This window comes from Bradyrhizobium sp. INPA03-11B (assembly GCF_040446015.1).
Classification (GTDB): Bacteria; Pseudomonadota; Alphaproteobacteria; order Rhizobiales; family Xanthobacteraceae; genus Bradyrhizobium; species Bradyrhizobium macuxiense_A.
Genome location: NZ_JASGSR010000004.1, coordinates 57672 through 115342, shown reverse-complemented (window position 1 = coordinate 115342; position 57671 = coordinate 57672). Strand labels below are relative to the sequence as shown.

The window sequence follows — 57671 nt, the reverse complement described above, 5'->3', positions numbered from 1 at the left end:
GCCCGCGCGCGGCTCTCGAACAGGCCGCGTTCGACCAGCAGCACGTCGATGCGCTTGCCGGCGGATGCGCTATTGTCGTTGTCGCCCGCCTTGCTCACTTGCTTGCTCACTTACTTGCTCACTCACTTGCTCACTTGGCGCTCTGCCGGCGCTGCGCGGCGGCGAGCCGCACGCAGGCCTCGAAGGAGGTGAGGTCGTGCCAGAGGTCGGCCGCCGGCTCCCGCGGCGTCACCAGCGGGCTGCCGTGCAGATCGAGCGCGTGCATCATCATCAGATTGTCCGGCAATCCAAACTCTTCCACCGTCAGCCCCTCCGCGTCGATCAGGCGTCCGTCGGATGCCGGCACGACCTGGCTCAGCCGCGCCACGCGATTGGCGTAGGACGTGGGATCGTTCGAATAGGCGAGGCACAGTTTGCCGCGTCCCGCCATGTAGCCGAGTTCGTAGACCGTGCCTGCGTCGGCACTGGGGCCGCGAAACGGCGTCAAATTGGCGACGATGGCGTCGGCCGACTCCATCATCGCCTCGTTGCTCTTGAAGATGGTGAGCGAAGCGCCGGCGACGGTGGGATTGATGCTGTTGTCGAGCGGATACAGCCCGGTCAGCCCGTGATAGGCGCAAACCTCCGCCTTGCGGCGGCCGATCTCCACGGCATCCGGCAGGAACACGTCAGGACCTGCCAGATAGATTCTCATGGACTTGCCCAGGACAAGATCGACTTGAAACCTCTCCCATCGGGAGAGGTCGCGCCGGAGGCGCGGGTGAGGGGTAATGCACTTTCATGGGACCTCACCCCCTCACCTGGATCGCTCGCGCGATCCGACCTCTCCCCGGTGGGGAGAGGTGGAAGGCGATTACGCGAGCTTGACGGTCTCGGTCTTGTAGTCCTTGCCGAGGGTTTCGAACACCTTGGCAACGATGCTCTTGGCGTCGAGACCGGCGCGGCCATACATCGCCGCCGGCGTGTCGTGATCGAGGAACACGTCGGGCAGGATCATCGAGCGGAACTTGAGCATGCCGCTGTCCAGCATCGCGTTGTCGGACAGGAACTGCATGACATGCGAGCCGAAGCCACCGATCGAGCCTTCCTCGATCGTGATCAGGATCTCGTGGTCGCGGGCGAGCTTCATGATCATCTCTTCGTCGAGCGGCTTCATGAAGCGCGCGTCGGCGATGGTGGCGGAGAGGCCGTGGGCGGCGAGCTCGTCGGCCGCCTTCTCGCACTCGGCGAGGCGGGTGCCGAAGGAGAGCAGCGCAACCTTCTTGCCTTCGCGGATGATGCGGCCCTTGCCGATCGGCAGGGGAACGCCGACTTCCGGCATCTCGACGCCGCGGCCCTCGCCGCGCGGATAGCGCAGCGCGCTCGGGCGATCGTTGATCGCGACCTGGGTCGCCACCATGTGCACCATCTCGGCCTCATCGGAGGCCGCCATGATCACGAAGTTCGGCAGGCAGCCGAGATAGGCATTGTCGAACGAACCGGCATGGGTCGCGCCGTCGGCGCCGACCAGGCCGGCGCGGTCGATCGCGAAGCGGACCGGGAGGCTCTGGATCGCGACGTCATGGACCACCTGGTCGTAGCCGCGCTGCAGGAAGGTCGAGTAGATCGCGCAGAACGGCTTGTAGCCTTCGGTGGCAAGGCCCGCGGCGAAGGTCACCGCGTGCTGCTCGGCGATGCCGACGTCGAAGGTGCGGTCCGGGAACGCCTTGTTGAAGATGTCGACGCCGGTGCCCGACGGCATCGCCGCAGTGATGGCGACGATCTTGTCGTCCTTCTGCGCTTCCTTGACGAGGCTCTGGCCGAACACGTTCTGGTAGGCCGGCGCATTCGGCTTGGCCTTGGCCTGGGTGCCGGTCGCGACGTCGAACTTGACGACGGCGTGGTACTTGTCGGCGGAAGCCTCGGCCGGACCGTAGCCCTTGCCCTTCTGGGTCACGACGTGGACCAGGATCGGGCCGGTCTCCATGTCGCGGACGTTCTTCAGCACCGGCAGCAGATGGTCGAGATTGTGACCGTCGATCGGGCCGACATAGTAGAAGCCGAGTTCCTCGAACAGCGTGCCGCCGTCCATCATGAAGCCGCGGGAATATTCCTCGACGCGGTTGGCGCGGTTGGCGAGGATCTTCGGCAGGCGCTTGTTGATCTGCTTGGCGGCCTCGCGCAGCGAGCGGTAGGTCTTGCCGGAGTAGAGCCGCGACAGATAGGCGCTCATCGCGCCGACCGGCGGCGCGATCGACATGTCATTGTCGTTGAGGATCACGATCAGGCGCGAATTCATCGCGCCGGCGTTGTTCATCGCCTCATAGGCCATGCCCGCCGACATCGCGCCGTCACCGATCACGGCGATAACGTTGTTCTTGCCGCCGGAGAGGTCGCGCGCCACGGCCATGCCGAGGCCGGCCGAAATCGAGGTCGAGGAGTGCGCGGCGCCGAACGGATCGTAGTCGCTCTCGGTGCGCTTGGTGAAGCCGGAGAGGCCGCCGCCGGTGCGCAGGGTGCGGATACGATCGCGGCGACCGGTCAGGATCTTGTGCGGATAGGCCTGGTGGCCGACGTCCCAGATCAGGCGGTCGCGCGGGGTGTCGAAGATGTAGTGGATGGCAGTGGTCAGTTCGACCACGCCGAGGCCGGCGCCGAAATGGCCGCCGGTCACCGACACGGCGTCGATGGTTTCCTGGCGGAGCTCGTCGGCAACTTGCCGGACCTGCTCGACCTTCAGCTTGCGCAGGTCATCGGGCGTGTGAATAGTGTCAAGAAGCGGCGTTTTACTAAATGTGGTCACAGCGAATTTCCAATTTTTGCCTGTCGGAACGAACCGCCCGACGCGAGATGGGTTGGCGCGCACATCGCGCAGCGAAAGCCAGACACTGGGTGCCGCCCCGGCAGACCGTGCCTGGTTGTAAGCCTAGATTCACTCCGGATTGGACCACGTGATACGCATCACCTTGGTCGCTCTTCACCCGTCCCGGTTCAGTTTTGTCGAACCATTTGAGATGCATGCCGCCCGAAAAATCGGGCCGCCGGCCACCCTCAAATGCCCATAGAACTGGAAGCATTACACCAAAGCCGTAACCAAAGCCAACCCGATAGGCGGCGCAGGGTTCCTATGCGTCGTCTTGAAAAACCTAGACTTTTCAACGGTTGGGGCCCGGAGCGGGTTCCAATTTTGCCATTTTAGCGGCAACCGGCCGGTCCGGAACGGCCCGATTCGCGGCCGCACCGGGTCGCCGCGGCGACCCCGCGGCGTGATCGATCCATGGAAATACGCAGCAACAATTGCCCGCGGTGGCGGGCATCCTGTCGCAGGGTCGCGGCGGTCGGCGGCGCTACTGCACGTCGAGCGGTTCGGTACCGTTCGGCTGGCCCGAGGCGTCGGTGGTGATCTTGTCGACGCGGGCTTCGGCCTGGCGCAGCAATTCCTCACAGCGCCGCTTCAATGCCTCGCCGCGCTCGTAGATCGCGACCGATTCCTCAAGCGGGACCTTGCCGTCCTCGAGCCGCTTGACGATCGATTCGAGTTCCTCGATCGCGCGTTCAAAGGAGAGCTTCTTGACGTCGGCTTGAGTGTTTTCGGCCATTCTTGCGTTCCCGATTGCGTGGATCAGATCGCAACCTGATCTTGTCGTCCAAACATGACCTGTCGCAGGCCATGCTTGCCCCGGCGCAGAATCAATCGAATTTTTGCGGGCGTATTGTGGCGGGTATTTAGGCGCCCATCAATGCGGTGACATGAGATGCCACCGACTCTTTCAGGCCCTCGAGGTCGTAGCCGCCTTCCAGCACGGAGACGACGCGGCCGCCGGCGCTCTTGTCGGCGAGGTCCATCAGCTTGCGCGTGACCCAGCCGAAATCCTCGCCCGTCAGGTTGATCGAGGCCAGGGGATCGCGGTGATGGGCGTCGAAGCCCGCCGAGATGACGACGAGTTCGGGAGAAAACTTCACGAGCTGCGGCAGGATCAGGTTCTCGAAGGCGGAGCGGAATTTGGCGCCGCCGTCGCCGGGTGCCAGCGGCGCGTTGACGACGGTGTCGTGTTCGCCGCGTTCGCCGGCAGCCCCGGTGCCGGGGAACAGCGGCATCTGATGCGTCGAGCAGTACATCACGGTCGGATCGGCCCAGAAGATGTCCTGCGTGCCGTTGCCGTGATGGACGTCGAAATCGATGATCGCGGCGCGCTTGATGCCGTATTTGCGTTGTGCGTGGCGCGCGGCGATCGCGACATTGTCGAAGAAGCAGAAGCCCATCGGCGTCGATTTCTCGGCGTGATGCCCGGGCGGGCGCACCGCGACGAAGGCGTTGTGGTGCTTGCCCTCCATGACAGCATCGGTGGCGGCGACCGCGCCGCCGACGCCGCGCATCACGGCTTCCCAGGTGCCCGGTGACATCGAGGTGTCGCCGTCGATATAGATCATGCCCGAGGTCGGCGCGATGTGGCGCAGCTCGCCGACATAGTGCTCGCCATGGCAGAGCAGCACGGTGTCGAGGTCGCCCTCCGGTGCGAGGTCGCGCACCAGCGCCTTGAAGCGGTCTTCGCCGAGCACCTCGGCAACCGCCCGCAGCCGGTCGGGGCGTTCGGGATGTCCGGGTGGGGTCAGGTGATCGAGGCAGGCGGTGTGCGTCAGAAGCAGTGTCATGCAAATTCCCGGCGCAATGGAGGCGCGTGCGAGGCTTCAATGTAGGCCGTTACCGGCCTACCGGAAAGGCCTTGCTCTGACCCGGTCCTCACCTTTTCGGGACAGCGGCCGTGCGAGACGGCAAAAGGCCCAGTTCTCTCCACGTCATTGCGAGCGAAGCGAAGCAATCCATTGTCACCGAGCATGCGGAAGTATGGATTGCTTCGTCGCTGACGCTCCTCGCAATGACGCGGATGGATATGTGTTCCAAGCCCGCATTCAGTTGATCCGCTCGATCCGCTTGCCGGCCGCCGGGCCGACCGGGCTGTTGGCCTTGAAATAAGCATAGAGCGCGTCGACGTCGTAGATGCCGAACTGCGGCGCTGTCCCTTCCTTGAACACCGTGAAGCCGTCGCCGCCTTCGGCGAGATAGTTGTTGACGGTGACGCGATAGCTCGCGGCCGGGTCGATCAGCTTGCCGTCGAGCGACATCCGCGCGGCGATGATGCGCGCGCCGTCACCCTTGCTCGCATCCCACGTATAGGCAAAGCCCTTCGAGACCTGCAGGGCGCGCGGCCGCTTCGGGTCAGCCCATTGCTGCTCTAGCACGTCCTTGAGCTGCTTGCCGGTCAGCGTCATCGTCACCAGCTGGTTGCGGAACGGCTGGCTTGCGAAGATGTCGGCATAGGTGACCGCGCCGTCCTCGCGCTTGACGATGTCGGTGCGCACGCCGCCCGGATTGGTGAAGGCGATCACGGCGCCGCCGTTCGGCTCCGGAGCGGTCGCTGCGAGTTGCGCGTCGGCGACGATATCGCCGAGCACGCTTTCGCCGGTCTCGCCGGGCGCGCGCGACAGCGTCTCCGTGACCGAGCCCGCCGCGCGGTTGGCGATCGGCGCGGCAAGCCGGTCATAGGATTCCAGCAGCGCGCTCTGCTCGGGATCCTTGGCGGTGCCGCCGATCTTCACGATGGTGTTGTCGGCCTTGGCACTGATCACGTCACGGGTCTTCGGATCGAGCTGCAGATCGATCGCGGTGACCAGCGTGCCGTATTTGTCGCCTGACGTGACGAGCCGTCCGTCGATCTCGCAGACATAGGCCTGGTGGGTGTGGCCGGAGATCACGACGTCGACCGCGCGATCGAGCTTCTTGACGATGTCGACGATCGGCCCGGAGATCCCGGGGCATTCATTATAGTCGCCGGTCGGAAAGCCGCCTTCGTGGATCATCACCACGATCGCCTCGACGCCCTTCGCCTTCAACTCGGGAACCAGCGCATTGACGGTGTCGGCCTCGTCGCGGAATTCGAGGCTGGCGACGCCGGCCGGCGACACCAGGTTCGGCGTGTTCTTCAGCGTCAGGCCGATGAAGGCGACCGGAACGCCGTCGAATTCCTTGATCTCGTAGGGCGGAAACACCGGCTTGCCGGTGGCCTTGTCGATCGTGGAGGCGGCCAGATAGCGGAATTTGGCGCCCGTGAACGAGTGCGGCCCCTGGCACTTGTCGACCGGGTGGCAGCCGCCATTCTGCATCCGCAGCAGCTCGTCCTTGCCCTCGTCGAATTCGTGATTGCCGACCGAGGAGATCGCAAGCCCCATCATCGAGAGCGACTCGATGGTCGGCTCGTCATGAAACATCGCCGACAAAAACGGGCTCGCGCCGATCAGGTCACCGGCCGCGACGAAGATGTTGTTCTTGTGTCCTGCGCGCAGCTGCTTGACCACAGTGGCGACGCGCTCCGAGCCACCGGCGGGCACCATGATCTTCTTGGTCGCGTCAGCGGGATCGGTGATGCGGATGCCGCCCGGCGGCGGCCGCAGATAGCCGTGGAAGTCGTTGATCGCGAGAATGCGCAAGTCGACCGGCGCGGCGCTCTGCGCCAGGCAAGGGCCAGTTGCGGCGAGGCCAAGCGCGAAGAGCGTGGCGAGGGGCGTGAGGCGGGGGTGTCTCATGACCTGTCCAAGGCTTACACAATCATGGAACACACGATCATGGCGCGACGCCACTACAATTTTGCGACGCTTCGTTTCAATCCCGACGCTTCGTTCAATCCTTGGGGCGCGCCATGAACGCCTTGAAGGCGGCGATCGCTTCCTTGGAGCGCATCCGTTCGCTGAACAAATGGTTCTCCTGCTCGATGCGGCGGGTGACGTCCTCGGGCGGCAGCCGGATCAGCCGCCGCGAGGTTGCAACCGCCTCGGCCGGCAGCGCGCAGATCTCACGCGCCACCTTGTGCGCCTCGACCTCGGCATGTCCCGGCGCCACAACAGTGTTGACGAAACCGGCGACGCGAGCGTCGTCGGCCGACATGGTGCGGCCCATCACCAGCATCGCGAAGGCGCGCTGGTGGCCCATCATGCGCGGCATCAACAGGCTGGAGGCGCCTTCCGGCACCAGGCCGAAATTGGAGAACGGCGTCGAGAACAGCGCGGTCTTGCTGGCCAGCACATAGTCGCAGTGAAACAGCATCGTGGTGCCGATGCCCATCGCAACGCCGTCGACCGCGGCGATGATCGGCTTCACATTGTGGGCCAATGAATACAGGAATTTGACGAGGTCGGAGGCGGGCGGCGTCTCGCCGGTCGAGGTGCCCTGCGCGAGCAAATCCTCGATGTCGTTGCCGGCGGTGAACACGCCGGAGCCGCCGGTGATGATCAGGCAGCGGATCTTCGGATTGTTCTGCGCCTTGTCGATCGCGTCGCTGATCGCGCGAAACATCTCCTGGGTGATCGCGTTCTTCTTCTCGGGCCTGCGCAGCCGGACCACGCGCGTGGCGGCTTCGTCGGTGACTATGACATGCGCGGTCATCAAGCGGTCCCAGGGTCGGCCGGCATCGTCGCCGGTGGATGTCGTGACCGCTATCCTACATCATCCCGTGCAGGCCCCAAGGGTTCAGGCGCGTTCTGGATCGCTTTTCCCCGTGGGCAAGCATGAGAACAGCGCAGGGCAGTTAACCGGAATTTGCCATCCCAATTTGCCATGCCCTGGCCGGGCACCGCGCAAGTCCGGCCCGCGCCACGATCGGCAGCGCTCGCGAGGAGTTCAGGCGACCGCGAGAAACATTCCGCAGGCCGGGGCATTCCCTCGATGGACCGGCAGTTGCGCGCGGAGTCGCCGGTTCCGCTCGCCGAGGTGCGGCTCGGCGTGACACGTAAAAGGAGAGCGGCATGCAAATCTCCGGACGTTTGGAACTATCCCGGCGCCATCTGTTGATTGTGGGAGCCGCCTCGCTTGCGGCGTCTTCGGTCGCCACGCCGCCGGCTGCGGCCGCCCAACCTGCTGCGACCGGAGCGCCCGTGATGACGCGAGTATCCTTTGACGTGAACGGCGAAACCCATCAGCTCGAGCTCGATACCAGGACCACCCTGCTCGATGCGTTGCGTGAGCACCTGCACCTGACTGGCACCAAGAAGGGCTGCGACCACGGCCAATGCGGCGCCTGCACGGTGATCGTCGATGGACGGCGGATCAATTCCTGCCTGACGCTCGCCGTGATGCATCAGGGCGACGAGATCACGACGATCGAGGGTCTCGGCACGCCGGACGGGCTGCATCCGCTGCAGGCGGCGTTCGTCGAGCACGACGGCTATCAATGCGGCTATTGCACGCCGGGCCAGATCTGCTCGGCGGTCGCTGTGCTGGCCGAAGTCAAGGCCGGCATCCCCAGCCATGTCACAGCTGATCTCAACGCGCCAGTGCGACTGACCAATGCCGAGCTTCGCGAACGCATGAGCGGCAACATCTGCCGCTGCGGCGCTTATTCCAACATCGCCGAGGCGATCAGCGAGGTCGCCGGGAGGAGCGCATGAGATCGTTCAGCTATGAGCGCGCCACCTCGCCGGGCGCAGCCGCCGCTGCCGCCGCCGGCACCGCGAACGCCAAGTTCATTGCCGGGGGCACCAATCTGCTCGACCTGATGAAGCTCGAGATCGAGACGCCGGCGCATCTGATCGACGTCAACGGCCTTGCGCTCGACCGGATCGAGGAGACCGCCAATGGCGGCTTGCGGGTCGGTGCGCTGGTGCGCAACACCGATCTTGCCGCGGATCGGCGCGTGCGGCGTGATTATGGCGTGCTGTCGCGCGCACTGCTCGCCGGCGCCTCGGGTCAGCTGCGCAACAAGGCGACGACCGCCGGTAATCTGCTGCAGCGGACGCGCTGTCCCTATTTCTACGACACCAATCTGCCCTGCAACAAGCGCAAGCCTGGCAGCGGCTGCGCCGCGATCGGCGGCTTCAGCCGCCAGCATGCGGTGATCGGTGCCAGCGAGGCCTGCATCGCCACCCATCCGAGCGACATGACCGTGGCGATGCGCGTGCTCGATGCCGTGGTCGAGACGGTGCGGCCTGATGGCGCCACGCGCAGCATCCCGATCGCGGAGCTGCATCGCCTGCCGGGCGACAGTCCGGAGATCGAAACCACCCTGCAACCCGGTGAATTGATCACTGCGGTGGCGCTGCCGAAGCCCGTCGGCGGCACGCAAGCCTATCGCAAGGTGCGCGACCGTGCCTCTTATGCGTTCGCGCTGGTCTCGGTCGCCGCGATCGTGCAGCCCGACGGCACCGGCCGCGTCGCGCTCGGCGGCGTCGCGCACAAGCCGTGGCGGGTCGAGGCGGCGGAAGCGGAATTGCCGCGCGGCGCCAAGGCCGTCACCGCGCGGCTGCTCGCCGATGCAAGGCCGACCAAGGACAATGCGTACAAGCTACCGCTCGCCGAGCGAGCGCTGGCGGCGGTGCTGCGTGAGGCCAGGGGCTAAGATCAAGGGCTTAGATCATGCGTTTTGAACATCCCGCTACGTTCAATCCGATCGACCAGCTCAAGGTGATCGGCCATCCGACCAGCCGGATCGAAGGACCGCTGAAGACCACCGGCACCGCGCCTTACGCCTATGAACGGCACGACGTCGTGCCCAACCAGGCCTATGGCTATGTGATCGGATCGGCGATCGGCAAAGGCCGGATCGTGGCGCTCGATCTTGAGGCTGCGAAGGGGGCGCCCGGCGTGCTCGCCATCGTCACGGCCGAGAATGCCGGCAAGCTCGGCAAGGGCGATCGCAACGCGGCGCCGCTGCTCGGCGGGCCCGAGATCGCGCATTACCATCAGGCCGTCGCCATCGTCGTCGCCGGAACCTTCGAGCAGGCCCGTGCGGCGGCGCAACAGGTCCGCATCGATTACGTGAAGGGTGACGGCCGGTTCGATCTTGCCGCCGGGCGCGACGAGGCCATCACACCGCATCCCTCGTTCGGCGGCCCGGCGGACACCGCGGTCGGCAATTTTGCCGCCGCCTTCGCGGCGGCGCCGGTGCAACTCGATGCCACCTACACCACGCCCGATCAGAGCCACGCGATGATGGAGCCGCACGCGTCGATCGCGGCCTGGGATGGCGACAAGCTCACGGTCTGGACCTCCAACCAGATGATCGCCTGGGGCGCGGAGGATATGGCGAAGACGCTTGGTATTCCCAGGGAGAATGTCCGTCTGGTGTCGCCCTATATCGGCGGCGGCTTTGGCGGCAAGCTGTTCCTGCGCGCCGACGTGCTGCTCGCCGCGCTCGGCGCGCGCGCGGCAGGCCGTCCGGTCAAGGTGGCGCTGCAACGCCCGTTGATGTTCAACAACACGACACATCGTCCAGCTACGATCCAGCGCATCCGCATCGGCGCCGAGCGTAACGGCAGGATCACCGCGATCGGCCACGAAAGCTGGTCCGGCAATGTCAGCGGCGGCGAGCCGGAGATGGCGGTGAGCCAGACGCGGCTGCTCTACGCCGGTGCCAACCGGATGACGGCGACGCGGCTCGCGGCGCTGGATCTGCCCGAGGGCAACGCGATGCGCGCGCCCGGCGAAGCCTCCGGCATGATGGCGCTCGAGATCGCGGTCGACGAGCTTGCCGACAAGCTCGGCATCGATCCAGTCGCGCTGCGCATCACGAACGACACCCAGGTCGATCCGGAGCATCCGCAGCGGCACTTTTCCCAGCGTCAGCTCGTGCAATGCCTGAACGAGGGCGCCGCGCGGTTCGGCTGGAGCAAGCGCAATCCGAAACCGGGCCAGGTCCGCGACGGCCGCTGGCTGATCGGCATGGGCGTTGCCGCCGCGTTCCGCAACAATCTCGTGACCAAATCGGCGGCGCGTGTGCGTCTCGACCAGAAGGGAACAGTGACGGTCGAGACCGACATGACCGATATCGGCACCGGCTCCTATACCATCATCGCGCAGACTGCCGCTGAGATGATGGGCGTTCCGCTCGAGAAGGTTTCGGTTCGGCTCGGCGATTCCGACTTTCCGGTGTCGTGCGGCTCGGGCGGGCAATGGGGCGGCAACAATTCCACCGCCGGCGTCTATGCGGCCTGCGTCAAGCTGCGCGAGACCATCGCGCAGAAGCTCGGCTTCAACTCCGCGGAGGCGGTATTTGCCGACGGCCTGGTTCGGTCCGGCAATCGCAGCGTGTCACTGGCGCAGGCGGCAGCCGGAGGCGATCTCGTGGCGGAGGACGCCATCGAGTATGGCGATCTCGCCAAGACCTACCAGCAATCGACCTTTGGTGCTCACTTCGTCGAGGTCGGCGTGGATGCGGACACCGCGGAGATCCGCGTGCGGCGGATGCTCGCGGTCTGCGCGGCGGGCCGCATCCTCAACCCGAAGGCGGCGCGCAGCCAGGTGATCGGCGCGATGACCATGGGTGTCGGCGCGGCGCTGATGGAGGATCTCGTCGTCGACAAGCGGTATGGCCTGTTCGTCAATCACGACCTCGCGGCCTATGAAGTGCCGGTTCACGCCGACATCCCGCATCAGGACATGATCTTCCTCGACGAGACCGATCCGATCTCGTCGCCGATGAAGGCCAAGGGCGTCGCCGAGCTCGGCATCTGCGGCGTCGCCGCGGCGGTCGCCAACGCGGTCCATAACGCCACCGGCGTGCGGGTGCGCGAATATCCGATCACGCTCGATAAGCTGCTCGCGGAGATGCCGGTCTAGCCGCGCCCGACGAACGAGCCGATGCCGCGGCCGATCGCCGCGCCGTGCTGCAAGAGCGCGCCGAGATGATCGCCGGGGACCGACATCGCGTACAGGCCGTTCTCTGCGGCAAAACGCTGCATCGGCGCATGCGGTCCGTCGTCCTGTCCGTTCCACAGCAGCACCGGCACGCGCGAGGACAGCACGGCATCCTTGGCGCCGTCGACCTGGCCGAGCGCGTCGAAGCAGGCGCGCACGCCGCCTTCGAGATCGGGCGTCACCCATTCGGCGAGCTCCGGCACGGTGCGGCGGGCAAAGGTGATGAAGGCGCCATAGGTCAGCGGGCCGGCATTGCCGCGCGGCAGTCCGGTGAGAAAGTCCCAGCCGCCGATCGCAAGCGATGCCAGCCGTGCCGGGAAAAACCGGGCGACGCCGACCGCGACCCAGCCGCCCATCGAATGTCCGACCACATGGGCGCGCTCGTCGCCGAGGTCGTCGATCACGGCAACGATGTCGCCGGCGCGCTGCGCCTGATCGTAGAACTCGGGATCGGCGGGCTTGTCGCTCAAGCCGTGTCCGAGCGAATCGACACAGACCACGCGGAAGCGATCGGCAAGCGCGTCGACCACGCCGCATTGCTTCCAGCTCGCGGCGTCGAGCAGCAGGCCGTGCTGCAGCACGATCAGCGGCCCGGATCCTTCCACGGTGTAATGGATGCGCTGGCCCCGGTGATTGGCAAAAGGCATGTACTGAGTTCCCCACGTTACACCGTCAGGTGAGCGTGGAGACGGGCTGTTTCAAGACCTCGTTCCGAATTGGGAACCATTCCGCACGGCGCTATTGTGATCGGAACCTCGTCCTCAGCCGCCCCACACGGCGGCCTCGCTCCAGCCGAGCTCCTTGAACTCGGCTTCCCGGAGCGGGGCCTCGCCGGCGGCGAAGAATTCGTCGAGCTGCGGCGGCTTGACCGTGGTTTCGGACAGCATCGCGTGAGCCTGGCCGCGATGGTGGATCTGGTGCTGGAACAGATGCATGAGCAGGCGGTCGCGCCGCTCGGTCTGTACCGATGTGTCGCGATTGACCTTGACGATGTCATCGAGCCGCGCGGCCGTCAGCGCGTCGCAGTGCGCGATCAGGCGCCGGTCGACCGCAGCCTGCGCGGCTTGCAGCGCCGCGACCGACGGGTAGGGCACCTCATTGGCCCATGCTGTCGGCCCGAGCCAGCCACCCTCGAGCGCATCGACATAGAAGAGATCAATGACATGGATGTGGTTCAGTGTTGCCTGTAGGCTCGGGAAGAATCCGGTCCGCGCCGCCGCGAACTCCGCCTGGCTGAGACCGGCGCATGCCGCGAGCAGGCGATGATTGGCCCAGGCATTATTGTAGGCAAAAGCGCGAAAAGTCTGAACGAGGCTCGCAGGCATTTCGGTCCTCACTGCATCGAGTGATCTTAGAACGCGTTCGAGCGGAGTGGACACCCGTTCGCGTGAAGAGAACGCGTCAATACAAGAATCTCCAGGCGGGCGCCGCGACCAACTGGCCGTTCCGCGAAAAGCAACAGCTTCAGGATCGGGGACTGTTGGTGCTTGCGCAATGAGGTGATCCTCGCATAGCTAGTCGGGTCCGTTGTGGGGACTATGTGTGAGGGTGGCAGGCAAATGCAACTCGCGAAGAATGTGATCGACATCGGCCTCTCGACGAACAATCTCGAGCCGATGCTGCATTTCTGGCAGCAGGACGCCGGGCTTCGCTTCGATCATGTGCTGCCGATCCGGCGCGGGCAGAAGCAGTACCGGCACGACGCGCACGGCTCAGTCATCAAGCTCAACCATCATGTCGAGCCGCTGCCCGATGCAGCACCGAGCGGCTATCGCGAGCTGATCGTTGCCCGAGAGGGCGTTACGGCGTCGCAACGCATGGCCGATCCCGACGGCAACAGCGTTTGTCTCGTCGCACCCGGACATGACGGCATCACCCAGATCGCCGTCGCGATGGCGGTGCGCGACCTCGCCGCGCACCGCAGGTTCTACGGCGACATCCTCGGCTTCGCCGAGCAATCATGGTCGGGCGGCCCGGCCTTTCGCCTCGGCCACAGCCTGATCCTGCTCAGGGAAGATCGCGCTGCGAGCGTCGATCAAACTCGGCAGGCGCGCGGCTGGCGCTACATCACGTTGCAGGTCGCCGACATCGACGCCGTGCATGACGAACTGCGTGCCAAGGGCGTGCGCGAAGGCCTCGCGCCGGTGACGCTCGGCGAGGTCGCGCGGATCTCCATGATCCTCGATCCCGACGGCAACTGGATCGAGCTGTCCCGCCGCGCATCGATCGTCGGCAGCCTGTCCGACGATTAGACGGCCGCATCCGCACGACCGAGGTGCGGATCCCATCCAAATTCTCTGCCCGTCGAGCGGCGCCGATGATATGATCCGGGCTGACGCAGTCTCCGTTTTGATGATCGCTTCATGCAGTCGAGTTTCGGGCCGCGGCGGATTCATCGATTTCCACGAACGGCCATCGCCTCGGCCTGTCTTCTGCTGCTCGTCTGCGTCGCGGGCGCCGAACCGCTCGGCAACCCGGCGGTGGCGCCGGCCGCGCAATACGCCGAGCCGACGCGAGCGGAAGCACCTCATCCGAAGCCGAATATCGGAGAGAACAATGCGGAGGCCGATCGATCGGCATCGGAGCGTCAATCCGCATCCTCTCCATCTCCGCCGCCTACGCAACCGGACCCGAAGCTCGATGGGCCGCAACAATACTGCAAGGCGTTGGAGGAGACCGCATTGAGGAACGGCCTGCCGCCGGACTTCTTCGTCCGGCTGATCTGGCAGGAGAGCAATTTCGATCCCGGCTCAGTCAGCCGGGCCGGCGCCCAGGGCATCGCCCAATTCATGCCGGGCACCGCGCGCTGGCGCGGTCTGGCTGATCCGTTCGAGCCGTTACCCGCGTTGCAGGAATCCGCGCGCTGGCTTCGCGAGCTGCGCGCGCAGTTCGGCAATCTTGGCCTCGCGGCAGCCGCCTACAATGGCGGCCCACGGCGTGTTCAGGATTGGCTGGCGGGCCGCGGCAACCTGCCGGGCGAAACGCGCGCCTATGTCAGGATCATCACCGGCAAGTCGGCCGAGGAATGGGCGCAGGGTTCGGTCGAGGATCGCGTCCACACGGATGCCGCCATGGCCTGCGGCGACATCGTGCGCGGCATGCTCGTCAGGGCGTTGCCTCCGAGCCCAAAAGAATCCGCGACAATTGCACAGCAAGCTGCGTGGGGACCTTGGGGACTTCAATTGGCCGGCGGCCCGTCGCAATCAAGGGTGCTCGCCGATTACCTGCAATTGCAGAAGCGATTTGCATCCGTACTCGGCGATCGCGCGCCGCTTGTTCTGAGATCGCATATGGCCGGGCCGGGCTCGGCCACCTGGTATCTGGTCCGGGTCGCCGAGACGACGCGTGAGCGGGCCAATCAGCTTTGCGCGCGACTCGAGGCAATCGGCGGGCGCTGCCTCGTGTTTCGAAACTAGGTGGCACAGCTGCCCCTGCCGTGTGCGCCCGCAAATCGGCGGTCTCTTCGGCTTCGGCCAGCGGCAGCTAGCACGTTTTTTGTTGCAGATGCTGGATGCAGGTACATGTCGTCGCGGACGTCACCTTGACGTCAAAGTACGGAAAGTTTGCATTCGCGGGGCTATTTGTCGAACAACGCGGAAAAAGGTAGTAGCTGTCTCGGAGCGTCACGGTCCCGCTGATGGTGAAGCCGAGGTTGGGTGTATAGCCGTAGGAGACCTCGCCCAGAACAAAAGAGACATTGTAGTTCTGCGTCCCGGCGAGCGAAGCAGGCAGCGTGATCTTTTGCCCGACCGGTCGTCCCGTTGCGTAGCTCGACCCATTGTAGGACTTGCTCCATTGCACGGTCGCGTTGCCGTTGCTGTCGGTGGAGATGCCGGAAACGGTCACCGTGGCAAGCGAATTGCTGCCACTGGTCGTCGGATACGGCGCGAGGATTGCTGTCGAGGCGCCGAGGATGTTTTGCAGTTGGGTCGCGCTGACCTGTGTATTCTGCGACACCATATCGGCGACGGAATGTGCGGCCGCGGTGACCTTGACGTTGATGGCCATGCCGTTGGCGAGTTCGATGCCGCCGACATAGAGCAGCAACATGAACGGCAACACCATGGCAAACTCGATTGCTGCCAGGGCGTTGCTATCGACCCAGAACTTCCGCAGTCGAAATGACAGGTCGGTCACGGGATGATCTCCTACGAGGACGGCTCGTTTTGGAAAGCGGCGGTCGCCAGAATCAGTCGCATGTTGTTGGGCTGATTTGAAAGATTGAATCCGAGCGGCCCCAGGAGGACCGGCCACAGATACATCACCCGGACTACGACGATGTCTCCCGCGTTTCCAGGATTGAATTGCATGTTGTTGACGTTGCCCTGGCTGTCATACGTCGGAACCAGAGCAGACGTATCGGCGGTCGACCAGCTGGTGGCGACCCGCACGTCGACGAAGATCTTGCTGCACGTGAACAGCACCGAGACCTGGTTGCAGACGGTCTGGTGAAAGGCGGCCTGTGTTGCCTGTTGCGACTGCGTCTGTCCGGTCAGGATTTGCCGGCTAGATTGCTGCACGACCCCTTCGAGCAGCTCCTGCGCGAAGAACACGAGAAACGTCTGCAGGATCGCGACAAGGAGCGCGAGAAACGGTGTTGCGACGAGCGCGAACTCGACGGCGGTGGCGCCCCGGCAATCCTTCATGAAGGCGCCGGAGCGATTTCGAATCCGCTTTACCGATGGGATTTTCACCTGGGCCATCGCGCTTCCTTACTGCGTGAGGCTGGCTGTGCTTGAGGCGACCTTGATGAACAAGGCCGTCAATGCCGCCGAGATGTCACCGCCGGTCTGGACGTCGGAGAAGAGGCCGGGCGAAGCGCACGATTGCAGGTTTTGTGCGATCTGGCCGCTTGAAGAGGACGGGTTGTTGAACTGGGCGATGTGACCCATGTACCAGCTGTCTGTCGGGAGTTGCAGATACTCCGTGTACAGGATTGCAATTCGAATGCCCCGATTCTTGATCGTCGTGCATGTGGTCGGGTCGAGCGGTTGCTGGCATCGGAAGTTTGAGCCGACCGTCTGCAGCGTTGCGTTGGCGTTGCAGGACGAGCTCATCGAGATGATCTTGTCGTCGACGCCGTCCGTGATGAGGAACACGACTTCCTGCGGTGTATCTCCCGATTGATTGCTGCCGAGGCCGGGGTTGGGCATGATGTTGTTGACGCTGCTGAGCGCGTTCTCGATGTCCGTGCCGTAGTCGGTGGAGCAGCTTCCAGAGATGACGCAGTTCTGATGGTCGACCGTCATGAGCTGAATGTTTGAAATGGCCCGTCCCGCCGTGGTTGGGCTGGTCGGTGCCTGCAGCGTGTTGAAGCCGTAGTCGAAGGTGTAGAGACCCGCCTTGTAGGTGGTGTTGTTCAAGGCCGACATGCATTGCATGACGCCGCCCGAAACGCCCGACTGTGGGCAGTTCGACCATGAGACGAGCAGCTGATTGACGGCACTCACCACGAGATCGATGCGCAGGGTGACGCTCTTGTTGCGCGCAATGGTCAGGTTGTCGACGGTCGAGGAATTGGCGCCGCTGTCGAGGTTGGGATGCGTTTCATGGCAGGCGAAGCCGCAGCTTTTCGAGGCGGATGGCTGGCTGGACGTGTAGGATATGAGATTGTTGATGTCGTTCTGGGTCGCGCCAATCGCCATGGAAGGCGAGTCGTCAAGCACCAGATAGAAGTTCATGTTGGGCGCGCTTGCTGCCCGCGCCGTCGAGGTGCCGCCGATGGCCCAGGTCGCGCTGCGCAGCAGGGTGCCGAAGTTGTTGATCGACTGCGCTGTGTAGGAAACCGTCACGGTACGCTGGAGCCCGGAATCGACGATGCTGATCGTTGGTGACGGGACCGCGGTCAAGCCTGACATGCTGTTTGCTGTCGACGCGAAAACAGCGGCGGCAGCCGCCTGCGCCGTGGAATCGGTTTGCAGCAGCATCGCGGGCCGCACGGCTGCGATTGCCGCCGCGTCCGCTGCGGCATCCAGCTGGTTCTTCTTGCGCAGGGCCTGCGTGTAATCCGTCGTCATGCCCAACAGGAAGATCAACGGCACCGTCGTCAGCGCGAATATGACCGCGACGTTTGCCCTGCGATCCATACCGAAGCGGTAGACGCAGGAGCGCATCTCGAACTTCATCTTCTTCACCGGTGGGTTGAACAGGCGAGGCGGGACTTGCCGAGCACATCGTGAGTGGGTGGAGGTATTCGGCGGTTCCGCGAGTGTTGAAGATCAAGCCGTTAAGCAATGCTTACGCATGCGGCATGGAATACGAATTGGCGCGAGAAAATCTGCGGCTTGCTTACGCGAAGCTGACGCGGGCTTACATGAAGCTTACAACGCGTGTTTTTAGCCCCTTGCTTCATTGGTCGTCGCGATCGGATGCGAACAGCATCCACACGTTGCAGGCTCGGCGTCATACCAATGCGTGGTCGATCCCGTTCTCGAGCTCAATCCGAGAATGCGCTTGCCAGGTGGTCCGCTCGTGATGCGAAGGAGACGCCCGACCTGCAAGAGAGAGCCGAACGAAGAGCAAAGCTCGGACGATTCATGTCGCGCGACGTGCGCGCGACACTGACGTGCTACCGATATCGCAATGGCTGCGGAGCTCTCACCCCGCCAGCACTGCATCCGCGCCGGTCACCGCTTCGGCGCTTTCGGTCACGGTCTTCTCCAGCGACGGCGCCTGCACGGAGATGTTCTCGGCGAAGAAGCGCGCCAATGCGACGTAGCGCTGCGGCTCGGCTTCGCCGTTCGCCTTGGCGGCGAGCGCCTCGCCGGCGAGCATGCAGCCGCCGAGCGTGGCGCCGAACAGCCGCAGATAGGGTGTCGCGCCGGCCAGCGCATCGTTCGGCGCGGAAGCCAGCCGCTCGAGCAGCCATTTGCTGCTGCGCTCGAGCGCGGCGTGGGCATCGCGCAGCTTGGCGCCGGTGGTGCCGAACGCCGGATCGTTGGAGGTCTCGACCTGCTTGATGGTCGAGGCGAGCTCGTCGAGCAGCGCCCACACCGAAGCGCCACCATTGGCGCCGAGCTTGCGGGTGACGAGGTCGATCGACTGGATGCCGTTGGTGCCCTCATAGATCGAGGTGATGCGGGCATCGCGGTAATGCTGCGCGGCGCCGGTCTCCTCGATGAAGCCCATGCCGCCATGGACCTGCACGCCGAGATAGGCGACCTCGTTGCCGACATCGGTGGAGAACGCTTTGGCGATCGGGGTCAGCAGCGCGCCGCGTGCCGCCGCGTCAGCGCGCACCTTGGCGTCCTTGGCGCGCACCGAGACGTCGAGCGCGACCGCGGTGGCGTAGCAGATCGTGCGCGCCGCCGCCGTCATGCTGCGCATCTGCATCAGCATGCGCTTGACGTCGGGATGCACGATGATCGGATCCATCCCGTCGCCCTTGTGGCCGACCGCCTTGCCCTGCTTGCGCTCCTGCGCATAAGCCAGCGCCTGCTGATAGGCGCGGTCGGCAATGCCGACGCCTTCGAGGCCGACGCCGAGCCGGGCCTGGTTCATCATCGTGAACATGCAGCGCATGCCCGCGTTTTCCTCGCCGATCAAAAAGCCGATCGCGCCGCCCCTGTCGCCCATCGTCATCGTGCAGGTCGGCGAGGCGTGCATGCCGAGCTTGTGCTCGACGCCGCTCGCGTGGATGTCGTTGCGCGCGCCGAGCGAGCCGTCGGCATTGACCATGAACTTGGGAACAAGAAAGAGGGAAATCCCCTTGGTGCCGGCGGGGGCATCGGGCAATCGCGCGAGCACGAAATGCACGATGTTGTCGGTCATGTCGTGTTCGCCATAGGTGATGAAGATCTTGGTGCCCCTGATCCGGTAGGTGCCGTCGCCGGCGCGTTCGGCGCGGGTGCGCAGCGCGCCGACGTCGGAGCCGGCATTGGGCTCGGTGAGCTGCATCGTGCCGGTCCATTCGCCGGTGACGAGCTTTTCGAGATAGATCTTCTTCAACTCGGCGCTGCCATGGGCATCGAGCGCCTCGATCGCGGACAGCGTCAGCAGCGGGCAGAGGCCGAACGCGACATTCGATGCGCTCCAGATCTCGGTGCAGGCGGCGTTGATCGCGAGCGGCAGGCCCTGGCCGCCGAACGCTTCCGGTCCGGACACCGCGTTCCATCCCGCGGCCGTCCAGCGCTGATAGGCGTCGGGCCAGCCGGGCGCGGTTGTCACCTTGCCGTCGTCGAGCTTGATGCCGTGCTCGTCGCCGACCTTGTTCAGCGGCGCCAGCACGTCGGAGGCGAACTTGCCGGCTTCTTCCAGCACCGCGGCGGTGATGTCGCCATCGAAATCGCCGTAGTGGCCGGCCTCGACGGCGGCAGCAAGCCCCGCACCATGATTGAGAGACAAGAGAATATCGTTGATCGGCGCACGGTAGGTCATGGCGTTACTCCCGACGAGGCGTTTGCGAATTGTCATCCCATGAAACCGGCGGGCTCTCAACTGTCCGAACGGACATCGCACGGTCTGTTTCGGCCACCGCGGCGGCGCTCTATAATGGGGGTGCCGTCATCATCCCTCGGCTTTCGTGCCTTTTCGATCGCCGCCCTGTTGAAATGGCGGGACTCACCCTATAGACCGGCGTGGCCTTCAATCGGCGCGTTGGGGCGTAGCCAAGCGGTAAGGCAGCGGATTTTGATTCCGCCATTCGGAGGTTCGATCCCTCCCGCCCCAGCCAATACGCAAGATATTGATTTTGATGATGAAATTAACACCGGCCCTGCCGGGCGCTTGCAGCCGATTGGGAAGGCGATTGACCGGCGTCTTTGGGACGCCGCTGGCGTTTCCTCGCGGCAGGTGGCCCGCATCGAGTCGCTCGCCGGTATGGAATTGAGCGACGTTCAAATTGTGCCGGACTCGCTGTGGACGAAAAATATTACCCGGGTCATCGCGCGGCGCGGCGCCGAAAATGCGCACCGTCGCGTTCGGCGAAGACCGACTCGACGTTGCGGACACGTCGGCAGGTGATCTGCGCTATGACGACGCAGTTATCAACTTCGAGACGGCTCGCCGTTGAGTTGAAATTCGATTGACTCGCGAAAAACTTTTGCACGTTAGCCCGACGTGAATCGTCGCACTCCACCAAGCGATCGGTGGTTGCGCGAAGCCGCATCAGCTCATCGCGCATCACGCAAAGCGCAAGTGCTACGAAACGATCAGCTGCACACGTTCAGCACTGTGCAGTCATTCACGTAACGCAATGCGGACGAGACAATTACAACGGGAAACGCCACAAAACTGCAATGGCGCGATGCTATCGTTCACCGCCTGCCACGTGGCAGCTGCAATGAATGTCCGCAGTGCGTTCGCCTCCCATGCATCGCTCATCTTATCGACAGCTCGTTGTGACGGTGATGGCGGCGATGCTCGCGTCTGCTGCGGACGCGGCTGAACTCACCGTCGTCAACGCCTCGAACACGCCGCTGCAGCATCTCTACATTTCGCCATGCGGAGCCGGACAGTGGGGCCCGGATCAATTTACCGAGGCGTTGCCGCCGTCGCGATTGCACACGGTCTCGCGCATCGTGCCGGGCTGCTACGATATCCAATTCGTGGTCGCTCCCTGGAATAACTGCGTGATTGCCGGGGCTGCGCTCCGCCGCAACGAAATCTGGAAGGTCACGCAGTGGACGGTGTTCGGATCACAGAGCGGCGATTGCTCGCATGTCGCCGGCTACGTTCCCACACGTCGGCGTGCATGGGTCTGGCAACCGGCTTCAAGCTCGGACATCAAGAGAGAGTGACGTGGCAAAGGTGCTGGTGACCGGCGGAGCCGGATTTCTTGGCTCGCATCTGTGCGAGCGGCTTGTCGAGCAGGGCCATGACGTGCTCTGCGTCGACAACTACTTCACCGGCAGCCGGGCCAATATTGCGCATCTGATCGGCAATCCCCGGTTCGAGGTCATGCGCCACGACGTCACGTTCCCGCTCTACGTCGAGGTGGACCAGATCTACAATCTGGCGTGTCCGGCTTCGCCGATTCACTACCAGTTCGATCCGGTGCAGACGACCAAGACCAGCGTCCACGGCGCCATCAACATGCTCGGTCTTGCCAAGCGCGTGAAGGCGAAGATCCTGCAGGCGTCGACCTCGGAAGTCTATGGCGATCCGGAGATCCATCCGCAGGTGGAATCCTATTGGGGACACGTCAATCCGATCGGACTGCGCTCCTGCTACGACGAAGGCAAGCGCTGCGCCGAGACGCTGTTCTTCGACTATTGGCGCCAGCACGGCCTGCGGATCAAGGTCGTGCGAATATTCAACACCTATGGTCCGCGCATGCATCCCAATGATGGTCGCGTGGTGTCGAACTTCATCGTCCAGGCGCTCAGCGGCAACGACATCACCATCTACGGAGATGGCCGCCAGACCCGCAGCTTCTGCTACGTCGACGATCTGATCGAGGCGATGATCCGGACCATGAACACGCCGAGCGATTTCACCGGGCCGATCAACATCGGCAATCCCAGAGAGTTCACCATCCGCGAGCTGGCCGAGCAGGTCATTGCCATGACCGGATCAAGAAGCAGACTGGTGTTCGCACCGCTGCCGTCCGACGACCCCCGTCAGAGGCAGCCGGACATTTCGCTGGCGCGCGCGGTGCTTGGCTGGGAGCCGACCATTGATCTCAGCCGCGGCCTCGAGCGAACGATCGGTTACTTCCGCGGTCAGTTGAAAGCCGCGGCCGAATAGCATCCCTTAGGCTGGCCGCCTGTGCGCCAATGCGGTCGATCAAGCCGTCCTGCGGCGCCAGAACGCGTGCACCGTCAGGTTGACCTTCAAGACCGGATCGCCGGCGCTGCGCTCGGTGGATCCCCCCGGCTGCACCAGCAGTGCATCGACGAACACATAGGGCGCGCCGCTCTCGAGCCGGTAGAGCAATGTCTGCAATGCCGCGAGCGAGGCGTTCAGTGAGATCTGCAGCCTGATAGCGTCATTTTTCTCGTCGCGATCGGCGGGAACCCCCGACGAGACCAGCACCGCATGCTGACTTGTCACCAGTTCCGAGAGATAGGCCTGCAACTGCGCGGTGGCGAGGCCGCTGGTCGGCGCATCCAGGAAAGCCGTCGCCGGCGCCGCGAGACGTTGGGCCTGCGCACGCTTGTTGGCAGCCGGCCGCGAATGCGCCTCGAGCGCTGCGAGTTCGTCGTGCTGTTCGGCGAGGTGCTGCAGGGCGGTGGTGCGTGCCTGCAGCGCGCCCGCGATCGCAATCGCGCAGATCATCAGCAGCGCGCAGAAGCCGCCGACTGCGAAGATTTGCTCGCGGTTCAGGTCGATATCGAAGTTGAGCTTCGCCTTTAGCACGGTTCACTCTCCATCGATCCTGACATGCGGCTCGACGCGGGCCTCGATGTGGAACACGAAGCGGCCGCCGTCGGCGTTGCGCGTTGTCGGAGCAAAGAAATGCACATCCTTGAAATGTCCGGAACGTTCGAGCGGCGCGATCAGCGACGGCGCGTCGCCGGCGAGGCCTGTGATGCGCAGCGTCGCGCCGTCCATGTTCAGCTCAGTGAGATAGGACGTATCGGGGAGGGCGCGGGACAGCGCCTCGACGACGACCACGGCAACCGGCGACGTCTCCTTCAGGGCGCGCGCCCGTTCGGCCGGTGCGAGCGCGGCGATCGCCTCTTTCGACGAACTGCCCCTGATCTGGCGCTGCAGTGTTGCAAGGCGCGATCCGACCTCGTCGCTCTCGCTGTCCGCGGATGCCGCAGCCATGAAAGCCCAGACGTTGACGGCCAGTGTCAGACAGACCGCTCCGAACATCAGGCCGGCGACCATCCGGCGTGTCCGCGACAGATTGCTATCGGTCGCATCGGCGAGGCGGGACCACAGCGTGATCGTTCCGTCATCGCGGCCCTTGCCGGCGACGACGCGGTCTACCCGCAGCCCCAGCGCGCGGAGCTCGCCGCACGCCTCGTCGAGCGTCGCGCGCGAGGTGGCGAGGACCTGCACATTGAGGATATTTGCATCCGCGCCGGCGGCCACCCTGAAGCCATAGGCGGCCTGGCTCGCCCGCCATGGAAACAGCCGCTCGATCTGATTGCGCACGATGCCCGCCAGCAGATCGCGCGCCTGTGCCGGAACAGTCATCGCGCGCAAAACGATATCGGAGGCAGGAAGCTCGAGAATGACGAAGGACTTTTGCGCGGCGCGGACGATCTCGTCCGGCAGCGCGATACCCGCAGACCCCGCCGCGAATGTCGATCGTGTCGATGCCTTGGCGTCTTCAAGAACCCATTCGCTGCCGACCCTTGTCACCTTCAACCAATGCCTGGCGCGGCGCCGCTCCTGCCAGCCGAGCCAGAGCCGGGCGAGGATGTCGATCCAGCGCCGCATGATCACGTCGATGTTCATCGGCGTGCCTCCAGTGACGCGACGACGCCTGTCGTTGCGAACCGCGGTACCGGTGTCCAGGCCAGAACCCGATATGGTTGCTTGTCGTCGGGAAGCAGCACGATGAACGCCCTGGCCGCGGCGGTGTATCCGCCGGCCGTGCCGGCGACGAGGTCCACCGCGATCACATGCGTCTGCTGCGCCTTGAAATATTTCTGCGCCGGCCCAAGCAGGACGGAGAGCCGCTCAGGATCGGCGAACGGAGAGCTCCGCATGTCGAGGAAGGCGTCAAGGCGCTCCGCATCGAACGACGGCAGCGCGCGCAGCACCGCGACCGGCGCGGTGAGCGGATTGACGCCGTCGCTGCCGAACACGGTGATCAGGGGAGCCATCGCGGCCATCCATTGCGGCTGCATGCCGGGAATATCAGCGATCTGCCCGACGTCGGTGAACGGTGCGGGAGCGGGCGCGGGCTGGTCCGGTGTACCCGGCGCCGATGGCTTCGCCGCATTGGTCGGTCGCGGCGATGCATCGTTCGGTCGCGCTTGCCCTGCGGTATCGCGCAGCGCGACGATCCGTTGCGCCACGATGCCGGCATCGTCATCCTCGGCGCCGACAGAGCGCAGCAGCGATGTGAGCAGTTCGACCGGGGCCTTTCCGATGTCGATGCGGCCGCCCTCGTCGCTGACGGTCAGCCGAACCGTCCCGGTCGCGAATGTCAGCGTGGTGCTGCGCTCGGCGAGCGGGGCGTCGCGCAACGCCGCGACGATGCCGGCGGCGGCCTCGAGCCCTGCGCTCAGAAGTCCGTCGGCCTGCACGCGTTCGCGATCGATCCGGACGATGCCGGCGAGACTGCGAAACGTCGTCGACGTAGCCATGGCGAGCGCGGCGCACAGTGCGATCGCCAATAGTACGGCGAGCAGAACCATGCCGCGTTGGGTGTGAAGCCTGCTCATCGGCGTGCTCCCGCTGGCGGATCCTTGGCCGGCGGCTCCTTCGGCGATGCGGACTTCCCGGCGACGCAGTCGGCGTTGGCTCCGGGCTGCGCGCAGCCCATCGGCGCGTCGGCTCGCAGCGCGAACTGAACGCCAGGCAAGAGATCGGCACCGCTGGCGCGGTCGCGAACGGTCAGGCGCACCAGCCCTGGCAGCAGCGGCTGCCCGATCCATGTCGCGCTCCAGGACAAGGCCCCGTCCGGGCGTGGACCTCCGAACGCAAACGCGATGTCGACCTGGCCTTCGATCAGGCGAACGGGGTCTTGCAGCGCGACGGCGGCGAACGGCGTGCGTTGGCCTTGCCATCGGGCCCGGCGGCGGACCAGATGATTGACGCCATCGGTCTCCTCGACCTGCAGGCTGACCACTTCCTCGCCCCGGCCGCCACCCGCGCTGCTTCCGGTAACGAACGTCATCTGGTTCGCATCGCCATTGAAGGCGGCTGCCGCGTCCGCTCCGTCACCCTGCTTCACCTGCCGGGCGGACCCGATGTCCGCGGCAAGGCGGTCGACTGCGAGCAGCAGCTGATCCGTCTTTCCCACCAATCCTGTCCTGCGGTCGAAATTCAGCGCGACGTTGTTGATCAGCACCGCGGTTGCGGCGATCACCGCCGACCCGATCGCGAGCGCGGCAAGCATCTCGATCAGCGTGAAGCCGCGCGCCGCATGGCGCCCCGGGCGAAGGGCTACGCTCATTCGTCGGCTCCCAATCCGAGCCGCAGCGTATCGGCGCTGACCATCTGGCCGGGCGCCCACGACACCGTTGCGACGAGATGGTATGCGATCCAGTTCGGACGCTTGGTCGTTTGTTCCTCCTTCTTGTCCGGCGCGGCTGCGGCCGGCGCGTCCCGCCGCGCGACCATGGCGTCGACGAACATCGGTTCCGATGTAACCGACCAGCGCAGACCGGTAGTCTCACCGTCGCGTGTCCCATTTGCGAGGAGCGAACGGTCGACCGGCGAATCCAGGATCGTGCGCAACAAGACCTGTGCTGCAATACGGCCGTCGATCTTGTCCGCGATCCGGCGGGCGTAAAACAGATGCGGGCCAAGCACCGACACGAACGCCAGGAGCAGCGCCAATGCCACCAGCGCCTCGATCAAGGTGAAGCCTGCCTCAGCCGCGCGAGGTTCAGGGCAGGTCGACCGCAACACGGCCATTGTACCAGTTGACGTCCACTTCATAGCGCACATTCTCCCAGGAGAACTTCAGCACCGAGCCGGTTGAAGCGCCGTCGGGCTCGAACCGCACCACCGCCTGCCGTCCCGACCAGAGCTCGTTGACGCCGATCACATCGACCCGGACGTCGCGAGGGATCGCGATGGTGCCGGCCTGCGCGACGATCGTCCGCGCATTTCCATCGAGCGACACGCTGCGGCTTTGGCCGGTGAGAATTGCCGCAAGTCGCTCGCGTCGGAGCAGGGCTGCGGTCTGCAGCGTCAACGCCTTCAGGCTGCCGCGCCCGGTGCCGGGAACCGTCGTCACCACCAGCGATGCCAGCATCGCGATGATCAGCATCGCCGCCATCATCTCGATGAGGGTGGAGCCCGCCGTCGAACCGCTGGTAGTCGCGCGCGTCATCGGCCATCCCTACATTGCAAGCTCGGTGATGCTGAGCAGCGCACTCATGATCGACACCACCAGCGTTCCGATGCCGATGCTGACCGCGATGATGGTGATAGGTCCGATCGCACCCATCAGCCGGTCGAGGCCAATGGCGAGCCGCTGCTCGTAGAGATCGGCGGCGTGCTGTGCGATTGCCGACAGGTCTCCGGTCTCGTCACCGACCCGGAGCATGCGGACCGCGAGCGGCGGCACCAGATCGCTCTCGGACAGCGCCTCGATGAAACGGCGCCCGTTGCGCACCTGTTCATGTACCTGCTCGACTGCCGCGGCGTAACGGGGCTCGGTCATGATATCGCGCAGGATCTTCAACGCGGTCGGCAATGCGACGCCGTTCTCGATCAGCAGCCCGAGCGTGCCGATGAAACGGGCGGTGCGGCGATCGTGCATCGGGCCGGACACGCCGGGGATGGCCGCGAGCAGCGCCATCAGCGAGGCGCGCGCAGCCGGCTGGCGCAGGATCAGCCACCCGAGCAGCAGCACCGCGCCGCAGCCGCCAAGGAACATGTTGAGATGGGCACGCAGCCAGGTGGACATCGTGAGCGCAAAGGCCGCGCCGGAATTGAGGCGTCCGCGCAGCTCGGTGAAGACCGACTCGAATTGCGGCACGACATAGAGCAGGAAGAAGAACAGGATGACGAGCGCCGACCCGACCAGGAACATCGGATAGCGAACCGCTGACGTGATCCGTTGCGACAGCTGCTCGCGCCGCGTCCGGTCCTCGACGATCGCCCGCAGCACCACCTCCAGCTTGCCGGACGCCTCGCCGGCGCGCACCATCGCGATGTAGATTTGTTCGATGATCTGGTTGTAGCGTTCGAGCGCCTCGGCGAAGCCGTCGCCGCCGGAGACCGCGGAGCGCAGCCCGCCGGCAAAGCGGGCGACCGCTTTGTTGGTGTCTTCCTCCAGGGTCTGGAGCGCCGCTTCCAGCGTCAGTCCCGAGCGAAGCAGCAGCGCCAGCAGGCGAAGGAACGTGGTCAGTTCGCGCTGCCGGGGCAGGCCGCCGCTTGAGATGCCGGCGCGCAGCGCGCTGCGGCCTGCGATCTCGGCCTCGACGGGCAGGTGGCCGAGATACTCGATCCGCCGCAGCACCTCCTCGCGCGAGGGCGCGTCGACGTCGCCGAGAATGATCTCGCCGGCCTTGGTCAACGCGCGGTAACGGTAGTGCGGCATGACCTTCCTACAGGCTCATGGTCAGTCGGAAGATCTCGTCGAGCGTGGTCTGCCCGGCGCGTAATTTTGCGACACCGTCCTCCGTCATTGACGTCATGCCGGCGCGCCGGGCCACGGCTTCGAGCTCGGAGGCATCGGTCTTCGGGCCGATCGACCGACGCAGCGCCGGGCCGATCTCCATGATCTCGAACACGCCCTTGCGCCCGCGGAATCCGGTCGAGCCGCACCAGTCGCAGCCCTTGGGCCGGCAAACCACCTCGCCAGCCTCGATGCCGAGGGCGGCATAACGTTCGTCGGCCGCGATGTCCGCCGCCGACAGCGTGTGGCGTTCCTTGCAGTGGTCGCACAGGATCCGGACCAGCCGCTGTGCCACGATCACCCGTGCGCACGACGCCAGCAGGAAGCTCTCGATTCCCATATCGATCAGGCGGGTGACGGCGCCGGCGGCGGTGTTGGTGTGCAGCGTCGTCAGCACCAGATGGCCGGTGAGCGCGGCGTGGACGCCGATATGGGCCGTCTCGGAGTCGCGCATCTCGCCAACCATGATGACGTCGGGGTCGAGCCGCATGAAGGAGCGCAGCGCGGATGCGAAGGTGAGCCCGATGCCCGGATGCACCTGCGTCTGGGTGATGCCAGGTATCTGGTACTCGACCGGGTCCTCGATGGTCAGGATCTTGCGGGTGGGCTCGTTGATCACGGCGAGCGATGCGGCCAGCGTCGTCGTCTTGCCGGAACCGGTCGGGCCGGTGACGATGACCATTCCATAAGGCGCAAGCAACGCCTTGCGCAGGACCGCCTCGTGATGCGCGCTAAGCCCGATCTGGTCGAGCGAGACCAGGCCGGTACCCTTGCGCAACAGTCGAATGACGGCGCATTCGCCGTGCATCGTCGGCATGGTGGCGACGCGCAGGTCGATCTCGTTGCCGCCGACCTGGATGTGTGCACGGCCATCCTGGGCCAGTCGGCGCTCAGTGATGTTAAGGCCGGCCATGATCTTGAGGCGCGACAGGATGCCTTTGGCCATCGCCATCGGCGGTGCCGGCACGTTCTTCAGCATGCCGTCGACGCGCAGGCGCGCCTGCAATGCATTGCCGGCCGGCTCGATGTGCAGATCGGTCGCGCGCTGCTCGACGGCCAGGCGGAGCAGATCGTCAAGCGCCCGCACCACCGGCGCACCGCGCGCGAGATCGCGCAGATTGTCGAGATCGTCCTCGCCGGCGCCGCTCCCGGCCTGCGGAGCATCGCCCGGTTGATCCGGCTCGAGCCGCAGCGACAACGCGGCCTCAAGATCGTCGGCGGTCGCTGCCGCAAGCGCGACCGGCCGGCGCAGCATGTGCTCGATCGCGCGCAATGTCTCGTCGTCGATCGGGGAGGCCACTGCGAGACGCAACGTTCCGGCCGTGCCCTCGTAAGGAAAGAGGCGTTCCTCCCTGAGGAATCGCGCGGACATCTCATTGCCGGCAAAGCGTCCGTCTACCAGATCGTCACGACGGACCCGATCGCAGCGATAGAAGCTGGCCAGCTCGTCGGCCAGCGCCGACGGCGTCAGCTTGGTAACGGCGCTCCAGTCGACATGACCGGCCGACCCGTCGCCGTTGCGGGTGCGACCGGCCGCTTCGTCCTTCTGGCTGTCGCGCAATGCGCCCTTGCCAGCAAGATACGCCATGAAGTCGATCGGCGCGGCGGCTGGTGTCGCCGGCGCATTGTTTTCACGCGCTAGCCTTGCCATCGTGCATCACCTGCTGCCGCCCAACGGCAATCGACGGCCAAGCACCGTATCGCCATCGCTCGCGGGATGAAGCGCGGCGCGGTCGCGCTCGGTGAATGGATTTCGTCGCCGAAACGCAACCCGCGGCATCTGCGCATTCCGATCGATGCATACTGCGCAATGCACCAGCGCCTGCTTGATCTCGACCTGCACCGTGCGCACGCTGATGCCGAATCGCTTGGCCACTTGTTGCAACGGGACTTCTTCAACGCATATCGCCATGAAGATCTCCCGGCGGCGCGTCGGCAACTCCTGGATGGCGCGGCGGAGCGCAGTGATCTCGGATCGCGCTTCGATGATCCGGTCCGGGCCGGGAGTTTCGTCCGGCAGGTCGAACAGCGTATCCGCTTGCGGCACCGTGCGACGGCGTCGTTCGGCAACACGCCGGTTGCTGATGGCGCTCATCGCCACGCGGAACAGATATGCGGGCAGATCGCGAACGGGACCGATGCCGTCCGCCTTGCTCAAGCGCAGAAACGTATCCTGCAAGGCCTCGTCGGCGAGATCGGCCGACCCGGTGCGTCGCGTCAAACGTTGTTTGAGATCGTCGTAGCTTGTGACGAGGAGCGCGAGCAACGCCGTTCGATTGGTGTCGCTCATTGCAGGGGCCCCATCCCCAACCGCGGCAATCGTCACATTTCAATTCGGTCGCGACACTCCTAGCTGCGGTTGGTGACATGGAAATGAAACCACAGCGAGTGCTCACGTCGCGACATGCGGAGCCACGATCGATGATGCAGAATTGACCTGCGTGCTGCACGAGTGCTGCGCGCGTCGCGGCTGCGACTGCACATCCGCAAGATCCGTCGCAGGCGTCGGACACGATGGAAGCACGAACGCGATTATCGGTGAGACGCATGTCACGACATTTCGCTGACGACCGAGTTCCGCTGCGCGATCTGCGCCCGTTCGATTCCGAGCAAGGCTGCCGCACTTCCGGCATCGATCGCCAATGCCTCGCGGAAACTCGTCGATGCTTCATTGGGTTGTTCGAGCGTGAGATAGAGATCGGCAAGCGCGCAATGGGCGGTCACCCGGCGCGGATCGAGCGCAACGGCGTGTTTCAGGCTGATTTCGGCGCCCTGCGAGTTGCCGCGCGCGGCGCATGCGCGACCAAGCGCTTCGTAGAATTCCGAAGACTGTTGCTGATTGATCTTGGTCGCTGCCAGAAAATGCAGCATGGCGTTGTCGAGATCGCCGAGCTCGCACAATGCCAGCGCATATTGCGCATGCAGTGCGTCGCTGGCGGGGGCGAGTTCCAGTGCCTTGCGGTAGTGCTGATGAAGCTGGCGCTTCAACACATCGGCATCCATGCCGCTCGCCTGCTCGTGACCGGCGAGCTTGCGCAGCGCATTCGCATACGCCGCATGGACATCGACGCTCGACGGCGTAAGCTCGATTGCCTTGCGGTATTGAGCAACCGCTTGCTCCGCCCTCTGCGTGGCGATCAGCGCGCCGGCGAGCGCGATGCGCGCTGGCGCCAGGTCAGGCGCCGCCGTCACCGCAGTCTGCAAGAGCGTGTAGGCGCGTTCGTGATGGCCGTGGCCGAGCTCGATCGCGCCGAGATTGCACAGTGAGTTGACGTGTCCGTGATCGAGGGAGAGAACGTGCTCGAACAGTTTAGTGGCGCGATCCGAATTGCCTGCGCGATGCTGACGGCACGCCTCGACGAACAGGGCGTCGCATAGCAGCGCGTCGTTCTCGTGCTGCGGTACGGTCATCTTGAGCGCGGAGCTCATGATCGGATCGGCGATCCATTCCGCCGGCGCTCCGGACCCAGCTCCGGCGAGCGACCTGAGCTCGGTGTTCAGCCGTCCGATCACTTCCGCCCAATCGCCCGGTCTGGTCTGCCGGAACAGCCGGGCTTGCGGATACCACGGTGTATCGCTGCGATCGCGCAGCCAACGCCAATCGCTGCCGTTGGCGAGCAGAATCCAGACCGGCTTGCCCATCGCACCGGCGAGATGCGCGATGGCACTGTCGATCGAGATGACGAGGTCGAGATTGCCGATGATCGCGGCCGCGTCGGCAAACGATGTCGCGTCGATTTGCGCGCCGGCATCGAGGATGCGATCGTCGAAATCAGCGAGCTGCTCGCGTCCGCGGCCGATCTGCAGGCTGACAAATCGCGCGCCCGGACAGTCGAGCAGGGGACGCAGCAGATCGAGCCGGATTGAGCGGCGCTGATCATTGAGATGGCCGGGATTGCCCTGCCACACCAGTCCGATGGACATGCCGTGGCCAGGATTGCCGCCGAGGCGCTCGCGCCATCGCGTGACCAGATCCGGATCGGGGGTGACATAAGGCGTTGCCGCGGGAACCGTGTCGACCTGCGTGTCGAAGATCAGCGGCAAGGACAGCAGCGGCAGCTGGACGTCGAACGCCGGCGTCATGGTCGCGTCACTGACCACATCGTCGACGCCGGCAACGGTTTGCATCAGGGACAACAAGACCTGCGGCGTGCGCAGGATCACGCGGCCGCCCCGGGCTTTCACCATCGGCGCGTAGCGCACGAATTGAAGGGTGTCGCCAAAGCCCTGCTCGGATTGCAGCAGGATGGTCCTGCCGGCAAGATCCTCGCCCTGCCAGCGCGGCCGGTCGGTCGAGATCAGATGCTTGCTGACACGCGGGTCCGACAATCGTCCCTCATACTCCGCCCAGGCCGCCGACCAGCTGCCGACGCCGAACAGGCAGACGGCAAGCACGGCGCGCAGTTCCGCGCGCATGGGGTATCGTTCCAGCGCGTCACGCAGCAATGCGACGCCGGCGTCGTGCCGGTTGGTGTCGCTGAGCAACCATCCGAAATCGACGATCGCGTCGATATAGTCGGGGGCGCTCGCAATCAGGTCGCGGAATACGTCGTCGGCGAAATCGCTCAGCTCCAGCATCGCCAGCGCGCGGGCGAGGCCAAGCTGCGCCGCTGCATTGTCCGGCCGCAGCGTCAGCGCAGCCGTGTAGGCCGCCAGCGCCTGCGGATACTGGCGGCCCTTCAGCAGCAGAACCCCGAGATTGCCGTGCGCTTCACCATCGGCCGGATTGAGCCGGACTGCTTCCTCGAGCAACTCCAGCGCGCGCTCGTCCTCGTCCCGCTGCAGTGCGATCACGCCGCGGATATGCAGGACGTGCGGCCGCACCGCGGGTTCATGCTCCATGGTTTCGAGCAGCAGATCCGCGCTGTCCAGCTGACCGTCGCGAAACAGCGCGATGGCACGGTTCATGACGGTCTGGATGAATTCGGCGCGCCGCTCGGACGAAGCTTGATTCAGCATCGCCAGGCCTGCGCGCATCGTCTGCGCTTCGCTGATCCCCGCTTTCGACATCAACGCACCCTCTACTCTCGACCTTCTCTCGACGTTCGTGTCCCGCGCAATTCATCGGCGGACCGCAGCTTGTCCGCGTTGCCCGTGATTGCAACTAAAGCGCGATGAGATGAGGTTGGATCGTCATCGCGCTTTAGCTCTTTAGTTTGAGCATGATCTCTTCAGAAAACCGCTTCGCGCTTTTCCGGATCATGCTCTAGGCCGCCGCGTTGGTGCGGGCCTCGCACCATTCCGCCCAGAGCCTCATCAATTCGCGGGAGAGATTGTCGGCGAAGCGCGGGGCGTCGCAGAGCGGCGAGGCCGCTACGCGATCGCGCAGGCTGCGGCGCAACTCGGCGAGTTCTTCGCGGCGGCGCGTCCAGCCGACCGCCATGGCGACGTAGTCGTCGATGCTGTCTGCGCAGAAGCTGCTCAGTCCCGCTGCGGTGAGATGGGCCGCCGAGTGACGGCCGGCGAACGTATCGCCGACGAAGGTCACGGTCGGAACGCCCATCCACATCGCCTCGAGCGTCGTGACGCCGGCAGAATAGGGAAATGGATCGAGCGCGACGTCGACCTCACCGTAGGCCACGAGCAGCTTGTCCTGATCGGTTTCGCCGACCAGCTCGACGCGCTCGCGCGGCACGCCGCCCTGGCCGAGCACGTTGTAGACCGCATCGCGCGTGCTGGTCTCGCCGAGGCCGCCATAGACCATCAGGATGCGCGAATCCGGCACCTGCTCTAGAATCCGCGCCCAGGCCTTGCCAAGCTCGCTGTTGAGCTTCGCCGGACGGTTGAAGCAGCCGAAGGTGAAGCGGCCACCGCTCAGGCTCGGCAGTGGGCGCACCTCAGGCGCCTTGGCCGGCGGGTGATAGCAGACATAGCAGTCGGGCAGGCGGATCGGACGCTCGATATAGCTCGCGTCGTGCTCCGGCGGAATCTCCACCGGATCGGCGATCAGGCCGTCATACGTATCGAGCCCGACCGTGCCGACATAGCCGGCCCAGCTGAGCTGGATCGGCGCCGCGCGCATTGCAAACAGCGAGAGGCGGTTGCCGGCGGTGTGCCCGGCGAGATCGAACAGGACATCGATGCGGTCTTCGGCGATCTGTTGCCCAAGGGCCTGATCGTGCAGCCCGGAGACATCGCGCCAGGACAGCGAGATCTCCTTGTAGCGTTCGCTGAAGTCGTCGTCCTGCCGCTTGCTGTCGGTCTTGTAGCAGAAGATCTCGTAACCGAGTGCGGCGAGCGCCTCGAAGGCGCGCAGGACCAGGAACGACACGGCATGCCGATGCAGGTCCGCCGACACCAGGCCAAGCCGCGGCTTGCGTGCCGGATCCGGCGCGTTGGCGAACGCAAGGCGACTGAGCGGCGCGCTCGGCCGGTAGAGCACCGCCCATCGCCGATGCTCGCGCAGCAGCTCGGCACGTGTCACGCCCGGCTTGTGCTGAAGCGCGAACAGCAGGGTTCCGGCGATGCCGGCGCTGCCGGGATCGAGCTCGCCTGCGCGCCGATAGGCCGCGACGGCCTCCTCGATGCGACCCTGTCCGAGCAATCCGAAGCCGCGGCCGACGTGGTGCTCCGCCTGCAGCGGATCGATCGCAAGCGCGCGATCGACATAAGAGAGTCCGCGCTCGAATGCGCGATGATTGATCAGGAAGTGGCCATAGAGATATTGCGGCAGCGCGACGGTCGGCGCGCTCTCGGCGGCGATCTCGAACAGCCGCGCCGCTTGCTGGTCGCGCGCGGCGATGCCGAAATTCATGCCGAGCTCGATGATCGCCTTGTAATTGTCGCTGTCGATCGTCGAGGCGGCGCGGAGATCGTCGACCGCCTTGTCGAACTGTCCGTCCATCACATAGGCGAGGCCGCGGGTGCGGTAGGCTTCCCCGTATCCGGCGTCGAGCTCGATCGCCTTGTCCAGCGCCGCGAGGGCTTCGCTGCGCCGGTTCTCGGTCAGGAGCGCAAGGCCGAGGCTGTATTGCGCGAGCGGCATGTTCGGCAGCAGGCGCAATCCATCCTGGAGGTAGGGAATGCCGTCCCGAGTGCGTCCGGTGCGCGCAAGGCAGGTGCCGATCTCGGCCAGCGCCGGTGCGTGCGTCGGTGTCACCCTGAGTTCCGCAGCGAACGCCTTGCGCGCGTCGTCGAAGCGATCGAACCGGCACAGCGCGACGCCCTTGCAGTAATTGAAGCCGGACTGGTCGGGCGCGAGCCGCGCGGCTTCGTTGAATGCGCGCAGTGCCTGGCGCCAGCGGTCCTGGCGTGCATGCGCCACGCCTTCCTGATGCAGCGCTTGCGCCCGCTTCAGGTCAGTCGATGGATAGCTGCCGTGTGTCAGCGAGCGCGCCAAAATTGCATGGCCGCCATGCCCCACATGAATCGCAAGACGCCCGCTCGAGTTGTCTTCCATGTGGGAGGCCTCGCTCGAATGAAAGCCCGCGTAGATTGTCTCATTAACAATCTGCGATCAGACGGCGAACCGTCGGACGGAGAGTCCATAGAGCATCCGGCGAGGTATTGCCAAGATGTTTTTCGGACACTGATCGAAAATAATCCCTGCGCGAAGCCGATTGTCGAATTGTCTATCAGACGTGAAGTCAATCATCGGCGACGGAGACATGACGTCGACGGCAGAGGTACTTGCCTGATCATAGATTTATTCCAATAAATCTTGAATAGGCGGCAAAATAAACTTCTTCTTGTTTGAAGATTACTTTGCGCTCTCATGACGACGCGATGACGATGTGCCGGTGGTGATCAACCCACAGGAACAGCGCAATGAAAATGCAAACGTCCAAATACATGCTCGGCACCGCTTCGGTGCTCGCCCTGCTCGCGTCCTCGACCATCACGCCCGCGAACGCGCAGGCCTCCACCGCCACTGCCGGCATCTACGCGGGCGGCAGCACGCTCGCCTCGGAAGCCTTCCGCCAGATCTTCGACTGCTACATGGGCGGCATCGTCGGCTCCGGCACCACCTATCCCGACGGCTTCGCGTTCAACGCTGGCTTCCCGGCGCCGGGCAAGCTGCCGACCACCTGCACGCTGGTCAGCCTGCCGGTGCAAGGCATGTATGCCGGCGTCGGCAGCGGCAACGGCGTCCGCGGCTTCATCACCAACAATCCGCAGCAATGGTACAACGGCACGGTGACGCCGAACGCGTCAGCCAACATTTTGATCAACACGCCGCTGCCCGCGAACCAGCCCGCGATGATCGACCTCGCCAATCCGCGCAGCCCGGCGACCAAGTTCGGCAGCTATCCGTATCCGCGCGTCGATATCGGCCTCTCGGACTCGCCGCTCGGCAGCACTCTGGCGGCGCTCACGACGTCGTCCGTCAGCTTCAACCCGACCCAGAGCTGGACGACCACCGGCGGCGCGCTGACCCAGATCACGCTGAACAGCACCTCGACGGCTTCGGTCGCCTACAGCACCACGGCGTTCGGTAATCCGATCCAGATCCCGGCTTTCGAAGTCAACGTCGCGATCGGCGTCAACACCAGCTCGATGACGGTGTACTCGGCGGTCGCCGGTACCGGCGCCACGCCAGGCACCCAGGCCAACCAGGGCGCCGCCATCCAGCTCTCGACCGCGCAGATGTGCGCGATCTTTACCGGCCTCGTGACCGACTGGAACGACATCACCATCGGCAAGATCCCGTACCTCAACAACACCGGCGGGCAAGTGCTCGCAGCTTTCGACTACACCAACATCGACAACACGGGCACGGCACAACGCTACTCGAGTTCGTCCTTGCCGATCAAGGTCGTGTACCGCGGCGATGGCAGCGGCACGAGCTTCATCCTGACCAACTATCTCAAGACCGTCTGCCCGCTGCTCGATTCCACCGGTGCGTTCGGTTACCAGTCGATCTTCAACACCACAACCCTGCCGAGCACCAGTTTCGCCAACCTGATCGCCCGTGTTGCTGCGGTCCGTGGCGCGGGAGGCTGGAACAACACGACGGCGACGAACGCCTGGATCAGCGCGCAAGGCAGCGGCGGCGTGGCATCCGCGATCAGCACCGACAGCAGCAAGGCCGGCCGCATCGGATACGTCAGTGCCGACTTCACCCAGCCTTACACCAGCACGGTTGCGGGCGTCACTGCGCCGCAGTCGGCAGCCCTGCAGAACGAGCAGCTGCGCGGCGCCGCCACCTATGTTCCGAGCCACGGAGTGGCGCCAGCGACCCAGCCGGCGAGCTTGACGTTCATCGCACCGACGCCGGATGGCGCCGCTGCCGCGTGGGGTGACACGAGGCTCAAGACGCCCTCCACGACCTGGACCTGGAACGACTACAACATCTACGCCAACGTGTTCGGCACCGTTACGCAGTCGGGCGTGACCGTGACCGGCCTGCCGGTGCTGCCGCTCACCAACAAGCTGAACGCCTATCCGCTCAGCGGCACGACGTTCCTCGACCTCTATAGCTGCTACAACGTCCAGGCCGACGCCAACCGCGTCACCAACCTGGTCAACTTCCTGACCACCTATGTCGCCGGTGCCGACTCGACCGACCCGAACTTCGATCCGGACGTCTCGGCGGTGATCGAAAATGCCGGCTTCCACGCGGTGCCGGCCAGCTACGCCAAGAACATCAAGAGCCAGTATTGGGGCACGCGTACGACCGCCATCGCTGCGGCGGCCGCTACCCAGGCAAATGGCTGCTTGAACGTCGCCAACGGCGCCAGCGGCGGCGCCAAGTAAGTCGGCGCATTGCGGACGGCGCAATCCCGATTGCGTCGCACCGAGTAGCGTCGAGCACATGACAAGGCCGGGCGCCTCAATCGAGGCGCCCGGAACTATTCACAGGGTGTCGGCAAATCGCGTGATGACGCTCTGCAGCTCATTGGATGAACGGCGATGTCGAAGCAAAACTCCATCCTTGTCTCCAGGCGTATCGACCGCGACAAGACGCGGCAGGGCGAGCGGGGATTCACGCTTGTCGAGATGCTGGTCGTCATCGCCATCATCGGCTTGATCATGGGACTGGTCGGGCCGCGCGTGCTGAGTTACCTGAGTGAATCGAAGGTCAAGGCCGCCAAGATCCAGATGCGGAGCTTCGCGAGCGCGCTCGACCTGTTCCAGCTCGATACCGGCCGCTACCCGTCGACTGCGGAGGGGCTCACGGCGCTGGTGCAGCGCACGTCGGGCGCGGCCAACTGGAACGGTCCTTATCTCAAGGGCGGCGTGGTTCCGAATGACCCGTGGAGCCATCCCTATATCTATCGGGCGCCCGGCGAGCACGATGCCTACGACATTCTCTCCTATGGCTCCGACGGTCAGGAGGGAGGCAGCGGGACCGCCGGCGACATCTCGCTGGACAAGCTGACGAGCGCCGCCAGCAACGAGTGATGCGGCCGCGATCGCGATCTGCCGACACGTTGCACGAGCTCTTCCGCGTCGGGCCGTCTCGGCCTTACTTCTCTTGCCAAGGCAACGCGCGCTGGCCGGGTTTGCCGGTCGCCTCACGCGGGCGCCGATCGGCGTCTTGCGATCTCGTCGCTGTGTCTTCCGTCCGTGTCTCGAGCCCGGCGAGCCATCGATCGTCAGGCGAATTTGGCGGCGGCGACGCATGGCGTCCGGGCCGATCGGTCATGATGGCGCCCATCGCGCGCAGATCGTCGGGCGTCAGCCAGGCGATCTCGTGGGCGTGCGTCGCCACCATCTGTCCGATGATGCGCGGCGGCACGCCGAATTCGCTGGCGACGCGGGCCATGGCGATCGTCGCCTCTTCGGTCTGCGCCGTCTCGTGGCCGAATTTGTCGGACACGCCGTGGACGCCGATCGCGGCCTCATAGCTCGCGAACTTCTCATTTCCCGCCGCGAACACGATGAAGCAGGCCGATGCGCAGCGCGACCCGGCCGCGACGATGGTCGGCAGCTTCGCCCTGCGGATCAGACCGGCGAGCTTGACCGCCTCGGCGAGGCTGCCGCCCGGTGAATCGAGCCGCACCGCCGAGATCAGGCGGTTGCCGTCGTTGGCGGTCTTGATCAGCGCTTCCGCGGCCTCGGTGTCACCCTGGGCGACGTCGCCGCTGAGCGCGACAATGGTGACGTCCCCCTTCAGGGTCACGCTGCTCAGCTCGGCGGCGGTCGCGGCCGTACCGAAGAGGGCTGCACCGAGCACCCTCAGCATGGATGAAACGACCGCCATCGGATGCCTCAGGCTTCGGCTCATTTGCGTGTGGCAGCCGGCGCTGGCGCGGCCGACGCATCGAAGGTGCTCGGTGCACGCCGCATGCTGTCGAGGCGCTCGCGGAATTCCTCGGCGACGACCTGGGCGTCGTGGGGATTGCGCACGATCTTGGTGGTGACGAACACGATGATCTCCGAGCGGGTCTTGCTGTCGCTCTTCTGGCTGAGCAGGTCGCCGAGATATTTGATCTCGTTCAGGCCGGGCAGTCCGGCCACCGTGCGCTCGTCGTCCTCCTTGATCAATCCGCCAAGCAGCGCGGTCTGGCCGCTGCTGGTGGCGATTGTCGAGTGGATGCGTCGCTGCGAGATGGTGGGCGTCAGATTCTGGGCACTCGCGCCGGCGGGATTGACGACGTTGGAGACTTCCTGCTCGATCTCGAGCTCGATCGATCCGTTCGGATGCACATGCGGCAACACCTTCAGGATGATGCCGGTGTTCTGCCGGCTGATGCTGCTCACCACATTGAGCCCGGTGACCGTGCTGCCGGTCGAGATCGGCACCTGGTCGCCGACCTCGAGGATCGCCGGCTCGTTGTCGGCGACCACCAGCGAGGGCGCCGAGAGCACCTTGACGGTGGTCAGGGTGGACAGCGCATTCAGCACGAGCTTGGGATTGGCTTCGGCGCCGAGCAGCGCGTTGAACCCGGGCAACACGCGCGAGAGCAGGGCGGTCTGCGTCGCCGACTGCGCAGCCGCGAACAGTCCGACCGATCCCTTGTCCTGACCGGCGCCGGCGTTGGCGCTGGTCAGATAGGCCTGCACGCCATACTGCAATTGGTCGGTCAGCGTGACCTCGGCGACCATGGCGTCGACGGCGACCTGCAGCCGCGGTCGGTCGAGCTGCTCCAGCGCGCGCTCGATCACGACGTAGTCCTCCTGGTTGGAATAGACCATGATCGCGTTGGTCGACTTGTCGGCCGTGATGCGGACATTCTGGAAGATGCCGCGCGGCAGGCTGCCCAGCCCCATTCCGCCGCCGGGCCCTGGCGTGTCCTGGTCGTCGTCCTTGCGGTCGCCAAATCCAACCTGGGTCTTGTTGGCATTGCCCGAAGCATCGGTGCTGCCGCCCGTCGCGCCGGTGGCGCCCTGGGTGTTGTTATTATTGTTGCTGAGCGTGCCGCTGCCGAGCGAGTCGATCCGCGATGTTGCTGCGCTCTGACCGGGCGCCGTCGCACTGGTCTGGCTTTCGCCGGCCGATTGCGAGCCGCGGCCGACGAACATCTCGTTGAGGATGCGGGCGATGCTGCGCGCGTTGCCGAAGCGCAGGCTGTAGACCCGCACCGTCGTGCCGGTGGGGTCGGAGCGGTCCAGCCGCCGCACCCATTGGGTGGCGCGTTCCAGCACCTTGCTGTTCTTGCTCACCGCCAGCACGGCGTTCATGCGCGACACCGGCTGGAACTTGATCACGCCTTGGCCCTGTCCGCCGTCGGCGGTGTCGAAGACCTTCTCGAGCTCGCGGATCATGGTCTCGGGCGCGGTCGACTTCAACGGATAGAGCCCGACCGACTGATTGCGCAGCCACTCGACATCGAGCGTGCCGATGACGCCAAGCGCCGCCTGACGCTCGGAGGCGGTGCCCTGGATCAACAGCACGTTGCGGGCCTGATCGACCCGCACGGCGCCGGGCCGCGACAGGAAGCTTTCCGCCGTCTTGCCGATCGCCGCCGCAGAGACAAAGCGCAGCGGTACGATCGAGACGCCATAGCCGGGCTGTCCCGCGCCGACGACCGAGACGCCGGCGCCCGCGGCCTCCGGCAGCGGCACGATGCGGACCAGATTGTCCTCGCGCAGCAGCGCCGCATTCGACATGCGCAGCACGCTCTCGAAGATCGGCAGCACGTCCTTGCGCGGTATCCGCTGCGCGGAGGCCAGCGTGATCGTGCCCTGCACACGCGGGTCGACGACGTAGTTCATGCCGAGGCTGTCGCCGATGACGGATTTCACCACGGTCGGAATGTCGGCATTGTCGAAGTTCAGCTCGATGCCGCCGCCCTCGGCGACGACGTCGCCATCGACGGCGCTCGCGAGACGGGTCGTTGCCGTCGTGGCGGCGTCCCGTTGCGCCGGCGCCGACGCGGGCGCGAGATCCTGATCGGCGCCGGGAAACACCATGGGCTGTGCGCGCGCGGAGGCCGTTGCGCCGGACGTCCCGCCGACCGGGCCGTTCCAGCGCGCTCGCAGATCGGCATCGCGGATCGGGTCGGTCACCTGATCGCGGCCAGGCAAGTCGATGCCTTTGTCCATCATGCAGCCGCCGAGCGGGCTGGCGAGCGCGAGCCATGTGCCGGTCAGCGCGCCAAGCGATGCCTTGCGCGGACGGCAAGCCTGGCGGAGACGGTGCGCGACGGGTCTCTCTGCTGCGCCTCGCTCGGACGCTGCGGTCTCGCCAGCCGTTCGGTTGTCAATGCGCATCGCTTGCTGCCTTCCAGGGACGATCAGCGGGGGCCAGGCTGCTGCCGGCGAGATCCTCGACCTCGTTGACCAACGCCCCGGCGCGACCGATCAGTGCATGGGCGTAAGCGGGACTGATCGGCCGATGGCCGAAGGCAGCGCCATCGAGTTGCGTGTTGATCTCGCGCGTCAGCGCGTCGCGCCTCGCCGTGATCGCGCGCATCAGGTCGAGATAGCGCTGATAACCGACGTCGCCGCCCTTGATGGCCTGGGTCGCAAGGGCAAGGCTGTTGCGTCCGAGTTGGCCGAGCGGATCGTTGATCGTCTTGGCGGCGCGCGCCAGATCGACGTAGGTCTCGCGATCGTTTGCGAGCTCCGCCGGCAATGCACCCGCCTCGAGCGCATCCACGAGCACGACGCCGTCGTGGATGTAGCGGTCGTTCAGGCCCAACAGCGCCAGCAGCGTGGGCCGCAGGTCTGCGTGGTGCGAGAGGATGTCCGGCGTCTCGCCACGGTGGGCGACACCGGGCCCAACCATGCCGAACCAGCTGCCGCCGAGGATTTGCGCGATGTCGCCGCGCACCCACGCCGTATCGGGATCGACCGCAACGCAGACCGGCGGCTGCGCACAGTCGGCCCGGCTGCCGGCTGTCCGAATGACGTAATCGGGGTCTGCGAACATGATGACATGCGGTGTGCGCGCGGGGCTCGCAGTGACCATGTGCATGAGCTGCATCTGGGCGCGATCGGCGACCATCGACGTCAGGCGATCGCTCTTGCCGGTGACCGGGTTGACCACGCCGAGCCTGCCGACATCCTGCGCGAGCGTGCGTGTCAGCGGATCAGTGGCGAGCGGATTGCCGTGGATGTAGATTGGCGGCGTGTTGCCCGCCTGTACGTCGAACGCGGTGACGTTGCGCCGTTCGGTCGCGAGCAGCCGGTCGATGGCGATGCCGATCGCGCCGATCGGCCCGTAGCTGCAGGGTACCGCAAGGCCGTCGCAGTCTAGCGGGCTGGGTGGCCCGCCGACGAAACGGTCGTTGCCGGTGGGCACGATCACGAACAGCGTATTGCGCGTGGTGATCCCGCTTGCGGCCAGCCGGTCGATAAAGGCCTTGAAGGCCGCGTCGTCGGCGGCGAGCCTTGCGATATGGTCGCGCTGACCGGGGCCGAGAGCGCGACTATGCGCGGCGGCCGGCCTGTGCGCATTGCCGATTCCCACATAGACCACGGGTACACCGACCTCCAGCATTGCCGCGGCATAGCCGAGGGATTGCGTGGCCGTCGTCTCAGACGCACCGGGAAAGCCTGGATGGCCTGCGTCATCGCCGATGATCTCGCCGTCGAGATCCCTGACCGGTCCGTCCGGCGAGATCACCGGCTGCACATTGCGGTTGCCGAACAAGGCGCTGAAGCCGGCGTAGCCACCGGGTTCATCGGACAACAGATCGGAATGCGCATGGGCGTTGCTGCACAATGCGCTGCCGCGGGCGCAATGGATGGCGATGCCAAGCAGATCAGCGCGCGCCTTGAGTGGATCGCCGGCAGCGGTGCGGGCTTCGGAGGGGCCGAGCGCGGCCGCGATCTCGGGGCCGACCTCCCGCAGTGTCAGGCCTGTCGTTGCGAACGCGCCGACATCGCAGCCGGCCGCGGTGAAGGGCACCCATGGCGCGGGCACGGTTTTGCCGGTGTCGGCCAGCATCAGTGGCTTGCCGTCGCTGCCGTTCGCGGTCCAGTAGGCGAAGGCGCTGGTGAAGCCTACGCTGCCGTCGCTGCGGAACGCAGCGCTGCTGTTGCCGGTCGCAACGCCCATGCGGTCGCCATGCAAACCGGTGAGGATCGTCAGCGCATCGGTCGCGGTCTCAGCCAGCGGCGAGGTCTGATGATTGCTTCCGATGATTCCGCCGCGCGTAATGAAATCGCGCAGATGCGGCATCTGCTCGAGGTCCGACGGCACGTTCGGGTTGTCGCGGCGCAGGTGAACGTTGTCGAGCTCGACCTGCACGACGCGCTTGATCGCGCCGCCGCGCGAACGCAACTCGCATCCGGCGTACGCCTGTCCGGCCCCGGTGCTGCACATCAAAACGCAATCCAGCGCCAGGAACAGGGCGCCGAGCAGCAGCGGCTTGAGGCCGGCACGGATGCGACTCGAACGCATGACGCTACGTCTTTGATACCGGTGTTTCGTCTCGACGATCTTGGAGTCGATGTAAGCAGCAGCGCCGGCAAGTTGCCGTCTGCTGCACGCTGCGAGTGTGTGCCGCTTGGATGACGCCGTCGTAACAACAGCTCGCGCATGACATGCATGGCGACAATGTCCGGCTGTGATTCATCTTCACAGATTTGACGCATACAGGCTGCGATGCGCGGCACCTTGCGCTGCATGTGACGAGAAGCCTTGCAGCGAGAAGCCTTGCAACACGTGCGCTCCTGGCGCAGGTTGATTGTTGCACGCGCTGATGACGATCCATCGATGCTGGTGCATGCAGACACGTACGCGCAGACATCTAGTACGCGCAGATCTATGGACAGCCGACCGATGCCGATCGCATTACGAATGTTGATGGTTGCCGGACTTTGTCTTTGCACACTGGTTGCGCGCGCGGCCGAGGTTCCGGCAAGTGGCGAGGTCATCGTCAACAATCCGGTGGAGCTCCAGCCGTTGCAACAGTTGAGCGCGACCAAAGACAAGCCGCTGTTTTCGCCCGCGCGGCGGCCGCCGGCCAAACCGGTCGCACCGGTGGCGCGGCAGGAACCGCCACCGCCACCGCCACCACCGCCGAACGTGGTGGTGCTCGGCATCGTCAGCGAGAATGGCGACGGCCATGCCGCGATCCGTGCCGCAAGCAAGGGCGACAAGGTGGTGCGCGTGCGGACGGGTGACGACGTGAGCGGCTGGAAGGTCGAGCGGATCGAGCCGCGCCGGCTGGTGCTCAAACAGGGGGAGCGCTCGGTGGATTTCGCCTTGTTCACCGGTGCGGCAAAGCCGCCGAAGCCCGCCGAACGGCCGATCCGGCAGATCAAAGCGGCAGCGCCAACCAATTGACGCGACGCTGGTTTCGGCCGGCCGACTGAATTTGCCGGCTCGCGCCGTGGTTGAGTTCCACCGCAGGGTTAAAACTTTTTTGCGAAATCGCTTCGCGTTAGCCCGTCTCAGACTGTCTTAACAACAGGAGAGGCGTCCCGAACTGTCGGGCGCGTCCGCTCGCGGGCGGCTGCGCCGGTAGGGTTGCGCGCTTTTCACTGAGTTGTCGGCATCGGGCCAACTGATTGCAGGTTGGCCGATGCCTTGTTGCGTCACGATCGTTCGCATCGTCTGCTGCATTGGAAGGCCCGCATGCATTCGCTCCCTCGCTCGATCTCGCGCCGTGGCCTGTTGCTCGCAGGTGCAAGTTCGATCGCGATCGCAATGAGCTCACCTGCGGCAGCGCGCCCGTTCGGCACCTGGGGTGGCGTCAGCAGCGCGGCCACGCAGGCGGCGATTAGCGCGGCGCAGGATGCCGCGCAGCAGGCGCAGCAGGCCGCGCAGAACTCGCAAGCGTCGATGACGCGTGCCGCGCAGGCGATCCAGGCTTTGCAGGCGGCGCAGAGCGTGGCGCGCGGGCTTGCAGCGAGCGCGCCGAGCGCGGTGCCGAATGGTCTCAATGCCGGCGGCCTGGTGCCGAGCAGTGGTCTGGCCGCGGCGGGCGTCGCCAATCCCGTCACCAACTGGGTCGGCGCCAACACGCCGACGCAGACCAGCAGCGGCGGCCAGACCACGGTCAATATCAACCAGACCCAGGCCCAGGCGGTATTGAACTGGCAGTCGTTCAATGTCGGCCGGGACACCACAGTCAATTTCAACCAGCAGGGCAACCCGAACTGGGCCGCGCTGAACAAGATTGCATCGACCGGCGTGCCGAGCCAGATTCTGGGATCGATCAGGGCCGACGGCGCGGTCTATCTGATCAACCAGAACGGTATCATCTTCGGCGGCACCAGCCAGATCAACGTCCACACCCTGATCGCCTCGACGCTGGATCTGCCGACCAAGCTGAGCGGCAGCAACTATCAGGGGTTCCTGCAAAGCGGACTGTTCTCGCTGTTGGGCGATCCGCTGACCACGGGTGTTGCTGCCAACAGTGCTTCGGGAGCCACGATCTTCAACCAGGGAAGCGGTGGAAAGGTCACAGTCCAGCCTGGCGCGATCATCGACACGACGGGCAAGCTGAGCGCGAATGGCGACGGCGGTTATGTGGCGTTGCTCGCAGACGGCGGCGTTAGCAATGCCGGTGCGATCACCACCAGGAATGGCCAGATCATCCTGGCGTCAGACAGCTCCGTCACCCTGGTGACCCCGCTGTCGACCGCGGTCGGCGTCCAGACCGCGATGCGGGTTCTGGCCAATGGAGGCGTGGTCACCAACCAGGCCTCCGGCCTGCTGACGTCCAACTCCGGCGCGGTCACGCTGGCGGGCGGATCGATCAACCAGCTCGGTGGCATCGTCGCGACCACCTCGACCACCCGCACCGGCTCGATCACCATGAACACGGCCTGCGTGCAAGGGAGCTGCGCGCCCGGCGCCGACGGCAATATCGTGCTCGGGTCGGCGAGTCTCACGTCGATCCTGCCGGATGAAACCAGCGGAACCCTGCCGACCGCGACGCTCAACACACCGACATCAGCGAACGGCGCCAGCAACGCGCCATACTTCCAAACGGTGCTGCAGCCGCAGATCAGCATCACGGCGATTGGCAGCGTCGACGTGCAGGGCAGCGGTGCGGGCGGCGCCGGTGCCATGATCAAGGCGCCGGGCGCCGCGCTGACGATCGGCGCCGACAGCGTTGCCGGCACGGTGCTGCTCGAGAAGGGCAGCACCATCGATCTCTCCGGCATCGCCGGCGTCACGCTGCCGATGTCGATCAACCAGATCAGCATCCTCGTCACGGCGGCGGAGGTCGCCGACAGCCCGCTCGCGCAGGTCCTGATCGGCAAGACCGTGACCATCGATGCCCGCCTCAGCGGCACCCGTGCCGACGGCGTGCAATGGGTCGGCTCGCCGCTGCTCAACGCGGCCGGCTATGTCGGCCTGATCCCGCAAAGCATCGACCAGATCCTGACGGCGGGCGGCAATTTCACGACATCGGGAAGGAATGTCGTGCAGCAGCCGGGTGCAGCCATCAACGTGTCGGCCGGCTATGTGCAGTACACCGGCGGCATGATCAGCACCACGCGCCTGCTCGGCGCCGACGGGCGCATCTACGACATCGGCCGCGCCGATCCCACCATTGCCTATGTCGGCGTCGGCGGCGGCTTCACGGTCCTGCACAAGGTCAACGGCGTCGTCGATACCAAGCTGACTGAAATCTATCTCAGCCCCTGGGGTGGCAGCAGCAATTCGCATTATGAGGCGAGCTACATCACCGGCGCCAATGCCGGCTCGGTCACGGTCGCGGCCGTCAATCCGATCGTCAATGACATCATCGGCAACGTGGTGGCGGGCAGCCGGCAACGCGCGCTGGCGGGATCGTCGAATCTCTCGGCCGCCGACCAGATGCCGAAGGGGGCGTCGCTCAGTATCACTTTCGCGAATCCGACGGGCCCCGGCAACCAGAACAACGTGGTGCTCACGTCGCAGGCCGATGCCGGGCCGGATCCGTACGGCCTCGGCGGCTTGAACTTCGCCAACGCGTCGAGCTGGTCGCCGGCGCTCGCCAACGGCCTGTTCCCGATCTTCTCCGACGCGCTGTCCAATGCGTCGCTCGGCGCCGTCTCGATCACGGGCGCGCGACGGCTCGACATGGCGACGAATGCCACCTTGTCGGTCCGGCCCGGCGGCAGCATCACGCTGGACGGCGTTGCTATCATCGACGGCACGCTCAGCGCGCCCGCTGGACAGATCAGCCTCACCGGCTTCAGCTATCCCGTTAAGACGCAGCCGGCGCAACCGCCGGTTCCGGCCTTGGTCATCGGGCCGCATGCGGTGCTCGACGTGCGCGGGCGCTGGGTCAACGACAGCGGCCTGTCGGCGGATCAGCTCGAGGGGCGCGCCTACGTCAACGGCGGCAGCGTAAGCATCTCGACCGTCGGCGCCAGCAACGGGCCGAACATAGGTGACGGCGCCTTCCGCGACGTCACTCAAAGCATCGTTCTCTCGCCCGGCAGCGTAATCGACGTCTCCGGGGGAGGGTATGTCGACACGACCGGGAAGATCAAGATCGGCTCCGACGGCTTTCCGGTTGGCAAGGGCGGTAGCCTCAGCCTGACGACCTATGCCGGTACCTTTAATGGCCAAGTAGGCACCGATGCCAAGGTCGCCGACTTCAACGTCCTCCCGCACGGCACTAATCCCGACGGCACAGTCAATCATCCGGATCAGGCAAATGTGCTGATCGGCGGCACCATCTACGCAGGCGGCTTTGATGGCGGCGGGACGCTGACGATGCAGGCGTCGACCATCATGGTCGACGGCGCGAGCGCTGCGGTGACATCGTATGTGTCGAGCGCTGCGGCAAGCGCGATCGGATCGCCGGCCACAGGTTTCAGCGTATCGGACGCGAAAGCCGGTCAGCTCGTTCTGCCGCCGTCGTTCTTCACCAGCGGCGGCTTCTCCCAATACACTCTGACTGATGTCTATGGCGGGGTCACCGTGACCGCGGGTACCCAGCTGCTGCTGCAGAAGCAGCCGAGCGCCGTGCTCTCAGGCCGCGAGGTGAAGATTCCGACCGGCGCACGGGTGCGCGACTTCGCGTCCCTGGGACTGGTGCCCGATGGCTTGCGCAAACCGGTCAGCCTGACGCTGGGCGGGACCAATGTGCTGGTTGATCGTGGCGCCGCCATCGTCACCGATCCGCTGGCCACGGTCACACTGAATCCGGTTGCGACGGCCGATATTCTCGGCAGTATCGTTGTGCCCGCAGGCAGTATCAATGCAACGGGCACGGAAGTACGCATCGGTGCGACCGCCGTGCTCGATGTGAGCGGCGTGTTCGTGCCTAATCCGCAGGTGACCGCCTATTCGACAGGCACGGTGCGCGACGGCGGCACTATCTCGCTGTTGGCGACCACCGTGGTGGCGGAGCCGGGCGCGCAGTTCAATCTGCAGGGCGCTGCCGTGACGGCGGAGAGCAACCTGATCCAGTTGCCGCTGGCTGGTTTCGGACCGCATGTCGTCGGGCAGGCGGCCTGGAGCAACGGCGGCAGTCTGCAGCTGTCCGGCACGACCGTCTATTTTGCCGGTACGGTCGATGCGGCCGGCGGTGCGCCGCTTGCGAGCGGCGGCAGCCTGACCATCGGCGTCGTCAATCCAAGCGTGAACGGCGCGCCGCCGGCGCCGGATACCATCACGGTGGAGCAGCCCGGGGTGGTCGCAGCGAACCTCTCGGCTTCGGGCGCGTCAGCGATACCGGGTGCATTCATCGGGGCCCACACGCTGAGCAACAGCGGCTTCGATTCCGTCACGCTCAATGCGGGCAAGATCGTGTTCGACGGTTCGGTCAACGTCAGGATTCCCGGCGCTCTGACCCTTTATTCTCGCAACGGGCGCTTTGCGCTAGCCGACGCCTCCACGGTCAATTTGAATGCGGGCTACGTTCGCTTGGTCGGGCTTGGAGTGGACAGTGGCGTGCCGGCTACCGGCAGCACCGGCGCCAGCACGTTGAACATCACGGCGCAATGGATCGACCTCGAGAGGGGAATCTTCATTGACGGCGCCGCTGAGACCAATTTCACCAGCGCCGGCGCCATCCGGTTGCTGCCGAATTACTATGGCTTTGTCGACGGTGGCCCCGGCTCGGGCGAGACGATCTTCGGCGGGGCGCTGGTCGTTCCAGGCAATCTCACGCTGCGCGCGGCAGAGATCTATCCGGTCAGCAACACTGGTTTCCTGCTGATGTCGACCGGCTCCGCCGGCGCGATCACCATCGCCCAGAACGGAGTGGCGACGCCTCCGCTCTCGGCAGGCGGAAGTCTCGTGCTCAATGCGCAGACCATTGTGCAGCGTGGTACATTGTGGGCACCCCTTGGCAAGATCGTCGTCGGCGTACGGACCAGCGCCGACCTCCCGGCCGACCTCGCGCGGGCGATTAAAAATGTATCTGGCGTATCTTTTGCGGCAGGTAACTTCACGCCGACACAGAGCGTGACGTTGACGACGGGCAGCCTGACCTCGGTCTCGGCGGCGGGCCTGGTGATTCCCGACGGCTACACCATCGACGGCACCACCTGGTATCAGGGCAACATCAACGGCGCAGCCATCGTGCCGCCGGTGCTCGCCGCACCGCCCAGCAAATCGATCAGCCTGTTCGGCACGGATGTGGCGACCCAATCCGGCGCCGTGCTCGACCTCAACGGCGGCGGCGATATCTATGCGACGGAGTTTGTCGCAGGCACCGGCGGCAGCCGCAACGTGCTCGCGACCTACCAGCAGAATCCCGCCAACGGCAGCATCACATCGACCTACGCCGACGGTCGCCAAGTCTATGCCCTGGTCCCGACCTATTCGGCAACAGTTGCAGCCTACGATTCCAACCTTGCCTTCGCTCCATATTATTCAGGCCTGGTAATTCCGGCCGGCACCAATGCCACGGCCCCGGCCGGATCCAGGCAGCCATTCGCGAACGGGATCGCGCCGGGCCAGTCGGTGACCATCGGTGCCGGCAGCGGCATCCCCGCCGGCACTTACACGCTGCTGCCGGGAATGTACGCAACACTGCCGGGAGCCTACCGCGTTGTGCAGGTTGCGAACAACGTCAATCCGAATGCGGTCGCCAGCACCTCGAGCTCCGACGGCTCGCGATACGTCACCGGCACGTTCGGCAATCAATTGACCGGCGCGCGCTCGTCGCAATCAGCCGTGTTCCAGCTGCAGTCGCAATCGGTCTGGTCGCAATACTCCCGCATCGACATCACATCGGGAACGACCTACTTCCGCAATCAGGCGCTTGCCGCAGGCAATGCGCCGCCGCCGCTGCCGATCGATGGCGGCGTGCTGGTGCTTGGCGCGACCAATTCGCTCAATCTTGCCGGCACCAACCGGTTTGCGCCCGGCACCAGCGATCTGGCGCCGGGTCTCGTCGGCGGCGGTGGCCAGGTGCAGATCAGCGGCAGGAACATCCTGGTCCTCGCTTCTGACAAGGCGGTGCCGGCCGGCGATTGCGTTGGAGGAAGTGCCGCCGGTTGCACGGACGCGACCAATTACCTCGTGCTCGATGCCGACCAGATCAGCGGGCTCGGGGCGTCCTCGGTGCTGATCGGCGGCACCGCTCAAGTCATCAACGGCGTGCAGAACATCACCGCCAGCGCGCTCAATCTCGAGGTCCTGACCGACGCGGCGCATCCGTTGACCGGGCCCGAGCTGCTTCTTGTCTCGCTCGCCGGCGACGGAGCTCTTGTGACCGGCAGGGGTCTTGTCATCGGTGACGGCAGCGTCGTCAGGGCGGTCGGCGCAGTGCCCGGCGGCACCGACCGTGACATCACGATCGGCGCGCTGCCGGTCAAACAGTCCGACGGCAGCTATGTCTTTGCGAGCGGCGACGGCGCGCTGCTGCGTGTCTCGAATGGCGACACGGTGAGGGTCAGCCGAATCTATGTCCCCGGGCAATATGCCGGCAACGGTCCGCCGCCGAGCAGCAAGACCCCGCTGGGCGCCTTCTCGGTCGGCGCCGGCGCGATCATCGATGGCGGCAATGCGCTGACGCTCGACACCAGCGGCAGCGGTACGCTCGCCTCCGACGCCATCCTGAACGCCAGGAATTACGACATCGCCGGATCGGTCATCAACATCGGCGGCGGCAGCACCGGCATTGTGCTGAACTCCGCGGTGCTCGCGAATTTCAACGATGCGGTCTCGGTCCGGCTGCGCAGCGCGACCGTGATCAATCTGTACGACGCCAACGGATTGCAGATCGGCGATGCTGCGCATCCGATCGGCACGCTGACCTTCGATAGCGCCGGGCTCTACAGCCAGGGTGGCAACACCACGGTCAACGCCACCAACATCGATCTCGCTAATACCAGTGGCGCGACCGGGGCGGGCATCACCGGCGCTGGCGGCACCCTCACGCTCAATGCGTCGCAGGTCATCACCGAGGACGTCGGCACCAAGCATCTCGGCGGCTTCAGCCAGATCTATTTCAACGCCGGCAAGGCGATTGCCTTCAGCGGTAACGGTACGCTCGATACCGGATCGGTTGCGGCTGCGGCGCTGATGTTCAATATCGGCGGTGTCACGATCGCGAACCCCGGCACCGGCTATACCAGCGTCCCGGACGTGACCATTTCGGGCGGCGGAGGATCCGGCGCCCAGGGCACCGCGTTGCTTGGCGTGGTCGGCTTTGCCGTCGTCAGCGGCGGTTCGGGCTACAGCAACGGCGATCCGGTCACGGTGTCCGGAACCGACAATAATGGCAACCCGGTCACGGCGACCGGCACGGCCATCGTCGATGCCAACGGTGCGGTCGTCGGCGTCAAGCTCACCTCGGCCGGCTCCGGCTTCCCCGGCTTTGTCGACTCCATCTCCGTCGATAGCGCCACAGGGGACGGCGGCGCCCAGTTGACCGCGTCGCTGGGCGTGGTCGGCGTGACCATCACCAGTCCGGGCACCGGCTACACCAGCATGCCCACCTTCTCCTTCGCCAACGGCGGCGGAGGCGTGGCAACGACGGCGCAGGCTGTCGTCAACGTGACGGGTATCAACCTGACCAATGCGGGTGACGGTTACCTGAGCACCCCGACCATCAAGATCAGCGGAACTGGCACGACGGCGGCCGCCACGGTGTCCGGCGGCGCCGTCACCGGAGTGACGCTGACCAATGCCGGCACCGGCTATTCGAGCCTGCCGACCGTGACGTTCTCGGGCGGCGGCGCGGGCGCCGCGAATATGGTGCTGTCCGCCCCGGCGATCGTGGTCAACAGCGGAGCGACGCAAGCGCTGAGCACGCTGGGCAACGTCAACCTCGTCACCGCCGCAGGTAACAAGCCCGCGAGTGTCGCCAGCAATATCGGCGGCGTTCTCGCCATCTCCGGCGGGTCGATCACCGACAGCGCGACGATCCAGGCGCTGTCCGGCAAGGTCAGCCTGACCGCGACCGCCGGCGACGTCGTGCTTGGCAGCGGCGCCCTCATCGACGCGTCAGGCTCGCGCATCGCGATCCTCGACGTGGTCCAGGACGCGCCCGGCGGCGACGTGCAATTGGCGTCGACGGCCGGCAATGTGATTGTCGGGCAGGGCGCGACCGTCAGGGTTGCCGGCGCAGGCCGCGGCTTTGCCGGGTCGTTGTCGATCCTCGCTGCGAACACCGCGGCGCTCGATGGCACGCTCGACGGCAGCGCCGCGTTCAAGGATCTCGGCGGTAATTTCACGCTGCAGGCAGGAAACCTCCGTGGGGCTGCCGGCCTGCCGCTCACAGCATTCACCGGCGGCTTCTCGGTGCGCCTCGGCAGTGGCGACATCCGCATCGAGGCCGGCCAGACGCTGAGCTCCGGCAAGGTTCTGCTGGTTGCCAACAATGGCAGCGTGATCGTCAACGGCACCATCGACGCCAGCGGCCCGAGCGGCGGCCAGATCTCGCTCTATGGCGCCGGCGTCACCGCGGGCGGCGTCACCACCGGCGGCGTCAGCATCGGCGGCAGCGCGGTCCTCAATGCCTCCTCCGCAGCAGGCGATCCGTCCGACCCGGCCTTCGCCGCCGCCAGCCTGGTGCAGACCGGCGGCACCATCACGCTAGGCACCACCGGCACGCCCGACGCAAGCGGCGCGGTCAACGCCACCTATGGCTACCAGAACATGTCGACCTCGGGCGCGATCAGAGTCGCCGCGGGCGCCATCTTCGACGTCAGCGGCGGCCCGGGCGGGCCGAACATCAACAACTCCGGCGGAGCAGTCATCATCCGCGCGCCGATCCTCACCAACAACACCGTCAACGTCGATTTCCGTGGCACCGTCATCGGCGTGGTCGATGCCGGCGGCAACCCGATCGGCAAGGGTGTCGTGCTCAGCCCCTACGCGGTGTGGAGCACCACCGACAGCTCGACCGGCGCGCAACATTTCGACGGCATCATCGATCCGGCCGGATGGTTCGACGCTGCCGGCAATCCGCTGCCGGGCACCGATCAGTTCGGCAATACGACCGACCAGAACGGCAACACGATCGTGGCGCCGACGCCGCAGGCGCCGCTGGCGACCGGGACGATATTCATCGTCTCCGCGCCGAATGCCGATCATGTCGGGTTCTATCAGAACACGCTGGCGAGCTTCGTCCAGAACCTTGCCGTGACGCCGGCGGCAGGCGGCGCGAGCTTCGCCAATATGCATGTGCGGCCCGAGATCGATCTGATCAATCCGAGCCTCGACATCAACAAGGGCAACATCACGGTCGCCAGCAACTGGAATCTGGGCGCAGGCAGCGTCGATGCATCCGGCCACGTCTCGCTGGTGTATCGCACCGCGACCGGCGGCGAGCCCGGGTCGCTGGTGCTTCAGGCGAGCAACAACGTCAACATCAACGCGACGGTGACCGACGGCTTCTTCGTCAACTACACGCCGCGCGGCGGGGATGCGTCCGCGCTCTATGCGAGCGAGATCAATTCGAGCCTCTATCAATCCTATCTCGGCATGTTCCCGGACGGCAACAATCTGGTCTACAGTTCGAGCGGCATCACCGATTACCTGGTCAAGACCAATGGCTCATGGTCGGGCCCGTCATCGCCCACAGCCTCGCCCAGCGCCCCATTCTTCGGGCTGTCGGATGCCGCCTATAACGCGCTCGCGTTGCAGTTCAAGCTGGCGCAGCCGACCGTGATTTCCTCCAGCGATCCGGCGGTGATCGATCAGTACAATCTGTATTATTCGCAGTACCTGCGGATGTTCCGCGCCTACGAGACCGAACTGGTCGGAGTCAACGTCAATGGGATCAACGCAGCGGTGACCGGCGTCTCGGCGCGCGGCGGCATCGTGCTGTCGTACGCAGACTTCGTGGCATACGCTCAGGCCAGAAACGTCTCCACGTTCCTGGATCCGTCAATCAACGCGATCCCGGCGCCGCCCACGACAAGCACACAGTACTACAATCTGACCGCCGGCCTCGGCAGGTTGTTGTATTCCGGGACGGGCAACGTGGTCACCACGGCACCGGACTATGCAACGAAGTGGACGGCCTATTTCCTCAGTGTCATCAACACCAACCTGTTGAACAGCGGTAAGGGTAAGCTGCTCAATTTTCTTCCCCGAACGAACTTGCCAGCAGGCTTGGACTACGCGGCCGGAATCGATTTCGGCGACGGGGTCCTTGCCGCGATCGCGGTGACGCCGCCGGCACCGCCGCCTGCCTATACCACCGTGCAGGGGACCTACATGACTTCGGGAGATCCGACACCTCCCGCCGACCGGATCGCGAACAATCCGACGGTCTACAACCCGGCTGGAGGAAGTCCCGTCGTCGTCTACAACACCACGTCAGCGTCGCAACTGATGTCGGCGGCCGTGAGCGGCAAGGGGAGCTTCTCCTACGATATCGTTGCCGGCGCGGCTTTCACCGGCAATACGCCATCGGTCGATCCCAACGCTGTGGTCGTTCTGTCGTCACAGTCACCAACGATCACGGGCACGGTCGCCATCGACGGCCACGCCTCCTATCTGAACACCGAGCCAAACCTTGCAGGTGGCGGCACCATCTACATCCCAACGATCGTGCGCACCGGCACCGGCTCCATCACCATCGCTGCGGCCGGCAACGTCGAACTGCGCGACCAAGTGGCTCCCGGCGCGGTCTACACGGCGGGCGCCGCCGCGGCCACGCCCGCGGATTTCAATGCACCGACGCTGCCTGTTGGCTACAGCTTCAATCCGAACGGGCTCGTCAGCGCGCCGGCGTGGGCAACGGGCGGCGGCGCGGTCACCATCAATGCCGGCGGCTCGATCATTGGCATCGAGATGCCGATCGATTTCGACGGAAGCCATTTCGGTGTGCAGGGCGGCCCGACCGGCCAGATGTGGAGCGACTGGTATATCCATTACGGCCTCTCAAACGGCACGTCGACGCCGTTCTCGGGTTGCGCGACCGCGGGCTCGGTTGCCTGCCAGACTGCAGCCTGGATCAACTACGCCACCTTCTTCCAGGGCTTCGGCGCGCTCGGCGGCGGCAACGTCGCGCTGTCGGCGGGTGCCGATATTGTCGATGTCGGCGCGTCGTTGCCGGAGACACTCGTCGTCGGCGGCGGTTTCACGTCGGCCAATCCGCCCAAGGTCACCTATTATGGCGGCGGCAATCTCAGCGTGACCGCCGGCGGCAACCTCCTGAGCAGCGATTTCCTGGTTGGCCGTGGTGCGGGCCTGATCCGGGTGGGCGGCTCGGTCCAGGCCACCGCCAGCAATCCGTTGAACAATAGCCTTCCGACTGTCGGAGTTACGCTCGCTGGGAACTCCATCGCCGGCACCTACGCGCTGCCCTTGCTGCTGGCGGTGCAGGACGGCTTCATCAGTTTGGCCGCGCGCGGTTCGGTGACGCTCGGCAACGTTTACGATCCCGCCGCGTTGCCGGTCAATCTCGGGATACAGGCCGACCCCGGGCGATATCTGCCTGGCGCTGACTTAAGTCAGACCAACGCCGCTTGGAGCAACCTCTTTACCAGCTATGGTCCGAACAGCGGCGTTTCGCTGACGAGTCTCACCGGCGACGTGACCGGCTCGACTGTGTCAGTGAACTCGATCCCGGGACTTTTTGTGCACAATGCCGGCGGGGTTTTTGTCGGCGGGCAGGCAAACCCTACAACAGTCGGCTTGCTGCTTCCCGCAACGTTCGACCTGACGGCACTCAACGGAAATCTGACCCTCAGCAAAACCGACGTGAGCAACCTGGTGCCGAGCAACACCGGCACTGTCAACCTTGTCGCAGCCGGCTCCATCAACCTCGGGGCAGGTCTTTCGATGCCAGATCTCGATCCCACCATCACGCGATATATCGGCTCAAATGACAACACCATCACCTTAGCCGGTAACTCCATCAACCCGCTTGGGCTGCCGTGGCCCACGCTGAGCCAGGCGCTGCATGCGAACGATCCCGTGCCGGCCGTCATCGCGGCTGGCAAGGATATCCTTGGCGTCAATCCCGACAGCAATTTGGCCGCCAGCGTGACCCTGATCAAGCCGGCGCGGATCGAAGCGGGCCATAACATCTACGCGGGGCTAGCCCCGGGCGGCGGCGTTTCGACGACCAGCAACGGCACGCCGGTGGCCACCAACAGCTTTAGTTTCCAGGGCCAGAACAACAACGCGACCGACATCACCAGCATCGTCGCCGGCAACGATCTGGTCGGTGGCTCCTATCTTCTCTACGGCCCCGGCACCTTCGTGCTGCAGGCCGGGCATGATCTGGGTCCGTTCTCGCCATCCGACACGTCGACGCGCGGCATCGCGACGATCGGCAACGGCAGCGCGGTCGGCGGCGCATTCGCTGTGACCAATCCTCTCAAGCCGTATTTGCCGTCCAAGGGAGCCGAGCTCGATCTGTTGTTCGGCGTGAAGCCCGGCATCAATTATGCTGCGGCGATCGCCGATTATGTCGATCCGGCGCAGGCCGGCACCGGCGGCATCGACTTCCTCACCGATATCGCCGCAGTCCTCGGCCAGCCGCGGGATCAGGCCTGGGCCACCTTCCAGGGCCTGCCGCAGGCGCGGCAGCAACTTCTCGTCAACCGCTCCTTCCTCGATTTCCTGATCCAGGTGGGCAAGGACTACAAGAATCCGTCGAGTCCTTACTTCGGCCAGTACGCGCGCGCCTATGCGGCGATCTCCACCCTGTTCCCGGCCGGCTACGGCTACACCGACGACAGCCTGAGCGTCGCCGGCAAGGCCGCGCCGAAGATCGCCACCGGCAGGTTCAATGTCGCCGCCTCCGTGCTGGAGAGTCAGATGGGCGGCGACATCAACATCCTCGGACCGGGCGGTGGCATCACGGTCGGCCATTCCTCGCTCGATACGTTGAGCCCGAGCCAGGAAGGCATTCTGACCCTCGGCGGCGGCGTCATCCGTGCCTTTGCCAACGACTCGATCCTGGTCAACCAGAGCCGCATCATGACCCAGCAGGGTGGTGATATCGGCCTGTTCACCGCCAATGGCGACATCAGCGCCGGCGCGGGACCGAAGACTTATGTCTCGAGCCCTGCGCTCAGCGAGATCTGCACCATCGGCGGCTATTGCTACATCAATCCGCAAGGGCTGGTCACCGGCGCCGGCATCGCTGCGTTGGTCACGCTGCC

General features: G+C 65.2%; 39 protein-coding genes and 1 tRNA gene (2 of these 40 cut by a window edge). 12 read left to right on the top strand and 28 right to left on the bottom strand.

Annotated elements, in window-relative coordinates; genetic code table 11:
- The 7 genes from QMZ05_RS02895 to QMZ05_RS02865 all read right to left on the bottom strand — a co-directional run.
- On the bottom strand, positions 1-110 hold the 5' end (the start) of the coding sequence (locus QMZ05_RS02895) for a TlyA family RNA methyltransferase (protein WP_353699400.1). The gene continues 664 nt to the left of window position 1, outside the view; only the first 110 of its 774 coding nucleotides appear in the window; its start codon is at positions 108-110; its stop codon lies off the left edge, out of view.
- A gap of 20 nt (positions 111-130) precedes the next feature.
- Positions 131-694, bottom strand: coding sequence for a nucleoside 2-deoxyribosyltransferase (locus QMZ05_RS02890; RefSeq protein ID WP_353699399.1), 564 nt, complete (start codon positions 692-694; stop codon positions 131-133).
- A 159-nt stretch (positions 695-853) separates the two neighbouring features.
- The gene (gene dxs / locus QMZ05_RS02885; RefSeq protein WP_353699398.1) at positions 854-2782 is read right to left on the bottom strand and encodes a 1-deoxy-D-xylulose-5-phosphate synthase; all 1929 of its coding nucleotides are present in this window, start codon (positions 2780-2782) and stop codon (positions 854-856) included.
- Between the two features lie 544 nt (positions 2783-3326).
- Entirely contained in the window at positions 3327-3578 is a 252-nt protein-coding gene (locus tag QMZ05_RS02880; protein ID WP_050402357.1) for an exodeoxyribonuclease VII small subunit, read from the bottom strand.
- Between the two features lie 127 nt (positions 3579-3705).
- Positions 3706-4632 carry a histone deacetylase family protein gene (locus tag QMZ05_RS02875; protein WP_353699397.1) on the bottom strand — a complete coding sequence of 309 codons (927 nt, stop codon included), beginning with the start codon at positions 4630-4632 and terminating at the stop codon, positions 3706-3708.
- 258 nt (positions 4633-4890) lie between these two features.
- Positions 4891-6561 (bottom strand): 5'-nucleotidase C-terminal domain-containing protein, encoded by a 1671-nt coding sequence (locus QMZ05_RS02870; protein WP_353699396.1) that lies wholly within the window; start codon positions 6559-6561, stop codon positions 4891-4893.
- 94 nt (positions 6562-6655) lie between these two features.
- Positions 6656-7417, bottom strand: a complete 762-nt coding sequence (locus tag QMZ05_RS02865; protein WP_353699395.1) for a crotonase/enoyl-CoA hydratase family protein — start codon at positions 7415-7417, stop codon at positions 6656-6658.
- A 359-nt stretch (positions 7418-7776) separates the two neighbouring features.
- Here QMZ05_RS02865 and paoA point away from each other — a divergent pair, with 359 nt between their 5' ends.
- Genes paoA through paoC form a run of 3 tightly spaced genes read left to right on the top strand, consistent with a single transcriptional unit; the run spans position 7777 to position 11584 of the window.
- On the top strand, positions 7777-8418 hold the full coding sequence (paoA, locus tag QMZ05_RS02860; RefSeq protein ID WP_353699394.1) for an aldehyde dehydrogenase iron-sulfur subunit PaoA: 642 nt from the start codon (positions 7777-7779) through the stop codon (positions 8416-8418).
- Positions 8415-9365, top strand: a complete 951-nt coding sequence (locus QMZ05_RS02855) for a xanthine dehydrogenase family protein subunit M (protein WP_353699393.1) — start codon at positions 8415-8417, stop codon at positions 9363-9365. The genes paoA and QMZ05_RS02855 overlap by 4 nt, the downstream gene beginning before the upstream one ends.
- A gap of 17 nt (positions 9366-9382) precedes the next feature.
- Complete coding sequence (paoC, locus tag QMZ05_RS02850; RefSeq protein WP_353699392.1) at positions 9383-11584, top strand: aldehyde oxidoreductase molybdenum-binding subunit PaoC; 2202 nt, start codon at positions 9383-9385, stop codon at positions 11582-11584.
- Here paoC and QMZ05_RS02845 read toward each other — a convergent pair.
- Together QMZ05_RS02845 and QMZ05_RS02840 are read right to left on the bottom strand one after the other, a co-directional pair.
- Positions 11581-12309: an alpha/beta hydrolase gene (locus QMZ05_RS02845; protein ID WP_095733332.1), complete on the bottom strand. Its 729-nt coding sequence runs from the start codon at positions 12307-12309 to the stop codon at positions 11581-11583. The two genes, paoC and QMZ05_RS02845, sit on opposite strands and share 4 nt — an antisense overlap.
- Positions 12310-12423: 114 nt before the next feature.
- Complete coding sequence (locus QMZ05_RS02840; RefSeq protein WP_353699391.1) at positions 12424-12987, bottom strand: DinB family protein; 564 nt, start codon at positions 12985-12987, stop codon at positions 12424-12426.
- A 234-nt stretch (positions 12988-13221) separates the two neighbouring features.
- Between QMZ05_RS02840 and QMZ05_RS02835 the strand changes: the two genes are divergently transcribed.
- Positions 13222-13914 carry a VOC family protein gene (locus QMZ05_RS02835; RefSeq protein ID WP_353699390.1) on the top strand — a complete coding sequence of 231 codons (693 nt, stop codon included), beginning with the start codon at positions 13222-13224 and terminating at the stop codon, positions 13912-13914.
- A gap of 111 nt (positions 13915-14025) precedes the next feature.
- Entirely contained in the window at positions 14026-15078 is a 1053-nt protein-coding gene (locus tag QMZ05_RS02830; RefSeq protein ID WP_353699389.1) for a lytic transglycosylase domain-containing protein, read from the top strand.
- Positions 15079-15145: 67 nt separating this feature from the next.
- Here QMZ05_RS02830 and QMZ05_RS02825 read toward each other — a convergent pair whose 3' ends face one another.
- The 4 genes from QMZ05_RS02825 to QMZ05_RS02810 form a co-directional block, all read right to left on the bottom strand.
- Positions 15146-15799, bottom strand: coding sequence for a TadE/TadG family type IV pilus assembly protein (locus QMZ05_RS02825; RefSeq protein ID WP_353699388.1), 654 nt, complete (start codon positions 15797-15799; stop codon positions 15146-15148).
- Positions 15800-15810: 11 nt separating this feature from the next.
- Entirely contained in the window at positions 15811-16365 is a 555-nt protein-coding gene (locus QMZ05_RS02820; protein WP_353699387.1) for a TadE/TadG family type IV pilus assembly protein, read from the bottom strand.
- A gap of 9 nt (positions 16366-16374) precedes the next feature.
- Positions 16375-17775, bottom strand: a complete 1401-nt coding sequence (locus tag QMZ05_RS02815) for a pilus assembly protein TadG-related protein (protein ID WP_353699386.1) — start codon at positions 17773-17775, stop codon at positions 16375-16377.
- 484 nt (positions 17776-18259) lie between these two features.
- Positions 18260-20038, bottom strand: a complete 1779-nt coding sequence (locus tag QMZ05_RS02810) for an acyl-CoA dehydrogenase (RefSeq protein ID WP_353699385.1) — start codon at positions 20036-20038, stop codon at positions 18260-18262.
- Positions 20039-20258: 220 nt separating this feature from the next.
- Between QMZ05_RS02810 and QMZ05_RS02805 the strand changes: the two genes are divergently transcribed.
- Positions 20259-20333: transfer RNA gene (locus tag QMZ05_RS02805), tRNA-Gln, on the top strand.
- Between the two features lie 207 nt (positions 20334-20540).
- Here the strand turns inward: QMZ05_RS02805 and QMZ05_RS02800 are convergent.
- On the bottom strand, positions 20541-20783 hold the full coding sequence (locus QMZ05_RS02800; protein ID WP_353699384.1) for a hypothetical protein: 243 nt from the start codon (positions 20781-20783) through the stop codon (positions 20541-20543).
- Positions 20784-21009: 226 nt separating this feature from the next.
- Between QMZ05_RS02800 and QMZ05_RS02795 the strand changes: the two genes are divergently transcribed.
- Both QMZ05_RS02795 and QMZ05_RS02790 read left to right on the top strand, forming a co-directional pair.
- Positions 21010-21399: a hypothetical protein gene (locus QMZ05_RS02795; protein ID WP_353699383.1), complete on the top strand. Its 390-nt coding sequence runs from the start codon at positions 21010-21012 to the stop codon at positions 21397-21399.
- Position 21400: 1 nt separating this feature from the next.
- Positions 21401-22348 (top strand): UDP-glucuronic acid decarboxylase family protein, encoded by a 948-nt coding sequence (locus QMZ05_RS02790; protein WP_353699382.1) that lies wholly within the window; start codon positions 21401-21403, stop codon positions 22346-22348.
- A 39-nt stretch (positions 22349-22387) separates the two neighbouring features.
- On the opposite strand, the gene gspM is transcribed toward QMZ05_RS02790, so the two are convergent.
- The 11 genes from gspM to QMZ05_RS02735 all read right to left on the bottom strand — a co-directional run bounded on the left by gspM (position 22388) and on the right by QMZ05_RS02735 (position 35259).
- On the bottom strand, positions 22388-22960 hold the full coding sequence (gene gspM, locus QMZ05_RS02785; protein ID WP_353699381.1) for a type II secretion system protein GspM: 573 nt from the start codon (positions 22958-22960) through the stop codon (positions 22388-22390).
- A gap of 3 nt (positions 22961-22963) precedes the next feature.
- Positions 22964-24013 (bottom strand): PilN domain-containing protein, encoded by a 1050-nt coding sequence (locus QMZ05_RS02780; RefSeq protein WP_353699380.1) that lies wholly within the window; start codon positions 24011-24013, stop codon positions 22964-22966.
- The gene (locus QMZ05_RS02775) at positions 24010-24948 is read right to left on the bottom strand and encodes a hypothetical protein (protein WP_353699379.1); all 939 of its coding nucleotides are present in this window, start codon (positions 24946-24948) and stop codon (positions 24010-24012) included. Before QMZ05_RS02775 ends, QMZ05_RS02780 begins: the two co-directional genes overlap by 4 nt.
- Positions 24945-25682, bottom strand: coding sequence for a prepilin-type N-terminal cleavage/methylation domain-containing protein (locus tag QMZ05_RS02770; protein ID WP_353699378.1), 738 nt, complete (start codon positions 25680-25682; stop codon positions 24945-24947). Before QMZ05_RS02770 ends, QMZ05_RS02775 begins: the two co-directional genes overlap by 4 nt.
- Positions 25679-26146 carry a prepilin-type N-terminal cleavage/methylation domain-containing protein gene (locus QMZ05_RS02765; protein WP_353699377.1) on the bottom strand — a complete coding sequence of 156 codons (468 nt, stop codon included), beginning with the start codon at positions 26144-26146 and terminating at the stop codon, positions 25679-25681. Before QMZ05_RS02765 ends, QMZ05_RS02770 begins: the two co-directional genes overlap by 4 nt.
- The gene (locus QMZ05_RS02760) at positions 26118-26567 is read right to left on the bottom strand and encodes a prepilin-type N-terminal cleavage/methylation domain-containing protein (RefSeq protein WP_353699376.1); all 450 of its coding nucleotides are present in this window, start codon (positions 26565-26567) and stop codon (positions 26118-26120) included. The genes QMZ05_RS02765 and QMZ05_RS02760 overlap by 29 nt, the downstream gene beginning before the upstream one ends.
- A gap of 9 nt (positions 26568-26576) precedes the next feature.
- Positions 26577-27782 carry a type II secretion system F family protein gene (locus QMZ05_RS02755; RefSeq protein WP_353699375.1) on the bottom strand — a complete coding sequence of 402 codons (1206 nt, stop codon included), beginning with the start codon at positions 27780-27782 and terminating at the stop codon, positions 26577-26579.
- 7 nt (positions 27783-27789) lie between these two features.
- Positions 27790-29511 (bottom strand): GspE/PulE family protein, encoded by a 1722-nt coding sequence (locus tag QMZ05_RS02750; protein ID WP_353699374.1) that lies wholly within the window; start codon positions 29509-29511, stop codon positions 27790-27792.
- Positions 29512-29517: 6 nt separating this feature from the next.
- Positions 29518-30150, bottom strand: coding sequence for an RNA polymerase sigma factor (locus tag QMZ05_RS02745; protein WP_353699373.1), 633 nt, complete (start codon positions 30148-30150; stop codon positions 29518-29520).
- Between the two features lie 260 nt (positions 30151-30410).
- Positions 30411-32870: a tetratricopeptide repeat protein gene (locus tag QMZ05_RS02740; RefSeq protein ID WP_353699372.1), complete on the bottom strand. Its 2460-nt coding sequence runs from the start codon at positions 32868-32870 to the stop codon at positions 30411-30413.
- Between the two features lie 196 nt (positions 32871-33066).
- Complete coding sequence (locus tag QMZ05_RS02735) at positions 33067-35259, bottom strand: tetratricopeptide repeat protein (RefSeq protein WP_353699371.1); 2193 nt, start codon at positions 35257-35259, stop codon at positions 33067-33069.
- A gap of 368 nt (positions 35260-35627) precedes the next feature.
- On the opposite strand from QMZ05_RS02735, the gene QMZ05_RS02730 reads away from it, so the two are divergent.
- Both QMZ05_RS02730 and gspG read left to right on the top strand, forming a co-directional pair.
- On the top strand, positions 35628-37556 hold the full coding sequence (locus QMZ05_RS02730) for a substrate-binding domain-containing protein (protein WP_353699370.1): 1929 nt from the start codon (positions 35628-35630) through the stop codon (positions 37554-37556).
- Positions 37557-37712: 156 nt separating this feature from the next.
- Positions 37713-38204, top strand: coding sequence for a type II secretion system major pseudopilin GspG (gene gspG / locus QMZ05_RS02725; RefSeq protein ID WP_074126018.1), 492 nt, complete (start codon positions 37713-37715; stop codon positions 38202-38204).
- A gap of 64 nt (positions 38205-38268) precedes the next feature.
- Here gspG and QMZ05_RS02720 read toward each other — a convergent pair whose 3' ends face one another.
- The 3 genes from QMZ05_RS02720 to QMZ05_RS02710 are packed head-to-tail and all read right to left on the bottom strand — an operon-like array spanning position 38269 to position 43596.
- Positions 38269-39006: a hypothetical protein gene (locus QMZ05_RS02720; protein WP_353699369.1), complete on the bottom strand. Its 738-nt coding sequence runs from the start codon at positions 39004-39006 to the stop codon at positions 38269-38271.
- Between the two features lie 20 nt (positions 39007-39026).
- On the bottom strand, positions 39027-41459 hold the full coding sequence (gene gspD / locus QMZ05_RS02715) for a type II secretion system secretin GspD (protein WP_353699368.1): 2433 nt from the start codon (positions 41457-41459) through the stop codon (positions 39027-39029).
- On the bottom strand, positions 41449-43596 hold the full coding sequence (locus tag QMZ05_RS02710; protein WP_353699367.1) for a hypothetical protein: 2148 nt from the start codon (positions 43594-43596) through the stop codon (positions 41449-41451). Before QMZ05_RS02710 ends, gspD begins: the two co-directional genes overlap by 11 nt.
- A 240-nt stretch (positions 43597-43836) precedes the next feature.
- Between QMZ05_RS02710 and QMZ05_RS02705 the strand changes: the two genes are divergently transcribed.
- Positions 43837-44484 (top strand): hypothetical protein, encoded by a 648-nt coding sequence (locus QMZ05_RS02705; protein WP_353699366.1) that lies wholly within the window; start codon positions 43837-43839, stop codon positions 44482-44484.
- A 291-nt stretch (positions 44485-44775) separates the two neighbouring features.
- On the top strand, positions 44776-57671 hold the 5' portion of the coding sequence (locus tag QMZ05_RS02700; protein ID WP_353699365.1) for a filamentous haemagglutinin family protein. 406 nt of this gene lie beyond the right edge of the window; 12896 of the gene's 13302 nt are visible here — the first part of the coding sequence; the start codon lies at positions 44776-44778; its stop codon lies beyond the right edge, outside the window.

Excerpts from the sequence above, each read along its gene's own strand:
- QMZ05_RS02890 (WP_353699399.1), bottom strand. The coding sequence starts at position 694 with ATGAGAATCTATCTGGCAGGTCCTGACGTGTTCCTGCCGGATGCCGTG.
- QMZ05_RS02880 (WP_050402357.1), bottom strand. The coding sequence starts at position 3,578 with ATGGCCGAAAACACTCAAGCCGACGTCAAGAAGCTCTCCTTTGAACGC.
- QMZ05_RS02875 (WP_353699397.1), bottom strand. The coding sequence starts at position 4,632 with ATGACACTGCTTCTGACGCACACCGCCTGCCTCGATCACCTGACCCCA.
- QMZ05_RS02870 (WP_353699396.1), bottom strand. The coding sequence starts at position 6,561 with ATGAGACACCCCCGCCTCACGCCCCTCGCCACGCTCTTCGCGCTTGGC.
- QMZ05_RS02865 (WP_353699395.1), bottom strand. The coding sequence starts at position 7,417 with ATGACCGCGCATGTCATAGTCACCGACGAAGCCGCCACGCGCGTGGTC.
- paoA (WP_353699394.1), top strand. The coding sequence starts at position 7,777 with ATGCAAATCTCCGGACGTTTGGAACTATCCCGGCGCCATCTGTTGATT.
- QMZ05_RS02855 (WP_353699393.1), top strand. The coding sequence starts at position 8,415 with ATGAGATCGTTCAGCTATGAGCGCGCCACCTCGCCGGGCGCAGCCGCC.
- paoC (WP_353699392.1), top strand. The coding sequence starts at position 9,383 with ATGCGTTTTGAACATCCCGCTACGTTCAATCCGATCGACCAGCTCAAG.
- QMZ05_RS02845 (WP_095733332.1), bottom strand. The coding sequence starts at position 12,309 with ATGCCTTTTGCCAATCACCGGGGCCAGCGCATCCATTACACCGTGGAA.
- QMZ05_RS02840 (WP_353699391.1), bottom strand. The coding sequence starts at position 12,987 with ATGCCTGCGAGCCTCGTTCAGACTTTTCGCGCTTTTGCCTACAATAAT.
- QMZ05_RS02835 (WP_353699390.1), top strand. The coding sequence starts at position 13,222 with ATGCAACTCGCGAAGAATGTGATCGACATCGGCCTCTCGACGAACAAT.
- QMZ05_RS02830 (WP_353699389.1), top strand. The coding sequence starts at position 14,026 with ATGCAGTCGAGTTTCGGGCCGCGGCGGATTCATCGATTTCCACGAACG.
- QMZ05_RS02820 (WP_353699387.1), bottom strand. The coding sequence starts at position 16,365 with ATGGCCCAGGTGAAAATCCCATCGGTAAAGCGGATTCGAAATCGCTCC.
- QMZ05_RS02815 (WP_353699386.1), bottom strand. The coding sequence starts at position 17,775 with ATGCGCTCCTGCGTCTACCGCTTCGGTATGGATCGCAGGGCAAACGTC.
- QMZ05_RS02810 (WP_353699385.1), bottom strand. The coding sequence starts at position 20,038 with ATGACCTACCGTGCGCCGATCAACGATATTCTCTTGTCTCTCAATCAT.
- QMZ05_RS02800 (WP_353699384.1), bottom strand. The coding sequence starts at position 20,783 with ATGCGCGATGAGCTGATGCGGCTTCGCGCAACCACCGATCGCTTGGTG.
- QMZ05_RS02795 (WP_353699383.1), top strand. The coding sequence starts at position 21,010 with ATGGCGGCGATGCTCGCGTCTGCTGCGGACGCGGCTGAACTCACCGTC.
- QMZ05_RS02780 (WP_353699380.1), bottom strand. The coding sequence starts at position 24,013 with ATGAACATCGACGTGATCATGCGGCGCTGGATCGACATCCTCGCCCGG.
- QMZ05_RS02775 (WP_353699379.1), bottom strand. The coding sequence starts at position 24,948 with ATGAGCAGGCTTCACACCCAACGCGGCATGGTTCTGCTCGCCGTACTA.
- QMZ05_RS02770 (WP_353699378.1), bottom strand. The coding sequence starts at position 25,682 with ATGAGCGTAGCCCTTCGCCCGGGGCGCCATGCGGCGCGCGGCTTCACG.
- QMZ05_RS02765 (WP_353699377.1), bottom strand. The coding sequence starts at position 26,146 with ATGGCCGTGTTGCGGTCGACCTGCCCTGAACCTCGCGCGGCTGAGGCA.
- QMZ05_RS02760 (WP_353699376.1), bottom strand. The coding sequence starts at position 26,567 with ATGACGCGCGCGACTACCAGCGGTTCGACGGCGGGCTCCACCCTCATC.
- QMZ05_RS02755 (WP_353699375.1), bottom strand. The coding sequence starts at position 27,782 with ATGCCGCACTACCGTTACCGCGCGTTGACCAAGGCCGGCGAGATCATT.
- QMZ05_RS02750 (WP_353699374.1), bottom strand. The coding sequence starts at position 29,511 with ATGGCAAGGCTAGCGCGTGAAAACAATGCGCCGGCGACACCAGCCGCC.
- QMZ05_RS02745 (WP_353699373.1), bottom strand. The coding sequence starts at position 30,150 with ATGAGCGACACCAATCGAACGGCGTTGCTCGCGCTCCTCGTCACAAGC.
- QMZ05_RS02740 (WP_353699372.1), bottom strand. The coding sequence starts at position 32,870 with ATGTCGAAAGCGGGGATCAGCGAAGCGCAGACGATGCGCGCAGGCCTG.
- QMZ05_RS02735 (WP_353699371.1), bottom strand. The coding sequence starts at position 35,259 with ATGGAAGACAACTCGAGCGGGCGTCTTGCGATTCATGTGGGGCATGGC.
- QMZ05_RS02730 (WP_353699370.1), top strand. The coding sequence starts at position 35,628 with ATGAAAATGCAAACGTCCAAATACATGCTCGGCACCGCTTCGGTGCTC.
- gspG (WP_074126018.1), top strand. The coding sequence starts at position 37,713 with ATGTCGAAGCAAAACTCCATCCTTGTCTCCAGGCGTATCGACCGCGAC.
- QMZ05_RS02720 (WP_353699369.1), bottom strand. The coding sequence starts at position 39,006 with ATGGCGGTCGTTTCATCCATGCTGAGGGTGCTCGGTGCAGCCCTCTTC.
- gspD (WP_353699368.1), bottom strand. The coding sequence starts at position 41,459 with ATGCGCATTGACAACCGAACGGCTGGCGAGACCGCAGCGTCCGAGCGA.
- QMZ05_RS02710 (WP_353699367.1), bottom strand. The coding sequence starts at position 43,596 with ATGCGTTCGAGTCGCATCCGTGCCGGCCTCAAGCCGCTGCTGCTCGGC.